Below are 56,140 nucleotides of genomic sequence, written 5' to 3' on the forward strand. Positions count from 1 at the left end.
GTCGGTGATCGAGTCGCCGAGCGGCATCACCCGCACGCCGCCGTTGGACTCGGTCCGCGACGGGCTCGTCAGCATCGCCAGGCCGAGCGCCGCGACCAGCGCGATTCGCCACCACACCGATCAAGAGTTGCACGTCAACCGTCAGAACAATCATCCGATCGACGCGATGTGAGCCACTCTCGCCGCAGCTACGTTGGCCTGACCCTGCATATCCTGCGAAGGAGCCCAACGGTGCGAAGAAGATCCCTGCTCTCCACCGCTCTGACGACGCTGGTCGTCGCGGCGGCGATGGTCGTCCCTGCGGCCAGCGCTGCCCCTGTGACCGGTCAGCCGGTCGCCGCTCTAGCCGCTCCCGACATCAACGTGAACAACGTGAAGGCGCACCTGGCGGAACTCAACAACATCGCCACGCAGAACGGCGGCAACCGCCGTGCCACCACGAACGGCTACAAGAAGTCGGTCGACTACGTGAAGGGGAAGCTCCTCGCGGCCGGCTACTCCGTGACCGAGCAGGCCTGCACCTCGGGCTGCTCCAGTGGCGCCGGTCCGAACCTGATCGCCGAGTGGCCGGGCGGCGATGCGAACAACGTCTTCATGTTCGGCGCGCACCTCGACAGCGTGTCCGCGGGTCCCGGCATCAACGACAACGGCTCCGGCTCGGCGTCGTTGCTGGAGGTCGCGCTCAAGCTGTCCGAGGTGAACCCGGCGATGCAGAACAAGGTCCGCTTCGCCTGGTGGACCGACGAGGAGTCCGGCCTGCTCGGTTCACGCTTCTACGTCTCGCAGCTCTCGTCCACCGAGCGCGCGAAGATCAAGACCTACCACAACTTCGACATGATCGGGTCGAAGAACGGCGGGTACTTCATCAACAACATCACCTCCACCCAGTCCAGGCACATGAAGGCGTACTGGGACTCCCTGAACCTGCAGCCGGAGGAGAACGTCGAGGGCCGCAACCGGTCCGACGACGCGTCCTTCACCAACGCGGGCATCCCGGCGTCCGGCTACGCGATGGGTGCCAGTGCGCGCAAGACGGCGGCCCAGGCGGCGAAGTGGGGCGGCACGTCGGGTGCCGCCTACGACTCCTGCTACCACTCGTCGTGCGACACCACGGCCAACATCAGCGACACGCACCTGAACAGCGCGGTCGACGGCATCGCCTACACCCTGTGGGCCTCGGCCGTCACCAGCACGCCGGGTCCTGACTTCTCGGTGGGGGTCTCGCCGACCTCTGGTTCGGTGGCGGCGGGTTCGTCGGTGACGGCGAGCGTGTCGACCCAGACGACGAACGGCTCGGCGCAGTCCGTGCAGCTGTCGGCGTCCGGATTGCCTTCCGGCGCAACGGCTTCGTTCAACCCGTCCTCGGTGACGACCGGAAACAGCTCGACGTTGACGATCAGCACCACGACGTCGACGCCGTCCGGCACCTACCCGGTGACGGTCACGGCGACGGGTTCGGTCACGCACACCGCGACCTACAACCTGACGGTCACGGGTGGACCCGGTGGCGGCTGCACCGGCACCAACCCGACCGACGTCGCCATCCCGGACAACTCGCCGACCGCCGTGACGAGCAGCATCGTGATCTCCGGTTGCGCGGGCAACGCGTCGGCGACGAGCAAGGCCGAGGTGCACATCAAGCACACCTACCGGGGTGACCTGGTGGTGAGCCTGCTCGCGCCGGACGGGTCGTCGTACTCGCTGAGCAACCGCTCGGGCGGCAGCGCGGACAACATCGACCAGACCTTCACCGTCAACCTGTCCACCGAGGTCGCCAACGGCACGTGGAAGCTCAGCGTGCGGGACGCGGCGGCCGTCGACGTCGGCACCATCGACACCTGGACGCTCACCCTCAACTAGCACCGCGGTGGGACCGCGCACCCCGTCCACCAGGGCGGGGTGCGCGTGCCCGCACAATCACAACCAGGGCTTTTCCGTGAAAACATTCGCAGGAAATAGTTTGAACCTTTTTCGTTCTTGACGGTCCAGAAACACGCGACAACACTGCCTCGACAACTGCTCATCAAGGTCGGGGGTGCTGTTGCCGAGCCCAGGGATCGTCCGTCGCGCGTGGTGGGGCGCGCATCAGCACACCAGACTCGCCGTGATGAGCCTCGGCGTGCTCGCCGCGCTGGCCACGACGGTGGCGGCAGGCTTCGCCGGCGGGGCGAACCCGCAGCAACGCGTGGACGCCGGTGCGGACCCGATGCGCCGCGGCGACTCGTTCGAGGTGACCGTCCACATGGTGTCCGATGTGGACTTGTTCGAGGGAGTCGAGCCCGCGTCCGGAGTTCTCTTCCGCGCCCGCGTCGCCGGGATCGGCCGGATCGCCGACTGCTGGCTCGCGGAGTCCCGCGCCACCGCGCAGAACCTGTTGCGCGGCAAGATGGTCCGGCTCACCGTGAAGAAGGACGTCGACTCCGACAGCGACCGGATCGTGGTCGACGTGCAGCTGCCGGACGGCGCGGACTACGCCAACACCCTGGTGCACGACGGCATGGCGCCGGCGGACGTGTCGACCCGCGACGAGCTCGCCCAGGTCGAAACCGTTGCCCGGCAGGAACATCGCGGCCTCTGGGCGTCCTCGTGCCTCCGCATCGTGAGCACCACGTCCAGCGTGCCCGCATCGTCGACGACGACCACCACGACGACAACGGCCACGACCACGACGACGCCGGAGACCTCCACGCGGAAGCCGCCGCCCAGGCCGCCGGTCACCTCGGTCGAGCCGCCGCCCGACCCGCCGGACGACTTCTGGCTGGGCAAGATCTGCTTCAAGGAAGGCGCGAAGCGGAAGGCGGCCGGTGGCGGCGAGCTGGTCTGCGCTCGCAGCGGCACCAAGCTGAGGTGGCGGCGTGCGGACTGACGACGGCATCGACCTGTTCAGCAAACCGGTGGAACCGGCGCCTCTGCTGGCGCAGGGCAAACCTCCGCGCGGCCTGACCGAAGACGGTTGGGTGCGCACGACCGGCTGGCTCCAGGTCGGCGACCACCCGGTGAGCTCGGCCTTGCTCGCCGCGCTCGCGGGCCTGCTGTGGGCGTTGGTCGGCGCGGCCGTCTCGGTGCGGGCCTTCCCGGTCAGCGCAGGAGTTCTCGTGCTGGTGGTGCCCGTGCTGTGCGGGGTCTTCTGGTGGTTCTTCACCTCACGGGTGAAGCCTGCCTCGGTGGCGCGCAACGTGGAGACGAAGCACGCGGACGAGCTGGCGGTCGGTGACCTCGTCCGGCTGTACGGCTCGATCGGCCCGGTCGCCCAGGTGGCCGAGGTGCAGGTCGCGGACGAGGTCGACGTGACCTTCCAGGGCGAGCTGCGCCAGTCGTGGCCGCGCGACCGCGTGGTGCACCTGGCCGAGCTGCTCAGCTGACCTCAGGCGCAGAGGCGTTCGACGAGCACCTGCCAGCTCGCGCCGAGGGTGCTCGCGACGGCGCCGGGCCGAGGTGCGCCAGGATCGTCCGCGGAGGTCAGGTAAAGCAGGATCGGCCCCTCCAGCGCGGCCACCAGCTGCAGCGCCAAGGTGCCGTGCACCGCCGCGTCCGGGCACGCCTCGCCCAGCAGCATGTGCACGTGGAACAACGAGGGGCTGTCGCCGATCGCGACGGGCTGGCCGGGGTCGATCGCGGCACGGGCCAGGTCCCGGTGTTCCATCAGGAACTCGAGCCGGGCCTGCCCGAACGCGACCAGCCGCTCGACCGCCGGCGCGCCCGGCCCCAGCGGCGGCGGACCGCTCATCAGCCGCTCCTGGAACCGCTTCTCCTCCTCGTCGAGCAGCGCGTGGAAGATGCCCGCACGGGTGCGGAAGCGGCGGAAGACGGTGCCCTTGCCCAACCCGGCGCGGTCGGCCAGACCGTCCATCGTGACCTTGTCCGCGCCCAGTTCCGCCACCATCTCGCGGGCGACCTCGATCAGCCGGGCGCGGTTGCGCGCGGCGTCCGCCCGTTCCTCGCGCGGTTGACCCAGAGACAGCCCGATCGGTTCCACGGGCTGAACGCTACCCGCCGGCAACGTCCCCTCAGGACGCCTGCCGCGCGGCGAGTTGCCGGCCGCGCAGTGGCGCGAGCGCCTCGCTCCAGCTGACCAGCTCGTCGATCATCGTGGTCAGGGTCGCCGCCTGGATCTCGGTCGGCCTGAAGGTGGTGAAGCCCTCGAAGTCGTGGAACATCGACAGCGACACGCTGGTGCGCACGTCGGCCATCTTGAGCTCTCCCGCGATGAGCCGCAGGTGCTCGACCGCCCTGGCGCCGCCGACCGCGCCGTAGGACACGAAGCCGACGGCCTTGTTGTTCCACTCCGCGTGCAGGTAGTCGATCGCGTTCTTCAGCGCGCCGGACGTGGAGTGGTTGTACTCCGGCGTCACCATGATGAAGCCGTCGAAGCCCGCGATCTTGGCCGACCACGCCTTGGTGTGGTCGTGCTGGTACTGGCCCGTCATCGGCGGCATCGGCTCGTCGAGGTGGGGGAGCGGGAAGTCCAGCAGGTCGACCAGCTCGAACGTGGCGTCGTCGCGCTGCCCGGCCTGCCGCGCGACCCACTTGGCCACCTGCTCGCCGTTCCGGCCGGGGCGGGTGCTGCCGATGATGATCCCGATGTGCGTCATGTCCGTCGCTCCACTAAGCGGGGTGTAGTCCGGTTATGAAGTGGACTCTACCCCGCTTGGCGGTGTGACGGCTCGGTGCCATGGGTCACAGCCAGCCGCTGTCCTCCGCGACCTTGACCGCCTCGGCCCTCGTCCGCGCACCCGTCTTGCCGATCGCGGCGCTGAGGTGGTTGCGGACCGTGCCCTCGGACAGGTGCAGCGCTTTGGCCAGGTCGGACACCGTGCCGCCGTCCCGCGCGACGGCCAGCACGTCGCGTTCACGGTCGGTCAGCGGGCTCTGTCCCGTCGCGAGCGACTCGGCGGCCAGCGCCGGGTCGACGACGCGCAGGCCGGCGTGCACCCGGCGGACCGCGTCGACCAGCTGCTCGGGCGTGGCGTCCTTGACCACGAACCCGGCCGCGCCCGCCGCCATCGCCCGCGCGAGGTAGCCGGGACGTCCGAACGTGGTGCAGACGATCACCCGGCAGCTCGGCAACGCCTTCCGGAGCTCGGCGGCGGCGCTCAGGCCGTCCTGGCCGGGCATCTGCACGTCGAGCAACGCCACGTCGGGCCGGGTGCGCTGGGCGGCGGCGATGACCTCGTCGCCCGCGCTGACCTCGGCGACGACCTCGATGTCGGCCTCCAGGCCCAGCATCGCGGCGAACGCGCCCCGCACGAGCGCCTGGTCGTCCGCCAGCAACACCTTGATCACGCGACCACTCCCACTTCACGAAACCTCGGCACGCAACCGGTACCCGCCGTCGTCCAGCGGTCCCGCCAGCACCGTGCCCCCGAGCGGGGCCAGCCTCTCGGCCAAGCCTGTCAGCCCCGTCCCTGGCTCGCCGACCCCGGCGCCGCGCCCGTCGTCGCGCACCTCCAGCCAGGTGTCGCCCAGCCGGACGGAACACCGGGTCGCGGCCGCGTGCCGCAGCACGTTGGTGATCCCCTCGCGCAACACGTACCCGAACACCCCCTGCAGCTCGGGTCGCACGTTGTCCACCGCGTGCGGCAGGTCCGCCTCGATCCCGCCCGCGCGCAACGCCGCCCGCGCGCCGACGACCTCGGCGCTCAGGGACACCTCGCGGTAGCCCGAAACCGTGGTGCGGACGTCGCTGAGCGCCTGCCGGGTGAGGTTCTCGACCTCGCGGATCTCGGCCAGCGCCCGCTCCGGCTCCGAGCTCTCCAGCAGCCGCCGCGCCACGCCGGTCTTCAGCGTGATCGTGGTCAGGCTGTGCCCCAGGATGTCGTGCAGGTCGCGCGCCAGCCGGTTGCGCTCCTCGGTCCTCGCCAGTGACGCGATCTCCTCCTGTGCCAGGGAGAGTGCCCGGTTCGCCCGCATCATCCTGCCCACCGCGAGCATGCCCAGCGAGATCGACAGCAACGTGCCGAGCTGGCCGCCGTCGATGGCGAGGTCCCGTTCGAGGTACATCGTGCCCGCCAGCAACAGCAGCACCGACCCGTCGATCGCGATCGCCCGCCACGGCGTCAGCACCACGGCGACCGTGGACATGATGTAGACCATCAGCCCCGCGGACGACATCCCCACCCAGTACACGATGACCAGGCCGAGCGCGGTCAACCCCAGGCAGATCATGGTGTTGACGTTCTCGCCGCTCGTCCACAGCCAGCGCGGCGCCACCGTCCAGGCCACCCCGTACCCGACGATCAGCAGCGCCAGCACCAGCCGTGCGACGAGGTCGCGGTCGCTGACGAGCACGTCGTAGGTGAGTACCGGGATGTAGAGCAGGACGAAGATGGCGGCGAACCAGTACCACTTGCCGTTGCTCTTGTCGCTCTTGTCGCTGAGGCGCACGGGCACGAACCTAGCTCTGGGCGCGGTAGCGGCGCGCGGCGACCAGCGACAGGCCCGCCACCCACAGCACGATCACGAGCAACGCCTGCTTGACGTCCACTCCGGACACGAACGGCGCCTGCGTCAGCTGCTTCACCCAGAACGTCGGCAGCGCCTTCATGAGCGTCGCCAGCCAGTCCGGCGCCACGTCCGCGGGGATCCAGATCCCGCCCAGCAGACCGAACAGCATCGACGCCAGACCCGTGATCGCCTGCATGCCGTCCGGGCTCGCGATCAGCCCGATCACGATGCCGAGCAGCACGAACGGGATCGCGCCCAGCCACAGCGTCGCCAGCACGCCGACCCAGTGCAGCGCGTCCATCCGGACGCCCTCGGCGGCGCCGATCACGCACACCAGCAGGATCCCCGGCAGCCCCACCAGCATGCCGAGCGCGCCCTTGGTCGCCAGGTAGCCGCCGCCGGTCAACGGCGTCAGCCGCAGTTGCTTCTGCCAGCCCAGTCCCCGCTCGACCGCGATCCGGGCGCCGATCGACAACGGCCCGGCCATCACGCCGAACAACGCCATGTTCATCATCAGCGACGTGGTGACCGGCAGTCCGTTCGGGAACGTCCCCGCGCCGCCGCCGTAGAGGTTCACGAACAGCACGAACATCACCGACGGCAGCACCACGGTGAAGATCAGGTAGCGGCCGTTGCGGACCGCGCGCCGCAGTTCCAAGGCCAGGAATCGGGCATTCATCAGTTGTCCTCCCCAGTCAGTGCGAGGAACGCGTCCTCAAGGCCCAGCGCCGTGATCTCGATGTCGTGCGCCTGCGGGTAACGCTGCAGCAGCGCGCGCACCGCGGCGTCGGAGTCCGTGCAGGTCAACGTGATCCGGTCGCCCCGGCGTTCGATCGACCGCACGCCCGGAAGTTCGAGGTCGTGAGCGCCCGGCACGACCGCGCGCAACGTCCGTCCGGACACCGCGGCCCGCACCTGCGCCACCGACCCGTCGGCCACGATCCGCCCGGACCGCATCAGCACCACGCGGTCCGCGTACTCCTCGGCCTCCTCCAGGTAGTGCGTCGCGAACAGCACCGTCCTGCCCGTGTCCGTGTACGCGCGCATCTGGTTCCAGAACGCCCGCCGCGTCTCCACGTCCATCGCCACGGTCGGCTCGTCCAGCACCAGCAGATCCGGCTCGCACACCAGTGCCAGCGCGAACCGGACCCGCTGCTTCTGCCCACCGGAGAGCTTGGTGCACTTGCGGTCCGCGAGGTCCGCGATCCCGGCCTGCCGCAAGGCCTGCGCCACCGGCATCGGCTCGCGGTGCAGCGCCGCGATCAGCCCGACCGCCTCGGCCACCGTCGCGTCGTCCAGCAACGCGCCGCTCTGCAGCATCGCCGAGATCTGCCCGGCCACCACCGCCTCGCGCGGCGACTTGCCGAACACGCTGATCGACCCGCCGTCCGGAGTGGACAGACCGAGCAGCATGTCCACCGTCGTCGACTTCCCGGCCCCGTTCGGGCCGAGCAGCGCCACCACCTCGCCGGGCGAGATCACCAGGTCGATCCCGTCGACCGCGCGGACCTCGCCGAACCGCTTCCGCAACCCGCTCAGCGCCACCGCGGCGCCCGCTCGCACAGCTGTCTCCGTCATGTCCCCAATGCTGGTCGGCGGCGCGGGGGAGAGCGGGTTCCAGCTGTCACGACTCGGCCATGACAGATGTCATGGCCGCAGGTGTTCGACCTGGATCCCGTACGTTTCCGTCAACCGGTCGGCGACCAGGGAGCGGTGGCACGCCTCGGGATCGGCCTCGACGCAGAACAACGCCGCCACCCCCTCATGGGCAGCGATCGGTGCCAGGTCGGCCTGGTCGAGGATCTCCGCGGTGTAGCGGCGGGCGTACTCCTCGCCGAGCACCTGGCGGGACCGCTTGCCGACGCCCTGCCGGTCGTCCTCGGCGTACTGGGCCTGCCTCAGGTCGGTGGTCGGGGCGAGCTCGGCGTGGTGCTCGTAGGTGATTCCCGCTTCGGCGAGGGCCGCCTGCAGCCGCTGCGAGTTCGCCCAGGAGTACTCGTGCCCGCGCACACCACGACGTTGGCGCACGTCGAGCAGCACGTCGACGTTCGCCTGCTGCAGCTTCCGCAGGAACGACTCGGCGTCGAAGCCGTACACGCCGATCGTCACCAGCCTGATCACGCGACCGCGGTTCCTTCCAGTTCGACATGTGCACCACAGCTTCGAGGTCGGCGAGGCTCAGCGCCAGCCGAGCGGCCAGGCCGGCAGTCCCCGTGCATTGGCCGCCGATGCACTTGAGGAACCTGCTGAACGTTCGGCCGGTAGCGATGTTCCAAGATTTGTGGCAAGCCGAGTGGGCTCTGTGGCAGCTTGGTGTGCAGGCGGAAGTTCCTGGCACCCCAGGAGTTGCGCACCGTTCCGCACGACCGCGCGGAGGCGATCGCCGCCCGCTGCCGGCCGTCTCACTTGGTGGTTGACCGTTGACAGTCGCGCTGAGGTGGATTACTCAGTCACCGGAAGGTGGGCGGGGCCACCTGACCGCAGTCGTGGGCAACAGAGGTGGCGAATGACAGAGGAGTTACCGGAGATCCCCGGATTCCGGTACGTCCGACCGCTGGGCAAGAACGTGCACCTGTACCGCGACGACGGCGGCGAGGTGGCGGTGAAACTGCTCGTCGACCCGGCCCGCGCGGCGGAGATGCGCACGGTCCTCGGTCTCGGGCACCCCGGCATCGTCACGGTGCACAGCGCCGGGCGCACCCGCGCCGGCCTGCTGTACCTGGTGATGAAGCACTACACCGGCGGCGATGCCGGTGCGCTGGCGCCGTTGCGGTTCGAGCGGGTGCTGGAGATCGGCATCCAGCTCGCGGACGCGCTGCAGGCCGCGCACCAGGCGGGCGTGGTGCACCGCGACGTGAAGCCGGCCAACGTGCTGCTCGACGAGGGCGGCCACGCGTGCCTGACGGACTTCGGCGTGGTCGGCCGCGACCGGCTGCCGTGGACGGCGCCCGAGGTGCTCACCAGCGGCTCGCACGGCGTGCGGGCGGACGTCTTCTCACTCGCGGCGACGCTGTGGCACCTGCTCGCCGGGTACCCGCCGTTCGTCGTGCCGCGCGGCGACAACTCGCACGCCGCCCTGGAGCACCGCGTCCTGCGCGGCAGCCCGCCGCCCACTCGCCGGGCCCCGCGGCAGATGGAAGTCCTGCTGCACCAGGCGATGGCGGCCGACCCGGCGCTGCGCCCGCGGTCCGCGGAGGAGTTCGGCCTGCGGCTGCGGGAGATCCTCCAGGGCACCGGCGTTCCGTCCACTTCGGACGTGGTGGCGGTGCACGCCGCTCCGCCCGCTCCCAAGCGGAAGCGCTGGCCGGTGTACGCGACCGCCGCGGTGGCCGCCGGCGTGCTCGGCACCAGCGGAGTCCTGTTCCTCACCGACGACTCGCAGCTCAAGTCTCCGGAGAAGGTGCAGCCGCAGGCCGCCGCGGACGGTCCGGGCACGCCGACCGGCAAGGCCCAGGTCACCGTCACCCGCATCAACCCGACGACGTTGAAGTTCACCTGGACGTACCCGTCGCCGGCCCAGGGTGACAAGTTCGCCTGGCGCACCAACGACGACCTGAAGTCCGGCACCGTCGACTCCCCGGCGGTCGAGCTCTACGCGCCGGGCGCGCTGTGCGTGCAGGTGCGGGTCGTGCGCGCGGACGGCAGCAACGCCAGTGACAACTCGTGGTCGCAGGAGGGCTGCGGCTTCTGACGTTCGGGGACCGGTCCCGGCTCTGGCGGTTAGCGTCTTCTGGCATGTCAGAGCTGGGCGCTCTCGTCGAGCGCTATGAGACGAGCAACCGCCGCCGTGCCGTCAAAGCGGCGATCATGATGGTGATCGGGGTTCCCCTGCTCGCGTTCGGGGCGTTCACGCTCGTGATCTTCATGGACGGCCCGGCCGGCAGCAACATGGCCATCGCCGGTGGGATCCTCGGTCTCGGGCTGGGTCTGATGATCTTCGCGATCGTGTTCGCCGTGCAGGCGGTGTGGCGGCGCGGCGAAGGCTTCACGCTGTACGAGGGCGGGTTCGTGCACTCGTGGCGCGACAACGTCGTCGTGGTGCCGTGGGGTGATATCGGCACCGTGGTGGACACGGGCAGGAACACCGCGATCGCGCGCCTGCTCGGTGGCGACTTCGGTTGTCTCGTCGTGCTCACCTCCGGCCGCAAGATCGTGATCAACGCGTTCACGGACAACGCGGCTGTGCTGGTCGGTCACATCAGGGAAGCGTTCCTCCGGCAGCAGGAGGCGCGGTGAGCCGGTGGACGCGGCCGCAGCAACTGGCTGCCGCGGGATATGGCGTGTGGTCGGCGTTCTGGACGTTGTTCGTCGGCTTCGTACTGCTCACCCCGGCTCGGCCGGCGGGCGTTCTGGGCGCTCTGACACCTGCCGCGATCAGCCTGGCGATCGGTGTCCTGGCCTACCGGGGCGTGCGCTGGGCGTTCTGGCCGGCGATGATCTACTTCACGCTCGTCGGGCTGGGCGCGATCTGGGTGCCGCTGCGGCCGCAAGCCCACGCCGGCGAGGACGGTCTCACCCTCTTCGTGCACGCCTTCGTCGCCGATCTGCCCGGCCTGTTCGTCGGCGGCTGGCTCGTCGTGGCCTTGATCCGCACCGCTCGGGCATGACTATCGTGGGCCGGTGAGCACCTCGCGCGACGGCTACGGGCACTGGCAGCGGATTCCGACCCGGTGGGCGGACAACGACGTCTACGGGCACGTGAACAACGTCGTCCACTACGCGTTCATGGACACGGTGATCAACACGTGGCTGATCGCGGCCGGGCTGGACATCCAGGCCGGGCAGGAGATCGGGTTGTGCGTCGAGTCGCACTGCAACTACCGCGCCTCGGTCTCGTTCCCGGACGCGCTGGACGCCGGGCTGCGCGTCGGGCACCTCGGCCGGTCGAGCGTGCGGTACGAGGTCGGGTTCTTCCTCGAGGGCAGTGACGACGTGGTGGCGGAAGGCCACTTCGTGCACGTGTTCGTGGACAGGACGACCCGCAAGCCGGTGGAGATCCCGGCCGGGCTGCGTGCGGCGATGGAAGGCCTGGTGGTGGTGTGAAGACGCGTGGTGCGGTGCTCGCGAGCGTTGGCGGGCCGCTGGAGATCGTCGACCTGGAACTCGACCCGCCCGGTCCCGGTGAGGTGCTCATCAGGGTGCACGCGACCGGGTTGTGCCACTCCGACCTGTCCGTGATCGACGGCTCGCGCATCCGGCCGTTGCCGATGGTGCTGGGGCACGAGGCGGCGGGCGAGGTCGTGGAGGCCGGGCCGAACGCCGAGTTCAAGCCGGGTGAGCACGTCGTGCTGTCGTTCGTGCCCGCGTGCGGTGCGTGCCGGCCGTGCTCGTCGGGACGTCAGGCGCTGTGCGAGCCGGGGGCCGCGGCGAACCGCGAGGGCACGTTGCTCAGCGGGCAGCGCCGGTGGACGCTCCCGGACGGCACCCGGCCGCACCACCACCTCGGCGTGTCCGGGTTCGCCGAGTACACGGTGATCTCCGACCGGTCGGCGACCCGAGTGCCGGAGGATCTGCCGTTGGACGTCGCCGCGCTGTTCGGGTGCGCGGTGCTGACCGGTGCGGGTGCGGCGTTCTACAGCGCTCAGGTGGTGCCGGGGGACAGGGTGGCGGTGTTCGGGCTCGGCGGTGTCGGCCTGGCCGCGGTGCTCGCGGCGATCACGGCGGGTGCGACCCAGGTCGTCGCGGTGGACGTCGTCGAGCACAAACGGCAACTCGCGCGCAGCCTCGGCGCGACGCACGACGCCGCCGGTGGACCCGATGTCGTGCAGCACGTCCGGGAGCTGACCGGTGGCGGCGCGGACAAGGTGATCGACACGACCGGTGTCGCGGCCGTGCTCGAACAGGCTTACGCCGCAACGGCAGTCGGCGGCACGACGGTCACGGTCGGGCTGCCGCACCCGGACCGGACCGTCACCCTGCCCGCGCTGAACCTGGTCGCCGAGGAACGCACGCTCAAGGGCAGCTACCTGGGCTCGTGCGTGCCACGCCGGGACATCCCGCGGTTCATCGACCTGTACCGCGCGGGAAAGCTGCCCGTGGACGGCCTGCTGTCGGGCCGCCTGAAACTCACCGAGATCAACGAGGGGTTCGCCAGGCTCGCCAGCGGGGAAGCGGTGCGCCAGGTCGTCGTCATGTGAGTCGTTGCCTGATCTCGGCTTTGAGCACCTTGCCCACTTTGGACCGCGGCAGGTCGGGCCAGATCTCGACCTGCTTCGGCGCTTTCACACTGCCGATCTGCTCCTTGACGAACGCGATCAGCGCGGCAGGGTCAGCTTTCCCGGCAGCACGCAGCTGCACGACGGCGGTGACCCGTTCGCCCCACTTGTCGTCGGGCAGCCCGATCACGGCGCTGTCCTGGACGGCGGGATGTGCCTGCAGCGCCTGCTCGACCTCGGCCGAGTACACGTTGAAGCCGCCCGTGATGATCATGTCCTTGGCCCGGTCGACGATGTAGAGGTAGTTGTCCTCGTCGAGGTAGCCGATGTCGCCGGTGTGGTGCCAGCCGAAAGCGCTCACCTCGGCCGTGGCGGCGGGGTTCTCGTGGTATCCGGCCATCACCAACGGCCCGCGCACGACGATCTCGCCGCGCTCGCCCGCTCCCAGCAAGGCACCGTCGGCAGCCATGATCGCGACCTGCGTCAACGGCGTCGGCCGCCCCGCCGACGACAGCCGGGCGGTGGCGATCGAGCCGTCGGGCAGGAAGTGGTCGGCAGGGGAGAGTGTCGCGATCATGTTCGGTGCCTCGGTCTGCCCGAACAGCTGACCCATCACCGGCCCGATCCGGTGCAGCGCCTCGGTGAGCCGCACCGGGGACATCGGCGCGGCGCCGTACCAGAGGCACCGCAACGAACTCAGGTCCGTCGAGTCCAGCGCAGGGTGGTCGAGCAGGCCGTAGATCACGGTCGGCGGCAGGAACGCGTGCGTGACCCGGTGGTGCTCGATCAGCCTCAGGAACTCGCCGAGGTCCGGTGCCGGCATGATCACCGTCTCGCCACCGAGCGCCATGATCGGAAACGTGAGGACGCCCGCCGAGTGGGTCAGCGGCGCCAAAGCCAAATAACGCGGCCGCACGCCGAACGGGTAGCTCATCAACGTCAGCGCGGTCGCGGTCTCCAGGTTGTGCCCGGTCAGCCGCACGCCCTTGGGCCGTCCGGTCGTGCCACCGGTCCCGGCCAGGACACACAGCGAGTCGTCCGCCACGGACACCGGCGAAGGATCCCTGCCGTGCTTCGCAAGCCAGTCGGAGAACGTGACCGCACCCTCGGCCTCACCGTCCAGGCACACCAACGTGGTCAGCGCGGGCAAGTCGTCGCGGATGCGGGAAACCAGAGGTGCGAACGCGGACTGGAAGAACAGGCACCGGCACCCGAACAGGTCGAGCAGCTCCCGGTTCTCCGCCGCCTCGTTGCGCGGGTTGACCGGGCACCACACCGCCCCGGCCCGCGAGATGCCGAACACGCACGTGAGCGCCAGCGGATCGTTGGCCGACAACACCGCCACCCGGTCGCCGACCCCGATTCCGCTGTCCTGCAACGCCCCCGCGATGTCACGAGACCGCTGCCGCACCTCGGCGTAGCTGGAAGACACCCCGCCGATCGTCAGGCAGGGCGCGTCGCCTCCGAGCGACGCGCCCTTGTCCAGGTAGTCGGAAAGTCGCATCAGCGGTGCACTTCGACGATCGGGTCGAGCACCAGACCGAACGACCGCAGCGCGCCCAGCAGCTCCCGGTGCCCGAACGCCTGGCAGCCCGACGCGAAGCCGACCCGGCGTGGCGCGTCCTGCAGCAGGTGCACGGCGGCGTGCACGTTCAGCAACGCCGTCTGCTTGTAGTTGCAGTTGCCGTGGATCACGCAACTGGCGCGCCCCAACGGCCCCGACGCGTGCACGGAGTCGAGCGAGATGTTGATCCGCGGGTTCTCCCGCGGCGGCATCTCACTGCGCACCTGTGCCGAGAACGCGTCGACGATCTCGTACTTCTCCGCGTCCGACTTGCCTTCCATCTGCTCCAGAGCGGCGCTGACGATCTGCGGCACCCCGAGCATCAACGGCCGGTTGAACACCCCACCCAAAGCACGCACCGACGCGACGCGCGGATCCTTCTTGAACCACACGGGATGCGCCGTGCCGCCCCACGGCAGCGCCAGGCCGAGCTCGTGCTGGCCGGGCACCACGAGCTCGTACAGCCCCGCGTCCGCCGGCCACTCGACGTACTCGTTCTGCTCCAGGTAGTACGCCTTGGCGAACGCCGCGTTCGTGAGGATCGTGTTGGTGGAAGCGACGGTGGGATAACCCTTCCAGAACACCCCGATGTCCAAAGTGTCCAGTCCGGGCTGCTCCAGGCAGATCTGCGCGGCGATCTCACCGACCGTGTACATCTGCGCGATGCCGGGAGAGATCAGCAGTCCCTGCGCGGCGAACGAAGCGCCGTACTGCTCCTCGGCGTCGATCATCCAGTCCTGCTCGCCGTTCGTGTCGGTGTAGTGCGCGCCGACGTTGAGCGACGCCCGCACGGCTTCGTGGCCGTGGCGGGAGAACGGCCCGACGGTGTTCAGCACCACGCGAGCGCCGGAGAACGCCTCGGTCAGCGCCGCCTCGGTGTGCTCGACCTCCAGCACCTCGTACTCGACGGTCTCGATGCCGGGCACCGCGTCCACGGCTTCCTTGACCCGCTTGCCGTCCCGGCCGACCGCGAGGAACGGGATCCCGTACTCGCGCAGGTACTCGCAGATCAGGCGGCCCGTGTAGCCGGAAGCGCCGTAAACAACAACAGGCTTTGCCATGTCACATGCCCATTCCGCCGTCGACCGGGAGACCCGCGCCGGTGATGAACTTCGAGGCGTCGGAGGCGAGGAACACCACCGCGTCGGCCATGTCGTCGACCTGCCCGAGTCGTCCGAGCGGCGTCAGCTCCACGACCGCACCGGCGGCGGCTTCCGGTGAGGGGAACAGGCCGAGCTCGGCGCAGTCCACCGCCAGCTGGTTGCCCATCGCGGTGGGCGTGAGGCCGGGATAGATGCAGTTCACCCGCACGCCGTAGCCGAGTTTCCCGGACTCCGCGGCGGCGACGCGGGTCAGCCGGTCGATGGCGGACTTCGTCGCCGAGTACACGCTGATGCCGGGGAAGGCGATCGTCGCGGCGACGGACGCGACGCTGATGATCGAGCCACCGTTGCCCGCCGCGCCACCGGGACGCATCGCGCGCAGGCCGTGCTTCATGCCCAGCGCCGTGCCGAGCACGTTGACGTCCAGCATCCGGCGGATGTCGGCGGTCTCCAGCTCGGTGATCAGGCTGGTGATCTCGATGCCGGCGTTGTTCACGAGGATGTCGAGCCCGCCGATCGCGTCGACAGCCGTGTTCACCGCCGAGGCCCAGCTCGCGTCGTCCGTGACGTCCAACGGCACGAACTCCGCCGTCACGCCCGCGTCACGCAGCGCCTGGGCGGTCTGCTTGCCCTCGTCCTCCAGGACGTCGCCGATCAGGACCGCCGCACCAGCCTTGCCCAACGCCTCGGCCATGCCCGCGCCCAAGCCGCGCGCACCGCCGGTGACCAGTGCTTTTCGCCCGTTCAGCTGATAGCTCGTCATCGAGTCGCCTCCTGAAGTGAGTTGGCTCACACACTAATCAAGGCTTGACAGTCGTCAAGGAAAATCTTGACGACTGTCCAAGATTCTTTGGACGATCGGTCAACGGTTGTCGCGATCCGAGCTACGATCTGCGGTGTGACGGACGTCGCCCAGAGGAAACTGGACAAGATCGCCCGCCGGCAGGTCGACAAGTTCGACGCCCGGCGGACCGAGCTCGCCGTGGCGACGCTGCACACGCTCGCCGAGCTCGGCTACGCCCGCACGAGCCTGCGGGAGATCGCGCAGAACTCCGAGTTCTCCCACGGCGTCCTGCACTACTACTTCACGGACAAGCGCGACCTCATCGTCGAGGCCGTCCGCCAGTACGAGCGGGTCTGCGTGACCAAGTACGACGAGGTCGTCGCCCACGCCACCAGTGCGGACCAGCTGCGCGACGAGTTCGTGGCGATGTTCTTCGGCACGCTGGTCCAGGACGCGACCCTGCACCGGCTCTGGTACGACCTGCGCGACCAGAGCCTGTACGAGGAGTACTTCCGCGCCGACGTGCTGGAGATCGACGGCCACCGCGAGGACATGGTGTGGCGGGTGATCAGCCGCTACGCCGAGCTGCGCGAGGGCACGCCTGCCACCTCACCGGGCACCGCCTACGTGACGCTGGACGGCATCTTCCAGCGCGCGCTGCTGCACCACTTCACCGGAAACGCCGAGACGGTCGCATCCCTGCGCGCCGAACTGCCCGGCGTCATCGACCTGCTCGTGGCCTAGTCAGCCAGGTCGCCCCGATGCCGTGCAGCACCACGCTGCCCAGCACGCACAGCACGGTGATCGTCAGGATCAGGTTGGCGGCGTCGCCGACCGGCAGCTTGTTGAACGCCAGCAAGCCGAACACGATCGTCGTCGTGCCGCGCGGTCCCAGCGCTCCGACGAGGAGGCGTTCGCGGCCGGACAACCGCGATCCGAGGAACGCGAGGAACACCGGCACGATGCGGATGACGGTGAGCACCACGGCGGAGAAGAGCACCTCCTGCCAGCTGACGCCGTCGTAGAAGATCAGCACGGCGGCGATGCCCACCACGAACCACATGGTCATGGTGAGCAGGCCGGTGACGTCCTCCAGCAGGTGCAGGTCGGTGTCGAGCACGTCCGAGCGGGCCTCCGAACGTCCCTTGTGGACCCTGCGCGCCTTCAGCAACCGGTGCACATAACGGAAAGCGATGCCGCAGACGAACGAGGCCACGAAGCCGTTGCCGTCGATCGCGACCGTTGCGGTGTAGGTCAGCAGCGGCGCCAGCAGCACCGCGACACGTGCCGATTGGTTGCTCACCCAGCCCGCTTGGTGTGCGCGGTCCATCAGCCAGCCGAGCAGCGCGCCGATCACGACACCGGCGACGATCGCCTTGACCGCGAACGGCAGCACGGTCGCGAGCGCTTCGAGCGGCGTGCGTTCCTGCGAGTCGTCGCCGGCCAGGATCAGCGCGAACAGGAACAGCGGGGAGACGATGCCGTCGTTGTAGCCGCTCTCGATGTTCAGCGTGCTGCGGACCCGCACCGACAGCGCCGGGTCGCGGACCACGCGTTCCGCTGGAGCGAAGTCGGTCGGCACCGTCACGCACGCGACCAGGATCAGCGCCGCCCAGGACAGGCTCGGGAACAGCAGCCAGCCCACCACGGCGGCCAGCGCGAGGCTCACCGGCATGGCGACCAGCAGCACGCGCGCCACGAGCCCGGGATAAGCGCCCCACAACCGGCCTGCTCGCACTTCGGTGGCGTCGACGAAGAGCAGCACCGCGAGGATGATCTCGGCCGCGTGCTGCACCGACTCGGTGTTGAGGCCGTCGGCGATGGAGCTCTCGTTGAACAGGCCGACCGCCACGCCGGCCAGGACCATCACGATCGGCGCGCCGAGATACCAGCGGTCGAGCCGGTTCGCCGCCAGCGAGCGGACGACCATGGCGAACGCCGCGGCGAGCAGCAGGGAGTTCACGCGCCGACTCCCTGGGCGAAGGCGAACACCTGGTCGGGGTCGTACTTCGCGGCGACCTGCTTGAGCCGCGGGAGGTTGCCGCTGTAGTAGGCCGTCGCCCAGTTCGGCAGCTGCGGGTCGATGTAGTTGACGTACCCGGTCTCGCCGACCAGGTCGCCCAGGCCGTCGCGCACCTGGCCCATCCGCTTCGCGGTGTCCGGCGCGCCTTCCGGTGGTGTCTTGAAGTAGATCTGCGCGGAGGCGAGGGCGCTGCGGTGCGGGAACGCGGTGGCGTCCGGTGCGACGGTGGCGATCGCGCCGCCCAAGCCGTCGAAGATCAGGTACGACTCGTCGGTCTGCCCGTTCATCAGGCCGACGGCCTTGGCCGGGTCGCTGATCGGTTCGCGCACGATGCGCGAGGAGGCGACGAACGACTCGTGCTCGATCCCGCTGCCCGCGAAGTACTGCACGGCCTCGGCGTAGCTCTTCGGCTGGATGAACCGGTTGGCGGGCGCGGGCAGGCCGTTGAGGAGCGCGGCGAGGTCGCCGACGGAGCCGATGAAGCAACCGCCGACCCGGCACGTCGGCTGGGCGCCGCCGCGGATCACGACGTTGGACCACATCTCGCCGGGAGCCTCGGCGATCCAGGTCTGCCAGGCGCCGAGCACGTCCGCGGTGGGACCCGCGTCGTACTGCAGCGAGAAGACGGTGACGTCGGGCGCGGGCACGGTGGTGAACACGAACTCGGTGACGATGCCGAAGTTGCCGCCGCCACCTCCGCGCAGCGCCCAGAACAGGTCTGGTTCCTGCTGGGCGGTGGTGGTGACGAGCTTGCCGTCCGCCGTCACCACGGTCGCCGAGACGAGGTGATCGCAGGTCAGGCCGTACTTGCGGGCGAGCACGCCGATGCCGCCGCCGAGCGTGAGGCCCGCGACGCCGACGGTCGGGCACGTGCCGGTCGGCAGGGCACGGCCGGACGCGGCGAGCACCCGCGACACCTCGCCAAGCTGGGCTCCGGCGCCGACGCGGACCTGGTCGCCGGGCAGGATCTCGACGGCCGCGAGCTTGCGCAGGTCGATCTGGAGACCGTTCTCCGGCGACGAGTAGCCGGCGTAGCTGTGGCCACCGCTGCGCGCGGCTATCGGGACGCGTTTCCGAGCCGTTTCCAGACACGCCTGGATGTCCGCGGGCGAAGCGACCCTGGCGATGGCGGCGGGCTTGCGGTTGTCCCACACGGGGTTGAAGCCCTGGTAGGTGAAGCCGTCCTGGCCGGGCAGGATCAGCTGACCGGACAGCTTGGCGCGCAGCGCGTCCCAGTCCGGCGGTCCACTCGGAACGGACGAAGTGGACGCCGGTGTGGTGACCGGGCTTTTCGGCGGCGTGCCGGTGCAGGCCGTGAGCGCGGCACCGGCACCCGCGAGTCCGGCGACTTTCAGAAACCTGCGACGATCCACGCGCCGATCATGCCGTAGTTCAGGAGCCGGCGGGTGCCAGCGCGCCACCGCGACTGGCGTTGATCTCGTCACGGTGCTCGATCGCCCACTCGGCGAGCGCGATCACCAGCGGCACCAACGTCTTGCCCAGCGGCGTGACCTCGTACTCGACCCGCGGCGGCACCTCGGCGTACGCGGTGCGGCTGACCAGGCCGTCCTGGACCAGGTGCTTCAGCGTCAGGGTCAGCATGCGCTGGGAGATGCCGGTGATCACCTTCTCCAGCTCGCCGAAGCGCAGCGGGCCTTCCCGCAGCGCGCCGACGACCAGCAGGCTCCACTTGTCGCTGATGCGGTCGAACACCTCGCGGACCGCGCCGCCGTCGTTCATCGGCGGCGGGCAGGTCCGCGTGTGGGTGATGCCGGTCACACGCCACCCCGCTTTCCTGGACACATACATCGATGTGCCTTTTGCAGGTCTCCAAAACTCACAGAGCATCAGGTTACGCACAAGTCGTAAGCATTGGAGTATGCGGTGAACATCGCGCTGTGGGTGGTGCAGGGTCTGCTGGCGGTGGCCTATCTGGCGGCCGGGCTGATGAAGCTCGTGCGACCGCGTGAGCAGATGGTGGCGTCCGGTCAGATGTGGGCGAAGGACATCAGCGACGGGGCCTTCAAAGCGGTCGGTGCGGTCGAGGTGGCGGGCGCGCTCGGCGTGGTCCTGCCGTGGCTGACCGGAATCGCCCCGATCCTGACGCCGATCGCCGCCGCCGGGCTGGTGATCGTGCAGATCCTGGCGGCGCGGGTCCACCTGAAGCTCGGGGAGACGAAGTCGTTGCCCGTCAACGTGGTTCTGCTGCTGCTCGCGGCGTTCGTCGCGGTTGGACGGTTCATCGGCTGAGCTGGGCGAGGCGGCCGAGGACGAGATCGATGTCGGCGGCGGTGGTGCGGTGGTTCGTGATGCACGCGCGGATGCCCCGTTTCCCCGCCACCACGACGGGTCCGAGCAGGGCGACGTTCTCGGCCGCCAGGGTCCTCAGCAGTTCGGTGTGGTCGGTGTCCTCCACCTCGAAGCACACCGCCGTCAGCGTGACGGGGGCGAGCAGGGTGAGTCCTGGGGTGGCTTCGATGCCTCTGGCGAGCTGCTGGGCGAGGTCGAGAGTGCGTTCGTTGGCCGTGCGGAAAGCCTCGACGCCGAACGCCTGGAGAGCGCTCCACACCTGGAAGGCCTTGAAGTTGCGGGAAAGCTGCGGGCCGTAGTCCATGTAGTCGGTCATCAGCGGGTCGTCTTCGACCGTCAGGTACGAGGAGTTGAACGCGTAGGCGTCCCGGAGTTTCGCGCCGTCGCGGACGAGCAGGCAGCCGGCTTCCAGCGAGGCGAACAGCAGCTTGTGCGGGTCGAGGGTGATCGAGTCGGCTCGGGCGCAGCCGCCCATCAGGTCCCGCATGCGTTCGGAGAGCAGGAAAAGCGCGCCGTAGGCACCGTCGACGTGCAGCCACAGGTTCTCGGTTTCGCACAGGTCGGCGATGGCGTCGAGCGGATCCACCGAGCCGGTCGACACGGTGCCGCACGTCGCGACGACGCACCACGGCTGCAGGCCGGCCTTGCGGTCGTCGCTGATGGCTTCCTGGAGTGCGTGGACGTCCATGCGGTGCTGGTCGTCGGTGCTGATGTGGCGGACGTTGTCGAGTCCGATGCCGAGGATCGCGGCCGCCTTGTCGACGCTGCGGTGCGCCTCGACGGAGGTGTAGAGGATGAGCGGGGCCGCATCGCGCTGGAGACCGCTCTCCCGGAATCCGGGTACGCGGTCGTTCAACGCGGTGACGAGGGCCTGGAGGGTGGCGAGGGAGCCGCCGCCGGTGAGGATTCCCTTGCTGGTGCGGGGATAGCCGACAACCTGGGCGAGCCATTCGAGCACCGACCGTTCGACCACGCTGGCCGCGGGGGAGAGCTGCCAGAAGTTGCAGTTCTGGTTGAGCGCGGCGGCCACGGCCTCGGCGTACGGGGCGATCCCGTGGGGCGGCCCGAGGACGTAGGCGAGGAACCGCGGGTGGGCGATGGTCGTCGAGTTGGGCAGGATCGTGTCCTCCCAGCTGTCGAACACCGCGTCCACGCCTCGGCCCTGTTCCGGCATCGGGGTGGTGAGCAGTTCGGCCAGCTCGGCGCGATCCGGTTCCGGCAGGATCTCGGTCTTGCGCAGGCCGCGCTCGTAGCCGTCCAGCACGGCGAGGAGCCGGGTGCCGGCCCGGTCGCGTTCCTCGTCGGTCAGCAGGAGTTCGTTCACGGCAAGCAGATTAGGGAACTTGTTCGAGCACGCGATTGCTACTTGTGCTGATCAGGGAGTGGTTCGTGGCATGATCTGCCAATGGACCGCGTCGATCGCGCAATCATTCGCCACCTGCAGGAGGACGGCCGTCTCACCAACACCGAGCTGGCCGACAAGGTGGGGCTGACGCCGTCGCCGTGCCTGCGGCGGGTCCGGGCGCTGGAGGAGGCCGGGGTGATCACCGGCTACCACGCCGCCGTGAACCCGGTCGCGCTCGGCCGTGGTTTCCGCGTGCTCGTGCACATCGACCTCGCCGCGCAGGACACCGCGACGATCGAGGCGTTCGAGGAGCAGATCGCCGGGATGGACGCGGTCGAGTCGTGCTCGCGGATGTTCGGGCAGCCGGACTACCACCTGTGGGTCGCTGTCGCGGACATCGCCGCCTACGAACAGTTCTACATGTCCGCGTTGACGCGGCTGCCCGGCGTGGCGCGGACGAACTCCCAGTTCCCGATGAAGACGGTCAAGTGAGTCTGGGTATGGTTTGCTAAAGTCAGGTGTATGCCCATGCAGATGAGCGGGCCGCTGGCCGCGCTGGACAAGTGGCAGCCGGAGCGGTGCTCGATCGCGCTGGCGCTGGACGTCATCGGCACCAGGTCGGCGTTGCTGTTGCTGCGCGAGGCCTTCTACGGCACCACGCGGTTCGACGGTTTCGTGCGGCGCGTGGGCATCACCGAGGCCGTCGCCGCCAAGCGCCTCAAGGAACTCGTGGACGCCGGCCTGTTCGACAAGCAGCCGTACCGGGAACCCGGCGCGCGGACCCGCTACGAGTACGTGCTGACCGAGGCCGGCAGCGCGTTGCTGCCGGTGATCGTCGCGCTGATGCAGTGGGGCGACACCTACCTGCAGCCCGACGGTGGTCCGCTGCAGGTGGTGTCGGCCTCTTCCGGCGAGCCGGTGACCGTCCAGATCGGACCGGTGGTGGAGCCGGTCGCTCCGGAGAGCCTGGCCGTCGAGGTCAGATCCGCTCGATGATCGTGGCGTTGGCGAGGCCGCCCGCTTCGCACATGACCTGAAGCCCGTAGCGGCCACCGGTCTGCTCGAGGTTGTTGAGCAGCGTGGTCATGAGCCGCGCGCCGGAGCCGCCGAGCGGGTGGCCGATCGCGATGGCGCCGCCGTTGACGTTGACCTTCGCGAGATCCGCCCCGGTCTCGGCCTGCCACGCGAGCACGACGGGTGCGAACGCCTCGTTGACCTCGAAGACGTCGATGTCGTGGATCGTCAGGCCGGCCTTCGCGAGCACCTTCTGGGTCGCGGGGATGATGCCCGTGAGCATGAAGATCGGGTCGTCTCCCGCCACCGCGAACGAGTGCACGCGGGCCCTCGCGGTGAGGCCGAGCCTGCCGGCTGCCTCCTCGCTCGTCACCAGCAGTGCAGCGGCGCCGTCGTTGACGGGAGAGCTGTTTCCGGCCGTGATGCGCCAGTCCAGTTCGGGAAACCGCGTTTCCCAGTGCTCGCCGCGGAACGCGGGCTTGAGCGCGGACAGCACCTCGGCGGTGGTGCTCGGCCGGATCGTCTCGTCGACGCTCAGGTCGTTGACCTTGATGATCTGCTCGTCGAAGAGACCGTTCTTCCACGCCGCAGCCGCCTTCTGATGCGACTCGGCGGAGAACTCGTCGAGCTGGGCACGGCTCAGGTTCCACTTGTGCGCGATGAGTTCCGCGCTGATCCCTTGCGGTACCAGGCCTTCGCTGTACCGCGCGTGCACCTTCGGCCCGGCGAAGTCCTTGCCGAGCGTCTGCGACCCGATCGGAATCCGGCTCATCGACTCGACGCCGGACGCGATCGCCACGTCGTACGCACCCGCGATCACGCCCTGGGAGGCGAAGTGCAACGCCTGCTGGCTCGACCCGCACTGCCGGTCGACGGTCACGCCGGGCACCGACTCGGGGAACCCGGCCGCGAGCAGGGCCCAGCGCGCGGTGTTCCCGGACTGCTCGCCGACCTGGCCGACCGCGCCGCTGATCACGTCGTCCACCGCGGCCGGGTCGATGCCGGTGCGGTCGACGAGCGCCTTCAGGACCGTGCTGTGCAGGTCGACGGGGTGGATCTCGGAGTAGGCGCCGCCGGGCTTGCCCTTGGCGAGCGGTGTGCGGACGGCGTCGACGATGACGGCGGAGGAGCTCACGGCAGGTCCCTTCAGCTATCTGACTAGTGTCAGGCATAGTCAGGTTACGCCCTGGCTCCGTGGGAGCAAAGCCAGCGCTCGTCCGTGCTATCTATAGCTTCAGTGTTGACCGAAATCAGTCGCCTCAGCGGCCTGCTTTCGGCGGTGGGCGACAAGTACGCGGACTGCCAAGCTGAGGACGTGTGAGACTCAGGTGTTGACAACGTTGTCACGGACCGCCGCCGCGGTGAGGAGCGGGAACCATGCGTTTCAGGACGCTGTTCGTGCTGTGTGTGACGGTCGCGGCGACGGTGACGGCAGTGTCACCGGCCGCGGCGCAACAGGATCTGGCCGGTCTGGTCAACCCGTTCATCGGCACCACCAACGCGGGAAACGTGTATCCCGGCGCGGTGCGGCCGTTCGGCATGCTCTCCTGGAGTCCGACCACCACCCGAGGTGACCAGACCAGTGCCGGGGCGGCGGGCGGTTACCAGTACGACGTCACCCGGATTCGCGGGTTCGGGTTGACGCACCTCAACGGGACGGGCTGCACGCCGGGTGCCTCCGGTGACATCCCGATCATGCCGTTCTCCGGGGACGTGACGTCGTCGCCGAGCGCGGACAGCACGGATCAGATCTACGCGCGCAACTTCAAGCACGCCAACGAAAGTGCCGCACCGGGCTACTACCGGGCCGGGCTGGACGACGGGGTGAACGTCGAGCTCACGGCCACCGAGCGCACCGGCACCGGTCGCTTCACGTTCCCGGCCGGCGGCAAGGCGAACCTGCTGTTCCGCACCTCGAACTCGTTGAACGGCAGCGGAGACGCGTCGGTCAGGATCGACGCGGCCAACCGCCGGGTGACCGGATCGGTTGACAGCGGCGGGTTCTGCGGGCGGACGTCCGGTGGCGCGGCGAACCAGCGCGTGTACTACCGGCTGTTCTTCACCGCCGAGTTCGACCAGCCGATCACGAGCTTCGGCACGTGGCGCGACGGAACCCTCAGCCCTGGCAGCACGAGTGGTCAGGGCGGCGAGGGGTTCACGAACCGCGCGGGCAAGGGATCGGGCGGCTACGTGGGCTTCGATCCCGGCATCGTCACCGCACGGGTCGGCATCTCGTACGTCAGCCTGGCGAACGCGCAGGCGAACCTCGCGGCGGAGAACACGGCAGCGTTCGACGGCATCAAAGCGGCGGCACGCCAGCAGTGGGAACAAGCGCTGAGCCGCATCCAGACCACCGGCGGGACGGCCGCGCAGCGCACCGTTTTCTACACCGCGCTGTACCACGCGTTGCTGCAGCCGAGCCTGGCCAACGATGTCAACGGCGAGTACCTCGGCTCGGACCTGCGCGCGTATCGGCTCAGTCCCGGACAAGTGGCGCAGTACAGCACGTTCTCCGGCTGGGACGTCTACCGGTCGCAGGTGCAGATGCTGGCGCTGCTGGAACCACAACGAGCGGGCGACTACGCGCAATCGCTGCTCAACTACGCCGACCAGCGGAACGGCGAGTGGGATCGCTGGCTGCACAACAACGGCAAGACCGCGGTGATGTCCGGTGACCCGTCCGCGCCGGCGATCGCGGGCATGTACGCGTTCGGGGCCGAGAACTTCAACGTGCGGAAGGCGTACGAGTCGCTGGTCAAGGCGGGCACGGTGCCGACGGCGAACGACCTGTCGGACAACGGGTGCCCGATCCAGTGTCCTGGGCAGCGGCCGTCGCTCGACAGGTACATGAGCCTGCATTACGTGCCGTCGAACAACTGCCACTGCTGGGGTGCGGCAGCGGAAACGCTGGAGGACGTCACCGCCGACTACGCGCTGGCCCAGCTCGCGGGCAAACTCGGTGATACCCAACGCAAGCAGCTGTTCGACCAGCGGGCCGCGTACTGGCGCAACGTGTTCGACCCGGGCGTCAAGTACATGCGCAACCGCGCGTCGAACGGCACGTGGGCGCCGAACTTCACGCCGGGCACGGGTACCGGGTTCGTCGAGGGCACCAGCGCCCAGTACACGTGGATGGTCTACCACGACGTCACCGGCCTGGCGGCGGCGATGGGCGGCAAGGCGGTGGCAGCAGCACGACTCGACGGGTTCTTCCACGACCAGAACGGGAACTGGGACCTCAGCGGTACGAACAGCACGCGGTACAACGCGGGCAACGAACCCAGCATCCAGACGCCGTGGCAGTACATCTACCTCGGCCGGCCGTACCAGACGCAGGAGACCGTGCGGCAGATCCTGGACACGCTGTGGACCACCGGAACCGGTGGTATTCCCGGCAACGACGACCTCGGCACCATGTCGTCGTGGTACCTGTTCGCCGCGATGGGCATCTACCCGCAGATCCCGAGCCGTGCGGAGCTCGTGCTGTCCACGCCGATCTTCACCAAGGTGGAGATCAGGCGCGGCAACGGGAAGACGATCGTCATCGAGGCACCGCAGGCGTCCGCGCAGAACAAGTACATCCAGTCGCTGACGGTCAACGGAACAGCGTCGAACCGCGCTTGGGCACCGGCGGAGCTGGTGCGGGACGGCGGAAAACTGACTTACGTCGTCGGCCCGACGCCGAACAGGACGTGGGGCGCGACCGAAACACCGCCGCAGCTAGGAAGCTAGCGAAGGGCCGATCCAGCGGCCCACCAAACGCCGCAGCTCGTCGTCGGACAGCGGAGGCGACGAGGGATTGCGCAGGAATGACAGGAAGAGCCGCATGAGGACTTCGGCCAGCCCGGCGAAGTCCTCATCGGCCACCACACCGCAAGACGTCCAGTCCACCGGTACGTTCCGGAGAATCCGCGCGCCCAGACCGAGCCACTCGCGGGACGTGACCGCGCCGGTGAAGAAGTCGCCTTCACCGGCTTGCAGCAGCAGACTCAGCCGGGGTTCGAGAGGGACGGCCCGCACGCCGAACACCACGGATTCCACGGCGACCTCGGCGGGGCTGCCGAACGTCGCGAGGTGCTGTTCCATTCGGACAGCGAACTCCTCGACGCCGGCGATCGCCACGGCGCCCAGGATGTCGGCCAGTTTGGGGAAGTAGCGGTACACGGTCTGCCGAGTGACTCCGGCCTCGGCCGCGATGTCGGAGAGGCTGGTCTTGGCGAGCCCCGCGCGGTCCAGGCACGCCGTCGCCGCCTCCACGATCCGGCGGCGTGCCTCCTGTTCCGTGCCGGGCGGGTTGCCCTGCCATCCGTGGTGCCCCATGCGCACCATCTTTCCCTACACCAGGACGCGCGCCCGGTAGAGCCGCGCCAGCACCAGCCCAGCGCCGGCGAAGCATGCCAGCGCGTACCCGGAGCTCGCGATCGGAACGCCGGAAGCGGTCACCCAGAACACCGCCATGACGACCAGGTAGCACGCCGGATAGATCCGCGCGAACGTCGACACGTCCGGAAGTCCTTGCGCGGTGACGACCAGCCATCCGCCCGCGACCCAGATCAGGGCGAGCTCAGCACCGAGCACCCAGGCCTGGCCGGTGACGTTGGTGCCGAACAGGCTCGCGGGAAAGCCCGCGATCACCATCGAGAGCGGAGCCAGCAGTCCGGCCGCGAGGCGCCATCGTCCAGGAAACCGGACGACCAGGTACGTCATGGCACCCAGCGAGACCGACGCGAAGAGCAGGGCGCTCTTCATCGGCACCAACCCGATCACGGGTTGGTTCACCACGGCGTTGGCCGGGTTCCACGACCACCACCTCAGCTGCGGTCCGATGTGGTCGAACACCTCGTAGAACACCTGGCACACGAACGCGACCGCCACCGATCCGGCGAGCGCGCCGCGGTGCGCGAAGATCCCGAGCGAGCGCACGACCTCGTAGGCGAGCTGGCTGATCATGGGGTAGAACGCGACGATGTACAGCGGCAGCCGGTCCCACATGAACTGCACGGTGAACTGGTTGTGCGCGAAGATGAAGCCGTAGATGTCGTCGAGCCCGAACCACTCCGGGAAGTACAGCGGCGGCTCGATGACGAACAGGTAGATGAGCGAAGACCACCACAGCGCGAGGTTGAGCGGATCGCCCGCGCGCCGCCGCCGGATCGCGTGCACGAGAGCGAACACCGCGCCCGCGATCACGAGCACTTCGAGGAGCGGCAACGTCCAGTTCGCGAGGTCCCACGGAGGCCGCACCGACACGACGGGGGAGACGTCGTGGCAGTCGAACCCGAGACCGCGCGTGACCGCTTCCGCCTCGGGCCCGCACTCGGTCATCGCGCCGCCGCCGTCGAGTAGTCCCTGGCCGGCGGTTCGGCCAGGGGATCGAAGTTGAACGGAACTCGTTGACGTCCCAACGCGGTGCGGACCCGGTAGCGCAGAAGTCCCGCGATCACGCGAGGGTTGGTCATGAAGTCGCGCAGTGACTCGTCCAGGTTGAACACCTTCGCGAAGTGCTCGTCGACCACCGAGTACTCACGCGCGGCACCGACGATGAAGCTGAACGCCGGTCCGGACACCGCCGCGATGAGCTTTCGCCGCCACTCGGGCAGTTCCTCCGTGCCTTCCGCGCATTCGTAGCCCTGGTCGCGCGCCATCGCGAGGCTCCACGGCACGTTCAGCGACTTGCGTTGCGCGGCCAGGAACCGCGCGGAGAAGTCGCGGTCGACGGACGAAGCCGCCTGAAGATGCCCACGCAGCAACAAAGCGGACCTCGCCGCCGCGCTGATGCCCTGACCGTAGAACGGGTTGAACGCGCAGATCGAGTCACCGACGAACGCCAGTCGTCGCGCCGGCGTTTTCAACAGGTCGTAGCGCCGCCACTTGTTGCCAGTGGACCGGGTCAGATGCACTTCGGAAGTGGGCGTGCACTTGTCCATGGCCTCGGCGAACAACGGCGTTCGCACCTGCCGAGCCGATCCGATGAACGCCTCGGTCGTGCGTGGCATCTCCAGGCCCCACGAGCCCATGCACGCGATCGCCCGGTTGCCCTCGATCGGGAAGAAGTTGACCAGGAACTCGTGCTCCGGCGGGTGCGAGCCCTTGTCGGGCGTCGGCATGATCACGAGGTGCCGCCACCACCACGACTCGGGTGGCGAGGCGGGAAGCTCGTACCAGCGCGAGGTGTAGGTGACCTTGGCGTCGAGCGTCCGCACTTCGGGCTCCGGCCAGCCCGCCGCGGTCAGCCAGTTGCTGACCGGTGAGCCGCGGCCCATCGCGTCCACCACGAAGTCGGCTTCGAGGTCGTCGACGCCGGCCACCTCACCGTCGCGGAAGCTCAGGCCGCCGACCGAAATCCCTTCGCGCACCACGACGTTGCCGAGCTTGTGCACCTGGTCGCGCAGCACTCGTTCGATCAGCACGCGCGAGCTGTAGATCATCGTCATCGACGCCTTCTTGCGCGCCGACCAGCCCTGCCCGTCGAGGTAGGCGGCGTCCATCGACGGCATCAGGTGCAGCCCGCCCGCGTTGATCAGCGCTTCCTCGAAGCCCGGGAACAGTGCCTCGATCGCCCGGCGTCCGGAGTTGAGCAGGAAGTGCGGGTGCTTGCTCTGCGGGACACCACGCCGGTGCTCGGCCTCGACCGGCAGCTCGTCGCGTTCCAGCACGATCACTTCGTCGAAGTGCGCGGCCAACGCTCCCGCCGCGCACAAACCTGCCGCACTGCCACCAAGAACGACCGCGGTCCTGCCGAGCCGCATGCGGACCAACTCCCCGGGCTCATTCATACAAAGTGCGCTCGAATGTATGAATGAGTCCCGGGGAGCGTCAATGGGCCGCTACCGCGTGACGGTGAGCGTCACCGGGTTGGCGCGCACCCGTTTGCCGCCGATCTCGGTCCACTCCAGCAAGTGGCCTTTTGAGACGCTGGTGAAATGGGCCTTCAGAGAGGCCACTTCTGTCCCGCACGATCATCGGCGTGAACATCATCGAACTCGACGACGAGAACACCGCATTGGCGTTCGACACGATCCGCGAGCTCAGGCCGCACCTCACCTCGGCGGACGAGTTCGTGGCGGCCGTGCGGACCCAGCGCAAGGAGGGCTACCGGCTGGTGGCCTCGCTGGACGCGGACGGCCAGGTCGCCGCGGTGGCGGGCTTCCGGCCCCTCACGAACCTCTACGCCGGATCGCACCTCTACATCGACGACCTGACCACGCTCTCGACCGCGCGCAAGCAGGGCCACGCCGGTGCGTTGCTGCGGTGGGTCGACGAGGAGGCGCGTCGGCTCGGCTGCGTCGGCGTGCACCTCGACTCGGGTACGCACCGGCACGACGCGCACCGGCTCTACCTCGGTTCCGGCTACGTCATTCCCGCGTTCCACTTCAGCAAGGTGGTTGACTGACCGGCGTGCGCGTGGCCGTGGTCTCCGGGGGCGATCCGGGCCACGTGGTGCCTGCGATCGCGCTGTGCCTGCGGTTTCTGGAGGCCGGCGACACGCCGGTCCTGTTGACGGGCGACAGGTGGATCTCGGCGGCTGCCCGCGAGGGGATCACGGCATCGCGGGTGAACGGCCTGACGCTGGCTGATCTGCGCGGCTGTGCGGATCTCGGTTCCGCACTGCACTCGCAGGCTGCCGTGCTCGCCTCGGCGTTGGTGCCGCAGCTGGCTGCTTTGTCGCCGGATCTGGTGGTGTGCGATGTGCTGGCGTTGGGTGCGAGCATGGCCGCCGAACTGCTCGGCGTCCCGTGGGCGCAGCTGTCACCGCACCCGCTGTACGAGCCGTCGCGGTGGTTGCCGCCGATGGGCAGCGGGCTGGCTCCAGGAACCGGCGTGCGCGGCAAGCTGCGCGACTCCCTGCTACGGGCGATGACGGCAAGATCGATCCGTCAGGGTGACCGGCAACGTGCACTGGTACGGCAGCAGATCGGCCTGAGCCCACGTGGCGAGGGTCCGGCGGTGCGGCTGATCGCGACGCTGCCCGCGTTGGAGGTGCCACGCCCGGACTGGCCTGCCAACGCTCACGTGGTCGGGCCGTTGCTGTGGGAGGCGAGCGAGGAGCTGATGATCCCGCCGCCGGGAGACGCGCCCCTGGTCATGATCGCGCCGTCGACCGCGTGGACCGGCGCCACCGGCATGGCCTCGCAGACGCTCGAAGCGTTGCGGGACCTGGGTGTGCGGGCCGTGGTGTCGACGTTCGCACCGCCACCGGACGAGCTGCCGCTGTGGGCGCGGTCGGGGCCGGGCAGGCAGGACGAGCTGCTGCGCGAGTCGTCCGTGCTGGTCTGCGGCGGCGGGCACGGCATGCTGGTCAAGGCGCTGCGGGCGGGCGTTCCCGTCGTGGTCGTGCCGGGCGGCGGCGACCAGTGGGAGATGGCGAACCGGGTCGCCCGGCAGGGGAGTGGCCTGATCGTCCGGCCGTCCACTGTGGACTCCCTGCGAGCTGCGGTGGCGCAGGTGCTGGGCGATCCCGGGTTCGCGGCCGCCGCGGCTCGGGCGGCGTCGCTGGACGGCGTTCGTGATCCCGTCGAGCTGTGCAGAGCCGCTGCCCTCTGTGGTAGTGGTGGATCATGCTGAACTACGGGCTGGACATGTCCGAGCTGGACAGCTGGTTCATCGTCGACGCCCTGGTCGCCGAAGGTGAGGAGCTCGACGCGCTGGTGTCGGCACGCGACGACTGGACCAGGGCGACGCCGGCCACGGGTTGGACGATCGCCCACCAGATCGCGCATCTCGCCGCGGCGGATGCGGACGTGGTCACGGCCATCCGGACGCCGGATGCGTTCGACCCGGTGCCGACGGACTCCGATGTCGTTGCCGCGGCAGGCGCGGCGAAACCCCGGGCCGCGCTGCTGGAGGAGTGGCGCGCGGGCCGGGCCGAGGTGGCGTCCGCGCTGTACGACATCGAGCCGGATCGCGCTTTCCCGTGGATCGGCGCGGAGGTGACGGCCCAGCTGATGGCACCGCTGCGGCTGATGGAGACGTGGGCGCACGGCCAGGACATCTACGACGCGCTGGGCACGAAGCACCCTCCGACCGCGCGGCTGCAGCTCGTGGCATACCTCGGCGTGGCGGGCCTGGGACTGTCGTTCCACGCGGCCGGGCTGCCGTTCCCGGAGGAGCAGATCAGCGTGGAGCTGACAGGTCCGGAGGGCGAGCTCTGGTCGTGGGGACCGGATCCGTACGAGACGGATCAACGGATCCAGGGCAGTGCCGAGGACTTCTGCCTGCTGGTGACCCGCCGGCGGCGTCGGGCGGAGACCAGGCTGACGGCGGTCGGTGAAGACGCGGACACGTGGCTCGGTGTCGCCCGTGTCTTCCTCTAGGCCGGGCAGGGTGATCCTGCTCAACGGCCCGTCGAGCTCGGGGAAGTCGAGCATCGGCAAGGAGATGCTGCGGCTGCTGCCGGATCCGTGGTTCCTGGTGCCGGTCGACGGCATCAGCGGGATGCGGTCGACCGAGCACACTCGCGAGCTGAACGAGGCAGAGGTCCGGGAGATGCTGCGACGCACCCGGCTCGGCTATCACCGGGTGGTCGCGGCCCTCGTCTCCACGGGGAACGACGTGATCATGGACTATCCGCTGAGCGAGCCGTGGCGCCTCGCGGACCTGCTCGACGGCTACGACCTCACGCTCGTCGACGTCCGGTGCTCCGACGAGGAACTGGTCCGGCGCGAACAGGCGCGCGGCGACCGCCCACCGGGCCTGGCCGTGTCGCAGACCAGCGTCTTCGCCCACGGGTACCACGACATCGAGGTGGACACGACCCACCGAACCGCCGCCGACTGCGCCCAGGAGATCGTGCGGCGGTTCGAAGCTAGGGCTTGTCCGAAACCTTGATCTTGCCGTCGATGATCTGCTGCTTGTAGCCCTCGAGAATCCCCTGCAGCTTGGCGTCGACCTTGCCACCCGGCGCGGCGTACCCGACGCCGTTCACCTTGAGGTCGAACACCTTCGGCAGCGACGCGAGGTCGTTCTTCGCGGCGGCGCGGTAGAAGTCGTACACGGCGACGTCGACGCGCTTGAGGCTCGACGCCGCGATGATGTCCTTGTTGGCCGCGAGCGACGGCTGGTTGTACTGATCGGCGTCGCAGCCGATCGCCAGCACACCGGCCTGCTTGGCCGCCGCGAACATGCCGATGCCGGACGCACCCGCGGCGTGGTAGACGACGTCCGCGCCCTTGTCGATCAGGCCCTTCGTCGCTTCCTGGCCCTTCGGCGGGTCCTGGAAGCCGGTGAAGTCGCCGGCCGGGGTGATGTACTTCTTGTCGACCTGGATCTTCGGCGCGGCGGCTTTGGCGCCCTGGGTGTAGCCGGCCTCGAACTTCTGGATCAGCGGGATGTCGACACCACCGATGAAGCCGATGTGGCACTTCTTGCTCTGGTACGCGGCGACGACGCCCGCGAGGAACGAGCCCTCCTGCTCGGCGAAGACCAGCGGCGTGACGTTGGTGGCACCGTCCACGGCGGAGTCGACCAGGCCGAACTTGACGTTGGGGAACTCCGGCGCGACGACCTTCAGCGACTCGGTGTAGGCGAACCCGACGCCGACGATCGGGTTGAAGCCCTCGGACGCGAGCTGGCGCAGCCGGGTCTGCTTGGCCGCCTCGTCCTCGTTCGGCGCGGCGGAGAGCTCGCGGGTGTTCTCCTTCTTCACGCCCAGGTCCTTGATCGCCTGGTCGAACCCGGCGGCGGCGAGGTCGTTGAACGACGCGTCACCGCGGCCGCCGATGTCGTAGGCCAGGCCGATCTTCAACGCGCTGCCGTCGATCTTCTGGCTGTCCGTTGCGGTGGTGCTGGTGGCGGCGGGGGCGGTGGGCGGCGTCGAGAACTCGCACCCGGCACCGGCGGCGTTGGTCGAACCGGTCCCGTTCCCAGAATCCTTGGCGCAGGCACTTGCCAGCAATGTCAGCGCGATCGCGGCCACAGCTGTGCCACGCGTACGACGGCGCACGATAGATCTCCATCCGGTTGGGCTTGCGCCGGACGGTACCTCGCGCGACGTCCAATGTGGATGCGCTTTCAACTACTGGGAAAGATCCTTGCGGAAGATCAGGAAGTCGCACGGGCAGGCGAGGTGCGGCACCAGCGCCGGGTAGTCCTCGGTGAAGTCGCCGACGCGGACGACCTGGTAGCCGAGCCGCGTGTACCAGGCCCGCAGGAACTCCTTGACCGGATGCGCCCACTCCCGCGGCACCAGCAGCTCCAGCTGCATCTGGCGGAGACCGCTCTCCCGCGCCCAGCTCTCGGCGAAGGACACGAGGTCCCTGCCGACGCCGGTGCCGCGTTCCTCCGGTGCCGCGACGAGCATCCCGAACTCGCCCAGGCCGTCGTCCAGCCGCTGCACCCGGATGGAGCCGACCACCCGCTCACCGGATCGCAGCACGGCGATCTCGCCGGCGCGAATGAGCTCGGCGATCTCGTCCGCCGAGGTCCGGGCGGCATCGTTCGCCCAGATCCCCTTCTCGGCCTCGGCGTAGACGCGGTTGACCAGGCCGGCGATCTCGGCCGCCAGCCCGGTGTCGGACGTGAAGGTCACCACGGCGACGGCTGGGCGGTCTCCGCGAGCTTCTGCGCGTGCTGCAGCACACCCAGTTCCTTCAACATCCGATCCTTCTGCGCCGGGTCGTGCGCGACGTGCGACGCGTGCAGTGCCTTGCGCAGCCGGGACGTGCGGAAAGGTGTCCACCGGCCGGCCAGCGCCAGCTTCGCCGCTCGCAACGCCGCCCGGTCGCGAGTGCGCGCCAGGGCGTCCCGGCCGTCGTCGCCCAAGCCCAGCAGGGAGAGGAAGCGTTCCCGCAGCTCCCGGCCCACGCGAGCCCAGGTGGTCGTGCGCTGACGGGACGCGCGGATCTCGATGCCGAGCGCGAGGTGCAGCATCACCAGGCCCAGCACCGGTCCGAGCAGCACACGAGCGGTACCAGCGACCGGCCCGGACAGGCTGAAGGCGGCGAACGCGGCGAACGCGGTCAGCCCCCACGCCACCAGGCGCGCGGGACCGGGACGGCCGTCACGACGAACTCCGCCGCGCATGGCCCAGCCACACGCGATCAGCGCGGCCTCCATCACGGAGAACAGCACGATCCGCTCGGTGACGTCGGTGATTCCCAGGCGTTGCTCGAAGAACCGCCACGACGTGTCCACGCTGACCCCGATGCTCATCAGCGCGACCAGGTAAAACCCCTTGGCACCAGCGGGTTTCACCGGCACAACAGGCTCAACGGGCTCGACGGTCTCGGTGCCGTCGAGCTGCGCGATCAGCTCCGGCGTCAGCGGTACGAGTCCACTCGTGTCCGCGACGCCGTTGCGGGCACGCCACTCGTTCACGATCGGCGCGGCGTACTGCCTGCTGGGCACCCTCTGCTGACCCTGCTTGCTCAGCCAGCGGCGGACGTCCTCCACCGAGCTGCCGCGCGGCATGTGCTCCAGCGCGTACAGGATCTGCTCTTTCAAGGTTTTCAGCCGGTCCAGCTCAGGTTTGTGACCGGCCTCGTCCGTGCGCACTCGTCCTCTCCGTCCTCCGCGTTGGCCACGCGGACGCGAATCTCCACGGTGTAATTCGGGACGCGCGGCACCCTACCGGCTGCTGGAACCGGCAGGGCACCGGGTTTCGCGGAGACCTCTTGGCGAACGGAAGATCTGGGTGCTTGTCAGGCGATCGGCAGGTGGATGTCGGTGACGTGCACGTCGACGCCGTCGACGTCGAAGTTCAGGAAGTTCTCGACGGCCTCGATCACGTCGACGCGGACCTGCTCGGCGAGCGCCTTGATCGCGTGGCCGAACTCGATCACCAGCGAGACCTTGATCGTGGCGACGTCGCCGTCGACCTCGACGGAGATGCCGTCCGCGTCGAGGCTGTGCACGCCTTCGATCTTGGCGGCGACGAGCGTGACGACCTTCGCGATGACGCTGTGGTCGACGGAGAGGGTGCCGCGGGTGCCGGCGGCGGCGCGGGCCGGGGCAGCGGTTTCCTCGGCGGTGGGCTCCTCGACGACGACCGGGACGGCCTCGACCTCGGCAACCGGCTCGGACTCGTCCTCTTCGCCGGTCTCTTCGGTGTCTTCGGCGGCGACGGGCTCGTCGGTCTCTTCGGTGTCTTCGGCGGCGACGGGCTCGTCGGTCTCTTCGGCGTCTTCGACCGCGACGGGCTCGTCGGATTCTTCGTCGTCGTCGGACCCTTCGGTCGTGACGGCCTCGTCCGAGACGTCGGCGTCCTCGGCCTCCTCGCTCGCTTCGGCTGCGGTCGGCTCGTCGGATTCTTCGTCGTCGTCGGCCTCTTCGGTCGCGACGGCCTCGTCCGACGCGTCGGCGTCCTCGACCTCGTCTTCCAGTTCTTCTTCCAGCGCAGCGGGTTCGGCCGCCTCGCCGCCGTCCTCGGCCTCGTCGGTGCCGTCCTCGGCGACGACCTCGTCCTCGGTCTCGTCGTCCGCGTCGGCGGTCTCGTCGGAGATCTCGTCGGTCTCCTCGGACTCGCCCTCGACCTGCTCCTTCGTGTCGGCCTCGGCGTCGGAGGCCTCGTCGGCGGCGTCCTCGACAGACTCGGCGGGCTCGGCGGTCTCGTCGTCGATCGCTTCGGGCGCAACGGTTTCGTCGGTGGTGACCTCGTCGACCGGGAACGTGCGGGTGTCGAGGGAGATCGGGCCCGTGATGTCGTCGCGGGCGTTGACGTCCTGCCGGACGACGTCCTGCTTGGGGCGGCCGAAGAGGTTGCTGATGATCTCGGTCATGGGTGTTTTCCCGTCTCGCGCGCGAAGGGTGCAGGGGAGGAGAAGCGAGGTGACGGCGCCAGAATAGGCACGGGGCCAGTGACCCAGATCACCGGCCCCGCTTCGAGATTTCCCTGTGTCCCAACAATGTTCAGCTCGTGACGTGACAACCACGCCGTGATCCGCTAACAGGGCGCGGGGGTGCTGCCGAGGGTCGCGCGAGGCGTCGCGGTGGCGAGTCCGGACAGCGTGATCGGGACCCGCACGCAGTTGTTGCCGTCGGCGACCTCACGGATCTTGTCGGCCGGGTCGACGCGCGTGACCAACGTGTAAGTGCCGTCCTGCAACGAGCTGACCTCGATCATCTGGTCCGGCAGCGCCCACCAGTACTCGTCGGCCCAGCCGCGCGAGATCCCGTTCTTGAACGCGTCGACTCCTGGCGGCGAGTTCGGGTCGCGGTCGAGGCAGCGCGGCGCCGGGTAGCTCTGCGGCGCGTTGCCCTTGCGCGCCCACCAGGGCATCTCGGTGTCGGCCATGCAGAAGCCGTTCTTCTTGCCGGTGGCGACGACCGTGCCGGAGGAGTTCTCCAGCGTCGAGACCGAGAAGTCCTCGAAGTGGTAGTGGCTGTGGATCGGGTGGTAATGCATCGTGCCGACGGACGGCACGTCGCGGAACGTCCCGTCGGCGCGGTAGATGCGTTGCGAGCCGGGCACTTCCGGCGGGCGCCGGCCGGCCGGGGTCTGGTAGCGGACGTCGACCGGCCCCTCGCCGACGTTCGCCATCGCCTGCCCGAACCGCAGGCAGGTGCGGGCGTGCTGCTCCTCGACCTCGCTGCGGAAGCACGACGAGCCCGGCGCGGCGGCGTCGCCGAAGAACGGCGGCGGCGTCTCGAACGTCGCGTACCGCTGGGGGAGTGCCTCCAGGTCCGGCAGCAGCTCGCGCGACGACGGCCGTGGCGAGTTCTCGTTCTCCAGCAGACCTTCGTAGCGGACGACTGTGGATCCCAGCTCCGGGACGAACGGGTTGTAGAAGACGTAGACGGTGTAATGCGCGGTGGTCTTCGGCAGCCAGACCGACCGGGCCGGGCCGATCTGCGCGTCGACCAGTGCCACGCGTTTCGAGCCCTGGTACACCGCGAACCCCAGGCTGTCGTCGGGTGTCGCGCCGACCGCGCGGATCGCCAGCTCGACGCCGCCGGGTTTCGCGCGCAGGCCCGCGGGCAGCCGGACGCCCACGAACGCGCGGTCGCAACCGCTGGTCCGGCACTCGGGCACGTCCCGCAGCCGTGGATCGGACTTGCGGACTTCGCCCTTCCAGAAGACCGGGCGGTTGGAGTCGACGGTCGTTCCCGACGCGATGGCGGACGGCGTGATGACGAGTAAAAGCGTTGCCAGTATTGCCAAGCCTCTCATTCCATGCCCCCTCAGTGCAGGTTTGGTCACGCTCAGCAACTAGCACGCTACTCGCAACTGCAACGTTGACACTGTCATGGTTGCAGTGTCACTATCGAGGGGTGTGGACGCTCGACGAGTTGCTGGAACGTGTCTCCGCCGCGCTGACGGCGGAGTACTCGGGCGCGCCCAACGGCCGGGTGCGGGATGTGCCCGACCGGCGGGCCGTCCGCTGGTACGCGACGACGGGGCTGGTCGACCGGCCGTCCGCGATGCGCGGCCGCACAGCGCTCTACGAACGACGGCACCTGCTCCAGCTCGTGGCCGTGAAGAGACTGCAGTCGGAGGGGAGAGCGCTTGCCGAGATCCAGTCCGAACTGGCGGGCGCGACCGACGCGACGCTCGCCGCCATCGCCAAGGTGCCCGGCCGGCTGCTGGAGTCCGGCGAGAAACCACCGGAAGCCGTCCGGCCGCGGTTCTGGGCCGAACCCGTTGCCGCACCGGCGAAAACGCGCTCGCCGCAGGCCGCTGCGCTGAACGGCGTAGCGCTCGGCGGAGGTGCCGTGATCCTCGTTCCGGGTACACCGGCGGCGGCCGACCTCGCGGACATCGCCGCCGTCGCCCAGCCCTTGCTCGACCTGCTCGCCGCCCGTGGTCTGCTCAACGAAAGGGAACAGTCATGACCTTCTCCGTCGCCCCGATGAGGTCCGCGGAGCTGGACCGGATCGGCCTGGTCAGCGAGGACGCGGGGATCGGCGCGCTGCGCACCGAACGCGGCAACCTGCCGCTGGAGCGCCTCGACGTGCGGGCGACGATCACCGGTCTGATCGGCCGCGTCGTGCTGACGACCGGCTTCGTGAACACCTTCGACACCGCGCTGGAAGCCACCTGCGTCTTTCCGTTGCCCGATCGCGCCGCCGTGACCGGGATGAAGATGACCGCCGGCGAGCGCACGGTCGAAGCCGAGCTGCAGGAACGGGCTCAGGCGCGCCAGGCCTACGACGACGCGATCGCGGCGGGGAAACAGGCGTCGATCGTCGAGGAGGAACGGCCTGACGTCTTCACCATGCGGGTCGGCAACATTCCGGCGGGCGAACGGGTCACCGTCGAGCTGACGCTGGTCGGGCCGCTGGTGTTCGAGGACGGCGCGGCCACGTTCCGGTTCCCGCTCGTGGTGGCGCCCCGGTACGTGCCGGGCACGCCGTTGGACGGTCCGTCGGTGGGTGACGGCTACGCGGACGACACGGATGTCGTGCCGGATGCCTCGCGGATCACGCCGCCGGTGCTGCTGCCGGGTTTCCCGAACCCCGTGCGGTTGTCGATCGGCGTGGAGATCGATCCGGCCGGGCTGGAGCTCGGCGAGGTGCGGTCGAGCCTGCACACCGTGGCGCAGGAGGGAAACACCGTCACGGTGGCGCCGGGAGAGCGGGTCGACCGCGACTTCGTGCTGCGCCTGGCCTACGCGGGAAACAGTTCCGCGGCGGTGTGCGTGCCGGACGCCGACTCCGGCGAGGGCACTTACCAGGTCACGGTGCTGCCGCCGGACCTCGAGGTGCCGGTCCGGCCCCGGGACGTCGTGCTGCTGCTCGACCGGTCCGGGAGCATGTCCGGCTGGAAGATGGTCGCGGCCAGGCGCGCGGCGGCCCGGATCGTCGACACGCTCACCGCCGACGACACGTTCTCCGTGATCACGTTCGACGACCGGCTGGAACGCCCGGATCTCGGAAAGGGGCTCGTCACCGCCACTGACCGCCATCGTTTCCGGGCCGTGGAACACCTTGCGACGGTTCAGGCGCGTGGCGGGACCGAGATGTTCCAGCCGCTCATCGAAGGCTTGACCCTGCTGGCAAAGGCGAGCTCGGAACGCGATCCCGTGCTGGTGCTCGTGACGGACGGCCAGGTCGGCAACGAGGACCAGCTGCTGCGCGACATCGCCCCGGTGATCAACCGGACGCGCATTCACGCCGTCGGCATCGACACGGCCGTCAACGCCGGCTTCCTCGGCAGGCTCGCCGCGGCGGGCGCGGGCCGGTGCGAGCTGGTCGAGAGCGAGGACCGGCTGGACGAGGCGATGACGCACATCCAGCGCCGGATCGGCGCACCGGTCATCACCGACGTGGTGGTGGAGCCGGAGTCGTCGTTGCCCAAGCCGCCCACGGCGATCTATCCCGGTGTGCCGCTGGTCGTGTTCGGCCGCTACACCGGACTGCCCGAGGCCTTCACCGTGCGCGGCCGGACTCGTGACGGCGCGGAGTGGCACCAGACGGTCGCGGTGCTGGAGCAGTCCGAGCCCGCGATCCGGGCGCAGTGGGCCAGGGCCGCACTGCGTGATCTCGAGGACCGGTACGCGACGGGTGACCGGGCCGTCGAGGACCAGATCGTGCAGACCTCGTTGCGGTACGGGGTGTTGTGCCGCTTCACGGCGTTCGTCGCGGTGGACGAGAAGGTCGTCTCCGACGGCACCGTGCACCGGGTCGTGCAGCCGGTCGAGCTGCCCTCTGGCTGGCAGCCCCAGCAGTTCTCCCTGCAGTCAGGGGGTTACGGCGGGCCGCCGCTGCCCACGTTCGCCGCGGCACCGGCGGCGTTCCCGTCGCCGGCGCCACCGCAGGCAGGCGTACCACTGAGCCGTGGCCGCAGCCGTCCCGCGGCGCCGAAGATGATGGCGTCCGGTGGTGGTGGAGGCGCGCCCGCACCCGACAACCCGGCGGAACTGCGGGAGATCGTCGCGACCGAGGTGCAGCGCCTGGAGAACGACGCCGCGCTGCCCGCCTGGGAACGCCGGGATCTGCTCGCCGACCTCGCCAGCAGGCTGGGCACCCTCCTCGCCGGCAAGCAGGGATCGGCCTACGAACCGCTGCGGCAGCTGGTCGCCGAGCTGAAGGCGGGCGGCGACGTCGACAAGTTGTGGGCTCGCGCTCGCGAGGTGCTGCAGGAGTTCGCGGGCGGGCAGAAACAGCGTCGCCGGAAGTTCTGGCGCTGAACGGGCCTAGCCCGATCAGGATCCCGGCGACACGCTCGTGGACGTGAGCGTGTTCGGGGAGTGGACGACAGCCGAGGGCCTGCCCGCGTTCGAGTACCGGGCAGGCCCTCAGCCGTGGGATCCGATCATCGACCCGCCGTCGACCCGGCACGTGGTGCACGTCGGCAATCGCCGGATCACCCTGGCGGCGGGCAGCGACGGCCTGGTCGGCGTGTGGGACGAGCACGTCGACTGCCGCTGGCTCGCCGAACGGACCGGCGGGTTCAGCGCGGCGACGACGACGGTGTTCGGTCCGACGTTCTTCCGTCAGCCGGCCGGGAACGTCGAGCGCACGGTCCTGTGCCCGGAAGGGGAGGCGCCGTGGCTGCTGATCAGGATCGAGGTGGTGAACCGGGGCCCGGAGGTGCTGCGGCAGGTCCTGACCGAGGAATGGGCGGTGCGGCCGCGTCTCGTCGACCTGGAGTTCGGCCCTTCGCGCAACGAAACTCCGGCGGACGTATCGGTCATCGCCCTGGAGGAGTGCGGTGGCGAACGCGCCGAGACCACGACCGGGCTGTTGACGATCACGGTCCCGATCGAGCTGTCACCGGGCGCGCGAACAACCGTGTGGTTCCGGTTCGGCCTCCTCGACGGACCGGTGGATCCCGAGGCGGTGTACGCCGAAAGCCTTGCCGGACTGCGGAAGCGGCTCCCCGAAGGCTCGGACGAGATCCGCTGGCACGCGGCCCTGCTCACCGGCGGCGCGTGCGTCGACGGCGTGCTCGGCGGACACACCCTGAACCAGGGCTCGGCCTATGCGTTCCGGCACGGTTTCAACGGCGCCGCAAGGGATCCGCTGCAGCACGCTCTCCCGCTCGTGCACCTCGAACCGGACCTCGCCCTGTCGGTCCTGCGCAACACCTGCGCCTGGGGCAGCCCGGACGGCGACCTCCCGTACGCGCTCGACGGCCGCAAGCAACCGTGGACCCAGCTGTTCCGCCCGTCCGACCAGAACCTCTGGGCGCTGTGGCTGGCCGCCGAGTACGCCCACGTCACCGACGACCTGGCCGCGTTCCGCGAACCGGTGCCGTACCACCCGAGCCACCACGCCGAGCCGGTGACGCTCGCCGAGAACCTCAGGCGCCAGTTCCGGTTCTTCGTCGACGAGGTGGGCGTGGGAGAGCACGGGCACGTCCGGATCCTCAACGCCGACTGGAACGACCTCGCCATCACCGAGTCCGGCGTGGACCGCGAGCTGATGATCGAACGCGGCGAGTCCGTGCTGAACTCGGCGATGGCCGCCTGGGTGCTCCCGGTCTACGCGCGCCTCGCGGAACGGCTCGGTGATCACGCCACTGCGGCCGAGGCACGGCACCGTGCCGATGATCTCCGCGAGAGAGTCGCGAGTGAGTGGAACGGCCGTTGGTTCAGAAGAGCTCACGCACCTGGGAAAGGCCCGATCGGTGAGCACGACCTGTGGCTGGAGGTGCAGCCGTGGGCGATCCTCTGCGGCGCGGCCACACCGGACCAGGCACGCGCGTTGCTCAAGACGATCGACGAGAAGTGCCGGACGGGTTCACCGCTCGGCGCGCGGCACCGCTGGCCGTTCAGCACGCCCAGCCAAATCTGGTTCTCCGTGAACGCGACCCTGATCTGGGCCGCCGCGAAGTACGACCCGGACCTGGCGTGGGATGAGTTCAGGCGCATGACCCTGCACGCACACACCACCGCTTACCCCGGCACGTGGATGGGCACGCTGTCCGGACCCGACTGCTACCTCGGACCGGAGAGCGACCGGCCGGGCGAGACCTGGGCGCTGCCGGACTCCGGGGTGGCGATGCAGGCGTATCCCGTCGCCAACCTGCACAGCCACTCGCAGCCGTTGCTCGCCCACCTGAGGCTGCACGGCGTGGAACCTCAGCCGCGCAGGTAGCGGGTGACCATGTCCACGAGCTCGTTCTCGAACGTCTCCACCGAGATGTCGCGCGGGAAGGCCAGCAACCGGTGGGTGTTCAGCTCCACCGTGAACACGACGAGCTCGGCCGCGGTGTCGAGATCGCGCACGTGCACGTCGGGGTGACGGGCGAACACGGCGCGGACCTCGGCGACGCGGTGCTCGCCATGCCGGGCGAGGGTGTCGCGCACCTCCTGCGAGAACTGCCCCTCCTCGATCATGATCCGGAGGAGCTGCGGGTCGTCGCGGTGGTTGTCGATCGCGTCGCGGACCAGGGTGCGCACCGCCGCCTCGAGCGTTCCCGGCGAGAGGTCGACCTGGCCTGCCTGAGTCCACGCACCGCGGTCGATGTGGCGCACCAGCAGCTCGGCGAGGATCGCGTCCTTGTTCGGGAAGTACTGGTACAGCGAGCCGATCGAGACGCGAGCCTGTTCGGCGATGCGGTTGGTGGTGCCCGCCGCGTACCCGTGCTCGGCGAAAACGTGAGCAGCCGCGGTCAGGATGCGGTCGCGGGTGAGCTCCGCGCGGATCTGCCGGGGCTTGCGACGTGGGTCGAGATGACGGTGGGCCGACGGCATGGAGGTCCTTCCAAAAGCGAGTACCCGGGAAGTGAGCAAAAGCTCATAATAGTGCTATGACCAGCGTAAATGCGACCCATCAACTCGTCACGGCAGAGGAGGTCGAGGCTGTCGTCGGGCGGCCGGCGGCGCTGATCGTGAAGAAGCAGGTCGGCGCGCTCGACGACGGCTGCGTGGCCGTGCTCGCGGGCAGCCCCGTCGCGGGCTTCGGCCACCGGGACGCGGACGGGACGAGCCGGACGACGTTCGTCGGTGGCAGGCCGGGTTTCGCGCGGGTGCACTCGCCGTCCCGGATCTCGTTCGAGCTGGGCGAGTCCGCCGAAGGACCGGCCTCGCTGGTCTTCCTCCTGCCGGGAGTCGGGGAGACGTTGCGGGTCAACGGTTCCGCCTCGACGCGGCGCAACGGCGAGGTGGTCCTCGACGTCGAGCAGGTGTACGTGCACTGCGCCCAGGCTGTTCTGCGTTCCGGGTTGTGGCAACCGCCTGTGCCGGCTGAGGTCGGCACGGAGAGCGGCGCGGAGGTCGGCGACGGCCCGCTCGCCCAGCCCGGTGTGGCGGACTTCCTGGCGGCCGCGCCGTTCCTCGTCCTGTCCACCTGGGACTCACAGGGCGGCAGCGACACCAGCCCGCGTGGGGAGGGAGGTGCGGTCGCGCGAATCCTCGACGGCCGCACCGTCGTGATCGCGGACCGCAAGGGCAACAAACGCGCCGACACGCTCCACAACCTGCTGCAGGACGACCGGTTCTCGTTCGCCGCGCTCGTGCCGGGACGCACCGGCGTGCTGCACGTCCGCGGCAGAGCTGCGATCACCGTGGACCCCGCCGTGCTGGAACCGCTGGCGTTGCGCGGGACCCCGCCGCACGCCGCGTTGCTCGCCCACGTCGAGGCCGCGGAGCTCACCGCGAGCGACGCGGTGGCACGGGCCCGGTTGTGGACGCCGGCCGCGCACGTGAACCGCGCCGAGGTGCCCGACCTCATGGCCCTGGGCAGCCGGCACCTCGCCGCGAACACGGCGGGATCCGGCTTCCTGCTGCGGCTCGCGAGGCTGGTGCCGGTCAGGGCGCTGCGGGCGTTGATCAACCTGGTCTACCGCTCCGAGCTGCGGGGCGAGGGGTACGAGGTCGCCGCGCTGACCTCGACGGGCGCAATGGCGCCCGCCGACCCGTTGCGGGAAGTGCAGGTCGTCGAGATGCGCAGGGAGACACCGAGCGCCGTCACGCTCGTGCTGGAGGACGGCCGGCCCTTCGACTTCCGGCCGGGCCAGTTCTTCACGCTGGTCGCCGGTCAGGTGCGCAGGCCCTACTCGGCGTCGTCGGCGCCCGGCTCGCCGCGCCTGGAAGTCACGGTCAAACACGTCGAAGGAGGCTTGTTCTCCGACCACGTCCGGCAGAACCTGGCGGTGGGGGACCGGTTGCTCGTGCGCGGCCCGTCCGGTTCCTTCCACCTCACCGCGGATCACGACGTGGTGCTGGTCGCGGCAGGTAGCGGCGTGACGCCGATGATGAGCATCATCCGCACCCTGCTCGCCGAACCGTCCGGAAGCCGGATCGCCCTGCTCTACAGCAACCGGACCGAAGAGGAGACGATCTTCGCGGACGAGCTGGCGAGGCTCGCGGACCTGCACCCCGGCCGGTTCTCCGTCACGCACGTGGTGACCTCCCGCGACGGCCGGCTCGACGTCCCGCGCGTCCGGCGGTGGGTCACGGCGCTCGCACCGTCCGCCGGGGCGCACTTCTACCTCTGCGGCCCGGAACCTCTCATGGCCGCCGTGCGGGAGGCACTGGACGTTCCGGAAGACCGCGTGCACGTCGAGCGGTACACCAGCGGGCCGGCCGCGGTGGCCGCCTCCACGTCGCCGCAGCGGATGGTGATCGACGGCGTCGGCAGCGCGGTGGTGGAGGCCGGCCAGACACTGCTCGACGCCGGGCTCGCGGCCGGTCTGCCGCTGCCCTACTCCTGCACGGTGGGCAGCTGCGGCGAGTGCGTGATGAAGCTCCGCGCGGGAAAGGTCTCCCAGCAGGAGCCGAACTGCCTGACACCGCGGCAGCGAGCCGAAGGCCGGATCCTGACCTGCACCAGTTCGCCGCTGACCGACGTCACCCTGGCCGACGGAGCGGCACCGCGCTGAAGATCACCACCGACCCGACGATGGACTCTTCGCCCCGGCACCTGCCGCGGGCTACCGTGGCGTGGGACGAGGCGGAAGGTGGACGACGTGCTGACGACCACGCCGGTCGCGGTGCCGCGAACGGCAGACCCGCGGGTCAGGCGGCTCGCCGCCCGGCTCGTGCGGGAACACGACGGGGTGCCGCCGAGCCTGGTGCGTGAATGGATCGAACACGCCCGTTCCCGCTTCTCCGCCGCTCCGGTGCAGGACTTCGTGCCGCTGCTGGTGGAACGCGCGGTGCGGGCCGAGGCGCTGCGCTACACGTCCGATGTGCCGGAGATGTCCGGAACATGGCTCTCCGACTGGGCCCGGAACACCGCACGCCGCCTGCTCTCGGCAGAGCTGCCCCGCCGCTGGGCCCACACCGCAGGCGTCGCCCGCCGCGCCGGACAGGTGGCGCGCGTGTTGCCCGTCGAACAACGGGACGTGCTGGTCGCGGCGGCCTGGGTGCACGACATCGGGTACGCCTCGTTGCTGGTCGACACCGGCCTGCACTCGCTCGACGGCGCCCGGTTCCTGCAGCGGGCCGGCATGTCCGACCGCATCTGCGGGCTGGTGGCGCACCACTCCGGTGCGTCCGCCGTGGCCGCGCTGACCGGTCTGGCCGGCGACCTGGCCTCGTTCGACGACGAACGCGGCCGGCTCCGCGACGCCCTCTGGTACGCCGACATGACGACCAGCCCCGACGGCCACCCGATCACTGTGCAGGAGCGGATCGCCGAGATCCGCGGCCGGCGCGGCCCGGACGACCCGGTGGTGCGCGCGCTCGCGATCAACCTCGACGACCGGCTGGCCTCGGTCCGCCGCATCCACCGGTTGTTGCGCCGCACCTGCAGCGGCTGACGCTGCCGGAAAGATAAAGACTGTTTCTCCGGAAATTCCGCGACTAGCGTCCGCCGGCGTGAACGGTGAAGTGATCATCCTGACCGGCCCGCCCGCGGCGGGGAAGACGACGGTGGCCGCGTTGCTCGCCACCGGTGCCGACGTTCCGACCGTCAACCTCACGACCGACCAGTTCTACCGCTCCATCAGCACCGGGTTCGTGCTGCCGTTCCTGCCCGAGGCCCAACGGCAGAACGAGGTCGTCATCGACGCGATCGTCTCCACTGTTCGCACTTTCGCGCGCGGCGGTTACGACGTGGTGGTGGACGGCATCATCGGCCCGTGGTTCCTGCCGCCGTTCCGCGCGCTCGTGGGTGAGCTGACGGTGTCCTATGTGGTGCTCAGGCCGAACCTCGACGTCACGTTGTCGCGCGCCCGGGAACGTGTGGGCGACGAGCTGAAGAACGTGGACGCGATCACCGGCCTGCACGGCGCGTTCGCCCAGCTCGGGGAGTTCGAAGGTCATGCGGTCGACACCGGCGGCCTGGACGCGGAGCAGACGGCGGCCGAGGTCCGCCGCGTGCTGGCCGCCGGTGCCCACCGGCTAAAGGGGTGACCGGCCCAGGGGCAACCGGCGGAGCGCGGGCTTGAGGACCTTCCCGGACCCCGTGCGCGGCAGCTCGTCCACCACCTCGACGTGCACGGGGATCTTGTACTTCGCCAGGCGCGGCAGCAGGAACTCCCGCAACGCCGAAGCGTCCACCACAGCGCCATCTCGTGGCCGGATGAACGCCCGCCCGACCTCGCCCCACCGTGCGTCGGGCACACCGACGACGGCCGCCTCGGCGACGTCCGGGTGGTCGGAGAGCGCGTTCTCGACCTCGGCCGGGTACACGTTCTCGCCGCCGGAGATGAACATGTCCTTGAGCCGGTCGACGACGTGGAGGTGGCCGTCGTCGAGCCGCCCGATGTCGCCGGTGCGGAACCAGCCGTCCTCGGTGAACGCGGCCGCGGTGGCGACCGGGTCGTTCCAGTAGCCGGGGGTGACGTTGGGGCCCTGCACCTCGATCTCGCCGGTGTCCGCCAGCCGCAGGTCGCCGAAGAACACCGGCGGACCGGCCGAACCCGCCTTGCGCACGGTGTCCGCCGCCTCCAGGAACGTGGCGCCGGGCGCGGTCTCGGTGAGGCCGTATCCCTGGCAGAACACCAGGTCCCGTTCCTGGTAGGCGTGGATCACCGCGTCCGGTACCGACGCTCCTCCGCACACCAGCACCCGCAACGACGACAGGTCGGATGCCGCCCAACGAGGTGACGCGGCGAGGTCGGCGTACATCGTGGCCACCCCGAACATCCAGGTCACGCCGTAGCCCTGGACCACGTCGAGGCACTCGTCGACGTTCCAGCGCGGGACGATCACGCTGTGCCCGCCCTTGATGAACGTGGGCAGCAGGGTCTGGGTGAGCGCGGCGACGTGGAAGAGCGGGGCGGCGACCAGCGCGACGTCGTCGGTGGCGACGTCGATGCCGATCATCAGGTTGAACGTGTTCCACAGCAGGTTGGCGTGGGTGAGCACGGCGCCCTTGGGCCTGCCGGTGGTGCCCGAGGTGTAGAGGATCAGGGCGGGCTCGTCGATGGCGACCGGGACGTCGAGCACCTCGTCCGAGCCCGCGGAGAGCCATTCCTCGTAGTCGTCGAGCGAGATGGCACGTGCGTGCGACGCGTGGTGCGACGGCGCGTGGATCAGCACGCGCGCGCCGCTGTCGGCCAGCTGGTAGGTGATCTCGGCGGGGGAGAGGCGGAAGTTCAGCGGGACGAAGATCGCGCCGAGCTGGTGGGTGGCGAACATGGTCTCGGCGAACGACGGGTGGTTCTGGCCGAGGTACGCGACGCGATCACCTTGGCGCACACCGAGTTCCCGCAGCTGGTGCGCCAGTTTCGTGGTGCGGGCGAAGAGTTCTCCGTACGTCGTGGAAATTCCGTTGTACGTGAACGCCTCACGCTTCGGCGCCATGCGCGCGCGGCGGTGTGGCCAGCTGCCCAGTCCCGCGTTCCGCATTCCCGTCTCCTGTCAGGCTGGTGTGGCTGGTCTCGCTGAGTGCGACCGTGCAGACGACCGTGAGCACGCAGAAGGCCGCGAGGATGACCGGGATCGCTCCGGTCCCGGCCGCGCTCTGCACCTGGGCGAAGAGCAGCGGGGCGAGGCCCGCGCCGAGTCCCGCGAGCTGGTAGCCGAGCGAGGCGCCGGTGTAGCGGCTGCCGGTGCTGAACAGCTCGCTGTAGAGCGCGGCGAGCGGCCCGTACATCATCGGGTGGATCACGGCCTGACCCAGGATCAGTGCGATGACCACGAACCCGTTGTCCACCAACGGGAACAGCGCGAACCCGAACGCCGCCATGAGCACGGCGCCGGCGAGCACGACGGGCCTGCGGCCGAACCGGTCGGACGCCGCCGACCAGCCGATGATGCCGATCACCGCGAGCGCGGACGAGAGCGTCAGCGCGTTGAGGATCGACTGCCTGCTGTTGCCCGCCTGGACGCCGTACGCGAGCACGAACGTCGTCAGCGTGGACTGGGCGACGAACGCCGAGAGCCCGACGCCGATGCTGAGCAGCAGCGTGCGCGGGTGGTTGCGCAGGACGTCCACGAGCGGTGTCGACGTGCGCTTCCGCTCTGCCTGGAACACAGGCGTTTCTTGTACCTTCATCCGCACGAACAGGCCGATCCCGAGCAGCACCAGGCTGAGCAGGAACGGAACTCGCCAGCCCCAGTCGAGGAAAGCTTTCTCACCCACGAAAGCCGCCGTTCCGGTGAGGGCGGCGGTCGACAGCACCATGCCGCACGGCGCGCCCGCGTTGGTGAAGCTCGCCCACAGCCCGCGTCGCGAGCTGGCGTGCTCGGCGGACATCAGCACCGCGCCGCCCCACTCGCCGCCGACCGAGATGCCCTGGACGACGCGCAGCAGGACGAGCCCGGCCGGGGCGAGCCAGCCGACCTGGCCGTAGGTCGGCAGGAGCCCGATCAGGAAGCTCGCCACACCCATCAGGCTCATGGTGAGCACGAGCATCTTCTTGCGTCCCAGCAGATCGCCGTAGTGTCCGAAGAGGACACCGCCGAGCGGCCGGGCGAGGTAACCGGTCGCGAACGTGCCGAAGCTCGCGATCGTGCCCACCAGCGGGTCGAGCGAGGAGAAGAAGACCTTGTTGAACACGACCGCGGACGCCGTGGCGTAGAGCAGGAAGTCGTAGTACTCGATCACGCTGCCGAGGAAGCTGGACGCGACGGCACGGCGTAACTGCGTTGTTGTCGCCATGACTGCACCTCACGCATAGTGGCGGTAGACCGCGCGTGCGACGCACGCGGGCTTCTCGGAACCTTCGATCTCAACGGTGAAGTCGACGGTGATCTGCACTCCGTTGCCCGCGACGTCGTCGGCCGACGCGACCTGACCCTTGAGGCGGATCTTGGCGCCGACCGGGACAGGGGCCGGGAAGCGGACCTTTTCCAGGCCGTAGTTGATGCTCATGCGCACGCCCGACACGTCCAGCAGTTCGCTCATCAACGGGATGAGCAGCGCGAGCGTCAGGTAGCCGTGGGCGATGGTCGTGCCGAACGGTCCGGCGGCGGCGCGTTCGGGGTCGGTGTGGATCCACTGGTGGTCGTCGGTGGCGTCGGCGAACGTGTCGACGCGGCCCTGGTCGATCTGCAGCCAGTCGGTGTGGCCGAGGTCCTGTCCGGCCAGCGCTTTGAGCTCTTCGAGTCCGTTGACGGCGGTGGTCATGCGTCCTCCTTGACGAGGCCGAGCAGGCGGGCGGCGTTGTGCTTGAGGATCTTCGGGCGGACGTCGTCGGAGATGTCGAGCTTGGCGAAGTCCGCGAGCCAGCGGTCCGGCGTGATCACCGGGTGGTCCGAGCCGAACAGGACCTTGTCCTGCAGCAGGGTGTTCGCGTACCGCACGAGCTGCGGCGGGAAGTACTTCGGCGACCAGCCGGACAGGTCGATGTAGACGAACGGTTTGTGCGTGGCGACCGCGAGAGCCTCGTCCTGCCAAGGGAAGGACGGATGCGCGAGCACGATCTTGAGGTGCGGGAAGTCGACGGCCACGTCGTCGACGAGCATCGGGTTGGAGTGCTTGAGCCTGATGCCACCGCCTCCGGGCACACCGGCGCCGATCCCGGTCTGTCCACTGTGGAACAGCGCGGGCACGCCGAGCTCCTCGATCGCCTCGTACAGCGGGTAGGCCATCCGGTCGTCCGGCGAGAAGTCCTGCAGGCTGGGGTGGAACTTGAACCCGCGCACGCCGTGTTCCTCGACCAGTCTGCGCACCTCTTTGACCGCCGTGCGGCCCTTCCACGGGTCGACGCTCGCGAACGGGATCAGCACGTCGGCGTGTTCGGCGCAGGATGCGGCGATCTCCTCGTTCGAGATGCGCGGGTGGCCGGTGGCGTGCTCCGCGTCGACGGTGAAGATCACCGCGGCCATGTTCCGCTCGCGGTAGATCTGAGCGGTCTCCTCGATCGTCGGCTGCCGATGTGCGGCCTTGAAGTACTTGGCCGACGCCTCGATCAACGCCGGGCTGAGCGAACTGTGGCCGTCGCGGGAGATCTCCGCGTGCGTGTGCACGTCGATGGCGATCAGGTCGTCGATGTTCATGGCGCCACCGGAACCGGAATGCCGTACGTCTCGGGCTCGAAGCTCCACTGCTCGGCGATGTCGGCGGCTGTCCAGCCCCCGTCCGCGAACAGCACCTGCTTCTCGGCCGGGTGCGACCACAGCGCGAGCCGGTCGCCGCCGATGCCGATCGCCTGTCCGGTAACGCCTTTCGCCGCGTCCGAGGCGAGGTAGACGATCAGCTCCGCGACGTCGGAGACCGTGCCGAGGCCCTCGTCCCGGCGCACCCACGCGGGCAGCGGCGTTCCGGTCCGTTCCGACTCCTCGATCAACGGCGCGAACGCCGGGATCGTCCTGGTCATCTCGGTCGCGGCGACCGGCACGACCGCGTTGACGGCGATGCCCGACCGCTGGAGCTCCAGCGCCCACGTCCGGGCCATCGCGGCGATCCCGGCCTTGGCGGCGGCGTAGTTGGTCTGCCCGAAGTTGCCGCGCTGCCCGGCCGGCGACGAGATCAGCACCAGGCTGCCGCCGTCTCCCTGCTCCCGCATGCGGATCGCCGCCGCGCGAGCACACGTGAACGTGCCGCGCAGATGCACGTTGATCACGGCGTCGAAGTCGTCGTCGCTCATCTTCCACAGCACGCGGTCGCGCAGAATTCCGGCGTTCGTGACCAGCACGTCGAGCCGCCCGAACTCCTCGACCGCGGCGTTCACCAGCCGTTGCGCCGTCTCCGTCGACCCGACCGGCGCGATCACCGCCTTGCCGCCGATGCTCGCGGCAACCGCTTCGGCGCTCTCGTCCACGTCGTTCACGACCACGTGCGCCCCGTTGCGCGCCAAGGCTTCCGCGTACGCCCGCCCCAGCCCCCGGCCGGCGCCGGTCACGATCGCGACCTTTCCCGACAGCTCCATCCGACGAGTCCTCTCCGTTGGGGTCCCGATCCAACGTACGGCATATTCATGACGCTCGTCTAGATGTTGCCCAACATGTAGAGTGGACAGCGTGACGCCGCAGTCGTTGATGCTGAACTTCCTGGGCCTGTACGTGCTGGGCCGCGACATCGCGGTCTACTCGGGCAGCGTGATCGACGTCTTCGGCCGCGTGGACGTCTCGGAGGAGGCCGTGCGCTCGACCCTGACCCGGATGACATCGCGGGGCCTGCTCACCAAGCACCGCAACGGCCGCAAGGTCTACTTCGGACTCACCTCGCGCGCGAAGGACGTTCTCCAGGACGGTGAACGCCGCATCTGGCAGCGCGGCGCCGTCAACCGCGACTGGGACGGCACCTGGACCCTGGTCGGCTTCTCCCTGCCGGAGGGCCGCCGCGGCGACCGCCACGACCTGCGCTCACAGCTGCAGTGGGCGGGCTTCGGCCCCGTCCAGAACGGCCTGTGGATCGCCCCCGGCACCCGCGACGTCACCGAGATGGTCGCCGAGCTGGGCCTCACCGAGAACGTCACGGTCTTCACCGCCCAGCACGCCAAGCCGACCGAGGCCGCGGACCTCGCCACCCGCGCGTTCGACACGGCCGCGATCGCCGCGCGCTACCAGGACTTCCTGGCCCGCTGGCGCACCCCGGACGCCTCACTGCCCGACGACCTGGCCCGCCAGTTGCTGCTGCACGCCGACTGGCTCGACCTCGTGCGCCAGGACCCGCACCTGCCGGCCGAGCTGCTCGCCGGCGACTGGCCCGCCATCGAGGCGGAGCAGCTGTTCCAGACGCTCGCGACGCGCTACGTCGAGACCGCCACGCCGCTCGCCGAGGCGGCCATCGAGTCGATCGAGGTCTGAAGCACGGCTGCGCGGCTGCCGTTCATGGCACGTGCAAGCACGTGGCGGGCTTCTGATCAGCTCTGGTGCAGCACGGCCAGCGCGTGCTCGCGAGCGGGCGCGCTGAGCGTCGTGTTCAGCTGCTCGAACAACGCCTCCGCCGTCACGCCGTTCCACCCCGGAGGCAGCAACGACAAGGGCAGCCCCGGATCGCTGTAGGGCAGGCGCCGCCACTGGGTCAGCATCGGCACGTACAGCCCGAAAGCCTGCTTCGGCGTGATGACGCCGATGTCGAGCTCCGGGCGGTGGCGGCGCAGGAAGTCCGCGTACAGGTCGGCCAGCTCGTCGAGGTCCCACCACGACCGGACCTTCGAGCGCAGGTCGCCGAACGCGAAGTGCTGACCGCTGAAGATGTCGACGTACTCGGCCAGGCCGCGGCGTTCCAGGGTGCGGCGGGTCTCGGTGGCGAGGTTGCCCGGCGCGACCCACACACCGGGCGCGGTGGTGCCGAAGCCGAGCTGGGTCAGGCTGGTGCGCAACGCGTGGCGCTTCTCGCGTTCGGACTCGGGCACCGAGAACACGACCACGAGCCAGCCGTCCTCGGTGGTCGCGCGGCGGCGTTCGAAGATCCGCGCGTCACCCTCGGCGAGCATCTCCAGGGTCGGCTCGGAGAGCGCGTACCCGGCGGCGCCCTCGCGGCGGTCGCTGATCACGACGCCACGGCGTTTGAGGCGGGAGATCGAGGACCGCACGGCCTGACCCTCCACCCCGAGGTCCGCCATGAGCTGCACGACGGACGCGACCGAGAGCCAGTTGTCCTCGCCACGCGCGTAGAGGCCGAAGAGCGTGACGATCAGCGGACCGAGACGATCACGTCCGGCAACGGCTGGTTCGGTGGTCAGCGCGACGTTCAGCGCCCTCTCCTTTCAGCTCAGATCCGTGAGGGTGACAGTGTTGCGCAGCTCCCCGAGCCCGCTGACACGCGTCACCACCACGTCGCCGTCGTCCAGGAAGAGCTGCGGCTCACGGGCGCTGCCGATGCCGCTCGGCGTGCCGGTGAGGATCACGTCCCCGGCGCGCAACGTCATGCCGTGGCTCAGTTCCGCGATGATCCGGGCGAACGAGAACGCCATCTGCGAGCTGGACGCGTTCTGCAGCAGCACGCCGTTGACCTCGCACTGCACCTGCAGGTCCGCGAGATCGAGCTCGTCCGGGGTGGTGATCCACGGGCCGAGCGGCATGGTGGCGTCGAGGCTCTTGCCCTTCAGCCACTGGCCTCCGTGCGCGCGTTGGAGATCGCGCTGCGAGACGTCGTTGGCGACGAGGAAGCCGAAGACGTGGTCCAGCGCCTTCTCCTCGGGGATCGACCGGCCGTCACGTCCGATGACCATGGCGATCTCCGCCTCGTAGTCCCACTTCCGCGAGATCTCCGGGTCGTACGCGATGTCGTCGGACGGGCCGATCACCGTGTCCGGGCCCTTGGTGAAGAAGGTCGGGCGTTCCGGCATCTCGGCGGGACCTTGTCCGGACCGTTTCCCGGCCGACTCCAGGAAGTGGTCCAGGTAGTTCCAGCCGGTGCACAGGATGTCGCGGTTGAACCGGTGCACCGGCGACTCCAGCCGCACCTCGGCCAACGGCAGCACCTCGCCACGGGCACCGATCGGGCCACCCCGGACGATGTCGTCGACCGTCGTGGCCAGGAGAGCGATCTCCGCACCGTCCACCACGCCGGCCTGGCGGACACCGTTGATGGTCACCGCAGCCAATTTCACTATTGCGCTCCCATTTCGCTGATCATGAAAACGCTACTTCTGAATCGGCGCGACCAGCCGGTCTTCGGGGATCACGGCGACGCCGAGGATCTCGATCATGGCCTCGGGCTGCCACAGCGCGGTGCAGCCGATGCCCGCCATCGCCGGGTAGACGGGGCCGGCGAGCTCGCGCCACACCTTGCCGATCTCCCGGCCGTGCGCCTGGTAGTCCGGGATGTCGGTGAGGTAGATCGTGATGCTGACCAGGTCTTCCGGCACGCCACCGGCCTCGCGCAACGTCGTCAGCACATTGCTGAACGACTGGCGGAACTGCTCGACGATGCCGCCGGGGACGATCTTCATCTCGGCGTCCGTCGCGGTCTGCCCGCCGAGGTGGAGCGTGGTGCCCACCAGGGTGCCGTGGGAGTAGCCGCTGGGTGCCGGGAGGCCGGCCGGGTTCACTGCGACAGGGCTCATGAGTATTGACACTATCTGACGGTCGTGAAGAATACGAGATATGGAGCCCGACTTGAGCAAGTACCAGCTCGAAGGCGACAACTCGATGTACCGGCTGCCCAGCGGCCTGGTCGCCCCGGTGGTGACGCGCGGCGGCAGGGAGAACCCGGACACCGCCGACTCCGGCGGCGCGATCCGCGTCTCCGGCGTGAGCATCCAGCACACCCCGGCCACGAAGCTGTGGTTCGGCAAGGTCACGAACGAGCCCGGCTACCGCTCGGTCACCCACCACCACGGCGAGGCCGAGACCGGCGGATACGTGCTGTCCGGGCGGGCGCGGATCTACTTCGGCGAGAAGTTCGAGGACTACGTCGACATGGAGGAGGGTGACTGGGTGTTCGTGCCGCCGTTCATGCCGCACATCGAGTGCAACCTCGACCGCAACAAGCCGCTGACGTGGATGACGACGCGCACGCCGGAGAACATCGTGGTGAACCTGCAGGACGTCCCGGACGAGGACCTGCGCGACTGGCTCACGCGATGACGCCGGAGATGACTTCTGGGATCTTCACGGACGCGATCACGCTGGAGAAGGCGGATCCGGAGCACTTCGACCTGGCGTTCACGGCGGTCACGCAGCCCTGCCCGTGGCCCAAGGCGTACGGGGGAGACCTCGTCGCGGCTGCCGCGGCTGCCGCCATGCGGTCGGTGACCGACGGCAAGACACTGCACTCGATGCACAGCTACTTCCTGCGCCCGGCCGACATCGGTGCAGCCGTGCGCTACGAGGTGGAGTTGCTGCGCGACGGCCGGGGCTACAGCACCCGGCAGGTCCGCGGCTACCAGAACGGGAAACCGCTCTACGTCTGCCTGGCGAACTTCGCCGCTGGCGAGCCGGGCGGGAGTTTCCAGGCCGAGTTCGTGGACGGCCTGCCTGATCCCGAAGCGCTGCCCAGTTCGGCGGAGTACCTCGCCGAACGCAGTGGCGGCACGATGACGGAGGAGTCGAAGGCCTACTGGTCCGGTGGCCGCAGCTTCGACATGCGGCACGTGCCCGGCCCCGTCTACCTCGACGTCGAGGGCGATCGCGTGCCACACCAGGCGGTGTGGCTCAAGCCCTTCGACCCGCTCCGCCCCGTCGAAGGGCTGACCGATGCTCAGCGTGACCTCGCCGCGTTGGCGTACATGTGCGACTACACGATCCTCGAGCCGATCCTGCGGGTGCTCGACCTGCCGTGGGCGC

General features: G+C 69.5%; 58 protein-coding genes (1 of these 58 cut by a window edge). 26 read left to right on the forward strand and 32 right to left on the reverse strand.

The annotated features are described in order from the left end of the window. Window positions 1-231: 231 nt before the first annotated feature. The 3 genes from ABZX92_RS19670 to ABZX92_RS19680 all read left to right on the forward strand — a co-directional run bounded on the left by ABZX92_RS19670 (window position 232) and on the right by ABZX92_RS19680 (window position 3,362). Entirely contained in the window at window positions 232-1,860 is a 1,629-nt protein-coding gene (locus ABZX92_RS19670) for a M28 family peptidase (protein WP_355561035.1), read from the forward strand. Window positions 1,861-2,107: 247 nt separating this feature from the next. Further along, on the forward strand, window positions 2,108-2,866 hold the full coding sequence (locus ABZX92_RS19675) for a thermonuclease family protein (RefSeq protein ID WP_355561038.1): 759 nt from the start codon (window positions 2,108-2,110) through the stop codon (window positions 2,864-2,866). Continuing rightward, window positions 2,856-3,362 (forward strand): hypothetical protein, encoded by a 507-nt coding sequence (locus ABZX92_RS19680; protein ID WP_355561041.1) that lies wholly within the window; start codon window positions 2,856-2,858, stop codon window positions 3,360-3,362. The genes ABZX92_RS19675 and ABZX92_RS19680 overlap by 11 nt, the downstream gene beginning before the upstream one ends. Before the next feature lie 2 nt (window positions 3,363-3,364). Here ABZX92_RS19680 and ABZX92_RS19685 read toward each other — a convergent pair whose 3' ends face one another. From ABZX92_RS19685 to ABZX92_RS19715, 7 genes are all read right to left on the reverse strand, one after another. Further along, on the reverse strand, window positions 3,365-3,976 hold the full coding sequence (locus ABZX92_RS19685; protein ID WP_355561044.1) for a helix-turn-helix domain-containing protein: 612 nt from the start codon (window positions 3,974-3,976) through the stop codon (window positions 3,365-3,367). 31 nt (window positions 3,977-4,007) lie between these two features. Then, window positions 4,008-4,592: an NAD(P)H-dependent oxidoreductase gene (locus ABZX92_RS19690; protein ID WP_355561047.1), complete on the reverse strand. Its 585-nt coding sequence runs from the start codon at window positions 4,590-4,592 to the stop codon at window positions 4,008-4,010. Between the two features lie 85 nt (window positions 4,593-4,677). After that, window positions 4,678-5,283, reverse strand: coding sequence for a response regulator transcription factor (locus ABZX92_RS19695; protein WP_355561050.1), 606 nt, complete (start codon window positions 5,281-5,283; stop codon window positions 4,678-4,680). A gap of 15 nt (window positions 5,284-5,298) precedes the next feature. Next, window positions 5,299-6,384, reverse strand: coding sequence for a histidine kinase (locus ABZX92_RS19700; RefSeq protein WP_355561053.1), 1,086 nt, complete (start codon window positions 6,382-6,384; stop codon window positions 5,299-5,301). A 10-nt stretch (window positions 6,385-6,394) separates the two neighbouring features. Next, window positions 6,395-7,123, reverse strand: coding sequence for an ABC transporter permease (locus ABZX92_RS19705; protein WP_355561056.1), 729 nt, complete (start codon window positions 7,121-7,123; stop codon window positions 6,395-6,397). Next, entirely contained in the window at window positions 7,123-8,022 is a 900-nt protein-coding gene (locus ABZX92_RS19710) for an ABC transporter ATP-binding protein (RefSeq protein ID WP_355561059.1), read from the reverse strand. The genes ABZX92_RS19705 and ABZX92_RS19710 overlap by 1 nt, the downstream gene beginning before the upstream one ends. Before the next feature lie 69 nt (window positions 8,023-8,091). Beyond that, entirely contained in the window at window positions 8,092-8,565 is a 474-nt protein-coding gene (locus tag ABZX92_RS19715; RefSeq protein WP_355561061.1) for a DUF488 domain-containing protein, read from the reverse strand. Window positions 8,566-8,950: 385 nt separating this feature from the next. Between ABZX92_RS19715 and ABZX92_RS19720 the strand changes: the two genes are divergently transcribed. From ABZX92_RS19720 to ABZX92_RS19740, 5 genes are read left to right on the forward strand one after another with little or no spacing between them, the layout of a single operon-like run. Beyond that, on the forward strand, window positions 8,951-10,135 hold the full coding sequence (locus ABZX92_RS19720) for a serine/threonine-protein kinase (protein ID WP_355561063.1): 1,185 nt from the start codon (window positions 8,951-8,953) through the stop codon (window positions 10,133-10,135). A gap of 44 nt (window positions 10,136-10,179) precedes the next feature. Continuing rightward, the gene (locus ABZX92_RS19725; RefSeq protein WP_355561066.1) at window positions 10,180-10,680 is read left to right on the forward strand and encodes a hypothetical protein; all 501 of its coding nucleotides are present in this window, start codon (window positions 10,180-10,182) and stop codon (window positions 10,678-10,680) included. Further along, a complete protein-coding gene (locus ABZX92_RS19730; protein ID WP_355561069.1) occupies window positions 10,677-11,051 on the forward strand; it encodes a hypothetical protein in 375 nt (124 codons plus the stop codon). Before ABZX92_RS19725 ends, ABZX92_RS19730 begins: the two co-directional genes overlap by 4 nt. A gap of 13 nt (window positions 11,052-11,064) precedes the next feature. Next, window positions 11,065-11,487 (forward strand): thioesterase family protein, encoded by a 423-nt coding sequence (locus ABZX92_RS19735; protein ID WP_355561072.1) that lies wholly within the window; start codon window positions 11,065-11,067, stop codon window positions 11,485-11,487. After that, window positions 11,484-12,581, forward strand: a complete 1,098-nt coding sequence (locus tag ABZX92_RS19740; protein ID WP_355561074.1) for a zinc-dependent alcohol dehydrogenase family protein — start codon at window positions 11,484-11,486, stop codon at window positions 12,579-12,581. Before ABZX92_RS19735 ends, ABZX92_RS19740 begins: the two co-directional genes overlap by 4 nt. On the opposite strand, the gene ABZX92_RS19745 is transcribed toward ABZX92_RS19740, so the two are convergent. Genes ABZX92_RS19745 through ABZX92_RS19755 form a run of 3 tightly spaced genes read right to left on the reverse strand, consistent with a single transcriptional unit; the run spans window position 12,574 to window position 16,029 of the window. Then, entirely contained in the window at window positions 12,574-14,103 is a 1,530-nt protein-coding gene (locus ABZX92_RS19745; protein ID WP_355561077.1) for a long-chain fatty acid--CoA ligase, read from the reverse strand. The genes ABZX92_RS19740 and ABZX92_RS19745 overlap by 8 nt on opposite strands. Beyond that, on the reverse strand, window positions 14,103-15,224 hold the full coding sequence (locus tag ABZX92_RS19750) for a DUF5938 domain-containing protein (protein WP_355561080.1): 1,122 nt from the start codon (window positions 15,222-15,224) through the stop codon (window positions 14,103-14,105). Before ABZX92_RS19750 ends, ABZX92_RS19745 begins: the two co-directional genes overlap by 1 nt. Before the next feature lies 1 nt (window position 15,225). Further along, entirely contained in the window at window positions 15,226-16,029 is an 804-nt protein-coding gene (locus ABZX92_RS19755) for an SDR family NAD(P)-dependent oxidoreductase (protein WP_355561082.1), read from the reverse strand. 135 nt (window positions 16,030-16,164) lie between these two features. Here ABZX92_RS19755 and ABZX92_RS19760 point away from each other — a divergent pair, with 135 nt between their 5' ends. After that, entirely contained in the window at window positions 16,165-16,794 is a 630-nt protein-coding gene (locus tag ABZX92_RS19760) for a TetR/AcrR family transcriptional regulator (protein WP_355561084.1), read from the forward strand. On the opposite strand, the gene ABZX92_RS19765 is transcribed toward ABZX92_RS19760, so the two are convergent. The 3 genes from ABZX92_RS19765 to ABZX92_RS19775 are packed head-to-tail and all read right to left on the reverse strand — an operon-like array spanning window position 16,772 to window position 19,852. After that, on the reverse strand, window positions 16,772-18,013 hold the full coding sequence (locus tag ABZX92_RS19765) for a cation:proton antiporter (RefSeq protein WP_355561087.1): 1,242 nt from the start codon (window positions 18,011-18,013) through the stop codon (window positions 16,772-16,774). The genes ABZX92_RS19760 and ABZX92_RS19765 overlap by 23 nt on opposite strands. Next, window positions 18,010-19,446: an FAD-binding oxidoreductase gene (locus tag ABZX92_RS19770; protein ID WP_355561090.1), complete on the reverse strand. Its 1,437-nt coding sequence runs from the start codon at window positions 19,444-19,446 to the stop codon at window positions 18,010-18,012. The genes ABZX92_RS19765 and ABZX92_RS19770 overlap by 4 nt, the downstream gene beginning before the upstream one ends. A 19-nt stretch (window positions 19,447-19,465) precedes the next feature. After that, entirely contained in the window at window positions 19,466-19,852 is a 387-nt protein-coding gene (locus tag ABZX92_RS19775) for a helix-turn-helix domain-containing protein (RefSeq protein WP_355561093.1), read from the reverse strand. A 105-nt stretch (window positions 19,853-19,957) separates the two neighbouring features. Here ABZX92_RS19775 and ABZX92_RS19780 point away from each other — a divergent pair, with 105 nt between their 5' ends. Further along, the gene (locus tag ABZX92_RS19780) at window positions 19,958-20,323 is read left to right on the forward strand and encodes a DoxX family protein (protein WP_355561096.1); all 366 of its coding nucleotides are present in this window, start codon (window positions 19,958-19,960) and stop codon (window positions 20,321-20,323) included. Here the strand turns inward: ABZX92_RS19780 and ABZX92_RS19785 are convergent. Further along, complete coding sequence (locus ABZX92_RS19785; RefSeq protein ID WP_355561099.1) at window positions 20,313-21,707, reverse strand: aminotransferase class I/II-fold pyridoxal phosphate-dependent enzyme; 1,395 nt, start codon at window positions 21,705-21,707, stop codon at window positions 20,313-20,315. The genes ABZX92_RS19780 and ABZX92_RS19785 overlap by 11 nt on opposite strands. Window positions 21,708-21,788: 81 nt before the next feature. Here ABZX92_RS19785 and ABZX92_RS19790 point away from each other — a divergent pair, with 81 nt between their 5' ends. Together ABZX92_RS19790 and ABZX92_RS19795 are read left to right on the forward strand one after the other, a co-directional pair. Beyond that, window positions 21,789-22,220: an Lrp/AsnC family transcriptional regulator gene (locus tag ABZX92_RS19790; protein ID WP_355561102.1), complete on the forward strand. Its 432-nt coding sequence runs from the start codon at window positions 21,789-21,791 to the stop codon at window positions 22,218-22,220. A 30-nt stretch (window positions 22,221-22,250) separates the two neighbouring features. Further along, window positions 22,251-22,724 carry a helix-turn-helix domain-containing protein gene (locus ABZX92_RS19795; RefSeq protein WP_355561105.1) on the forward strand — a complete coding sequence of 158 codons (474 nt, stop codon included), beginning with the start codon at window positions 22,251-22,253 and terminating at the stop codon, window positions 22,722-22,724. On the opposite strand, the gene ABZX92_RS19800 is transcribed toward ABZX92_RS19795, so the two are convergent. Further along, entirely contained in the window at window positions 22,708-23,877 is a 1,170-nt protein-coding gene (locus ABZX92_RS19800; RefSeq protein WP_355561108.1) for an acetyl-CoA C-acyltransferase, read from the reverse strand. The genes ABZX92_RS19795 and ABZX92_RS19800 overlap by 17 nt on opposite strands. 242 nt (window positions 23,878-24,119) lie before the next feature. Here ABZX92_RS19800 and ABZX92_RS19805 point away from each other — a divergent pair, with 242 nt between their 5' ends. Beyond that, window positions 24,120-26,474 (forward strand): GH92 family glycosyl hydrolase, encoded by a 2,355-nt coding sequence (locus ABZX92_RS19805; RefSeq protein ID WP_355561111.1) that lies wholly within the window; start codon window positions 24,120-24,122, stop codon window positions 26,472-26,474. On the opposite strand, the gene ABZX92_RS19810 is transcribed toward ABZX92_RS19805, so the two are convergent. Genes ABZX92_RS19810 through ABZX92_RS19820 form a run of 3 tightly spaced genes read right to left on the reverse strand, consistent with a single transcriptional unit; the run spans window position 26,463 to window position 29,491 of the window. After that, window positions 26,463-27,062: a TetR/AcrR family transcriptional regulator gene (locus tag ABZX92_RS19810; RefSeq protein WP_355561113.1), complete on the reverse strand. Its 600-nt coding sequence runs from the start codon at window positions 27,060-27,062 to the stop codon at window positions 26,463-26,465. The genes ABZX92_RS19805 and ABZX92_RS19810 overlap by 12 nt on opposite strands. A gap of 15 nt (window positions 27,063-27,077) precedes the next feature. Further along, window positions 27,078-28,067 carry a hypothetical protein gene (locus ABZX92_RS19815; RefSeq protein WP_355561115.1) on the reverse strand — a complete coding sequence of 330 codons (990 nt, stop codon included), beginning with the start codon at window positions 28,065-28,067 and terminating at the stop codon, window positions 27,078-27,080. Beyond that, window positions 28,064-29,491: a hypothetical protein gene (locus ABZX92_RS19820; RefSeq protein ID WP_355561117.1), complete on the reverse strand. Its 1,428-nt coding sequence runs from the start codon at window positions 29,489-29,491 to the stop codon at window positions 28,064-28,066. The genes ABZX92_RS19815 and ABZX92_RS19820 overlap by 4 nt, the downstream gene beginning before the upstream one ends. 218 nt (window positions 29,492-29,709) lie before the next feature. Between ABZX92_RS19820 and ABZX92_RS19825 the strand changes: the two genes are divergently transcribed. The 4 genes from ABZX92_RS19825 to ABZX92_RS19840 are packed head-to-tail and all read left to right on the forward strand — an operon-like array spanning window position 29,710 to window position 32,570. Beyond that, window positions 29,710-30,135, forward strand: coding sequence for a GNAT family N-acetyltransferase (locus ABZX92_RS19825; RefSeq protein ID WP_355561119.1), 426 nt, complete (start codon window positions 29,710-29,712; stop codon window positions 30,133-30,135). Between the two features lie 5 nt (window positions 30,136-30,140). Beyond that, window positions 30,141-31,307: a nucleotide disphospho-sugar-binding domain-containing protein gene (locus tag ABZX92_RS19830; protein ID WP_355561121.1), complete on the forward strand. Its 1,167-nt coding sequence runs from the start codon at window positions 30,141-30,143 to the stop codon at window positions 31,305-31,307. Then, complete coding sequence (locus ABZX92_RS19835; protein WP_355561124.1) at window positions 31,301-32,056, forward strand: maleylpyruvate isomerase family mycothiol-dependent enzyme; 756 nt, start codon at window positions 31,301-31,303, stop codon at window positions 32,054-32,056. The genes ABZX92_RS19830 and ABZX92_RS19835 overlap by 7 nt, the downstream gene beginning before the upstream one ends. Window positions 32,057-32,066: 10 nt before the next feature. After that, window positions 32,067-32,570 (forward strand): AAA family ATPase, encoded by a 504-nt coding sequence (locus tag ABZX92_RS19840; RefSeq protein WP_355561127.1) that lies wholly within the window; start codon window positions 32,067-32,069, stop codon window positions 32,568-32,570. On the opposite strand, the gene ABZX92_RS19845 is transcribed toward ABZX92_RS19840, so the two are convergent. From ABZX92_RS19845 to ABZX92_RS19865, 5 genes are all read right to left on the reverse strand, one after another. Beyond that, window positions 32,548-33,684, reverse strand: a complete 1,137-nt coding sequence (locus ABZX92_RS19845; protein ID WP_355561130.1) for a BMP family ABC transporter substrate-binding protein — start codon at window positions 33,682-33,684, stop codon at window positions 32,548-32,550. The genes ABZX92_RS19840 and ABZX92_RS19845 overlap by 23 nt on opposite strands. Window positions 33,685-33,756: 72 nt before the next feature. After that, window positions 33,757-34,269 (reverse strand): GNAT family N-acetyltransferase, encoded by a 513-nt coding sequence (locus tag ABZX92_RS19850; RefSeq protein ID WP_355561133.1) that lies wholly within the window; start codon window positions 34,267-34,269, stop codon window positions 33,757-33,759. Further along, window positions 34,266-35,234, reverse strand: coding sequence for a hypothetical protein (locus ABZX92_RS19855; RefSeq protein WP_355561134.1), 969 nt, complete (start codon window positions 35,232-35,234; stop codon window positions 34,266-34,268). The genes ABZX92_RS19850 and ABZX92_RS19855 overlap by 4 nt, the downstream gene beginning before the upstream one ends. 146 nt (window positions 35,235-35,380) lie before the next feature. Next, window positions 35,381-36,457, reverse strand: coding sequence for an Asp23/Gls24 family envelope stress response protein (locus tag ABZX92_RS19860; RefSeq protein WP_355561137.1), 1,077 nt, complete (start codon window positions 36,455-36,457; stop codon window positions 35,381-35,383). A 164-nt stretch (window positions 36,458-36,621) separates the two neighbouring features. Continuing rightward, a complete protein-coding gene (locus ABZX92_RS19865; RefSeq protein ID WP_355561140.1) occupies window positions 36,622-37,839 on the reverse strand; it encodes a lysyl oxidase family protein in 1,218 nt (405 codons plus the stop codon). 110 nt (window positions 37,840-37,949) lie between these two features. Between ABZX92_RS19865 and ABZX92_RS19870 the strand changes: the two genes are divergently transcribed. The 3 genes from ABZX92_RS19870 to ABZX92_RS19880 are packed head-to-tail and all read left to right on the forward strand — an operon-like array spanning window position 37,950 to window position 42,719. Beyond that, window positions 37,950-38,510, forward strand: coding sequence for a MerR family transcriptional regulator (locus ABZX92_RS19870; RefSeq protein WP_355561142.1), 561 nt, complete (start codon window positions 37,950-37,952; stop codon window positions 38,508-38,510). Further along, on the forward strand, window positions 38,507-40,807 hold the full coding sequence (locus ABZX92_RS19875; RefSeq protein WP_355561145.1) for a VIT domain-containing protein: 2,301 nt from the start codon (window positions 38,507-38,509) through the stop codon (window positions 40,805-40,807). Before ABZX92_RS19870 ends, ABZX92_RS19875 begins: the two co-directional genes overlap by 4 nt. A 43-nt stretch (window positions 40,808-40,850) precedes the next feature. Beyond that, complete coding sequence (locus ABZX92_RS19880; protein WP_355561148.1) at window positions 40,851-42,719, forward strand: hypothetical protein; 1,869 nt, start codon at window positions 40,851-40,853, stop codon at window positions 42,717-42,719. Here the strand turns inward: ABZX92_RS19880 and ABZX92_RS19885 are convergent. After that, window positions 42,704-43,318 (reverse strand): TetR/AcrR family transcriptional regulator, encoded by a 615-nt coding sequence (locus ABZX92_RS19885; protein ID WP_355561151.1) that lies wholly within the window; start codon window positions 43,316-43,318, stop codon window positions 42,704-42,706. The genes ABZX92_RS19880 and ABZX92_RS19885 overlap by 16 nt on opposite strands. A gap of 56 nt (window positions 43,319-43,374) precedes the next feature. Here ABZX92_RS19885 and ABZX92_RS19890 point away from each other — a divergent pair, with 56 nt between their 5' ends. From ABZX92_RS19890 to ABZX92_RS19900, 3 genes are all read left to right on the forward strand, one after another. Beyond that, window positions 43,375-45,447, forward strand: coding sequence for a 2Fe-2S iron-sulfur cluster-binding protein (locus ABZX92_RS19890; RefSeq protein WP_355561154.1), 2,073 nt, complete (start codon window positions 43,375-43,377; stop codon window positions 45,445-45,447). Window positions 45,448-45,525: 78 nt separating this feature from the next. Further along, entirely contained in the window at window positions 45,526-46,329 is an 804-nt protein-coding gene (locus ABZX92_RS19895; RefSeq protein ID WP_355561157.1) for an HD domain-containing protein, read from the forward strand. Between the two features lie 58 nt (window positions 46,330-46,387). After that, on the forward strand, window positions 46,388-46,924 hold the full coding sequence (locus ABZX92_RS19900; protein WP_355561159.1) for an AAA family ATPase: 537 nt from the start codon (window positions 46,388-46,390) through the stop codon (window positions 46,922-46,924). On the opposite strand, the gene ABZX92_RS19905 is transcribed toward ABZX92_RS19900, so the two are convergent. The 5 genes from ABZX92_RS19905 to ABZX92_RS19925 are packed head-to-tail and all read right to left on the reverse strand — an operon-like array spanning window position 46,913 to window position 51,831. Continuing rightward, a complete protein-coding gene (locus ABZX92_RS19905; protein ID WP_355561161.1) occupies window positions 46,913-48,364 on the reverse strand; it encodes a long-chain fatty acid--CoA ligase in 1,452 nt (483 codons plus the stop codon). The two genes, ABZX92_RS19900 and ABZX92_RS19905, sit on opposite strands and share 12 nt — an antisense overlap. Then, the gene (locus tag ABZX92_RS19910; protein ID WP_355561164.1) at window positions 48,303-49,619 is read right to left on the reverse strand and encodes an MFS transporter; all 1,317 of its coding nucleotides are present in this window, start codon (window positions 49,617-49,619) and stop codon (window positions 48,303-48,305) included. Before ABZX92_RS19910 ends, ABZX92_RS19905 begins: the two co-directional genes overlap by 62 nt. 9 nt (window positions 49,620-49,628) lie before the next feature. Further along, complete coding sequence (locus ABZX92_RS19915) at window positions 49,629-50,087, reverse strand: MaoC family dehydratase (protein ID WP_355561167.1); 459 nt, start codon at window positions 50,085-50,087, stop codon at window positions 49,629-49,631. Further along, the gene (locus ABZX92_RS19920; protein WP_355561170.1) at window positions 50,084-50,959 is read right to left on the reverse strand and encodes an amidohydrolase family protein; all 876 of its coding nucleotides are present in this window, start codon (window positions 50,957-50,959) and stop codon (window positions 50,084-50,086) included. The genes ABZX92_RS19915 and ABZX92_RS19920 overlap by 4 nt, the downstream gene beginning before the upstream one ends. Further along, a complete protein-coding gene (locus tag ABZX92_RS19925; RefSeq protein WP_355561172.1) occupies window positions 50,956-51,831 on the reverse strand; it encodes an SDR family NAD(P)-dependent oxidoreductase in 876 nt (291 codons plus the stop codon). Before ABZX92_RS19925 ends, ABZX92_RS19920 begins: the two co-directional genes overlap by 4 nt. 91 nt (window positions 51,832-51,922) lie before the next feature. On the opposite strand from ABZX92_RS19925, the gene ABZX92_RS19930 reads away from it, so the two are divergent. Continuing rightward, entirely contained in the window at window positions 51,923-52,711 is a 789-nt protein-coding gene (locus tag ABZX92_RS19930; protein ID WP_355561175.1) for a PaaX family transcriptional regulator C-terminal domain-containing protein, read from the forward strand. A 56-nt stretch (window positions 52,712-52,767) separates the two neighbouring features. Here the strand turns inward: ABZX92_RS19930 and ABZX92_RS19935 are convergent, their stop codons facing one another. From ABZX92_RS19935 to ABZX92_RS19945, 3 genes are read right to left on the reverse strand one after another with little or no spacing between them, the layout of a single operon-like run. Continuing rightward, complete coding sequence (locus ABZX92_RS19935; RefSeq protein ID WP_355561194.1) at window positions 52,768-53,604, reverse strand: PaaX family transcriptional regulator C-terminal domain-containing protein; 837 nt, start codon at window positions 53,602-53,604, stop codon at window positions 52,768-52,770. Window positions 53,605-53,616: 12 nt separating this feature from the next. Continuing rightward, window positions 53,617-54,447, reverse strand: coding sequence for a fumarylacetoacetate hydrolase family protein (locus ABZX92_RS19940; protein WP_355561178.1), 831 nt, complete (start codon window positions 54,445-54,447; stop codon window positions 53,617-53,619). A gap of 48 nt (window positions 54,448-54,495) precedes the next feature. Continuing rightward, a complete protein-coding gene (locus tag ABZX92_RS19945; protein ID WP_355561181.1) occupies window positions 54,496-54,918 on the reverse strand; it encodes a RidA family protein in 423 nt (140 codons plus the stop codon). Window positions 54,919-54,970: 52 nt separating this feature from the next. Between ABZX92_RS19945 and ABZX92_RS19950 the strand changes: the two genes are divergently transcribed. Both ABZX92_RS19950 and ABZX92_RS19955 read left to right on the forward strand, forming a co-directional pair. Further along, entirely contained in the window at window positions 54,971-55,441 is a 471-nt protein-coding gene (locus tag ABZX92_RS19950; RefSeq protein ID WP_355561184.1) for a cupin domain-containing protein, read from the forward strand. An 8-nt stretch (window positions 55,442-55,449) separates the two neighbouring features. Further along, window positions 55,450-56,140, forward strand: partial view of an acyl-CoA thioesterase domain-containing protein gene (locus ABZX92_RS19955; protein ID WP_355561186.1) — the 5' portion only. Its footprint extends 197 nt past the window's final position; only the first 691 of its 888 coding nucleotides appear in the window; its start codon is at window positions 55,450-55,452; the stop codon falls past the right edge of the window.

The organism is Lentzea sp. NPDC006480 (assembly GCF_040611995.1).
Classification (GTDB): Bacteria; Actinomycetota; Actinomycetes; order Mycobacteriales; family Pseudonocardiaceae; genus Lentzea.

Bases quoted from the DNA above. Each gene is read 5' to 3' on its own strand.
- ABZX92_RS19675 (WP_355561038.1), top strand. From the start codon at position 2,108: ATGAGCCTCGGCGTGCTCGCCGCGCTGGCCACGACGGTGGCGGCAGGC.
- ABZX92_RS19690 (WP_355561047.1), bottom strand. From the start codon at position 4,592: ATGACGCACATCGGGATCATCATCGGCAGCACCCGCCCCGGCCGGAAC.
- ABZX92_RS19705 (WP_355561056.1), bottom strand. From the start codon at position 7,123: ATGAATGCCCGATTCCTGGCCTTGGAACTGCGGCGCGCGGTCCGCAAC.
- ABZX92_RS19710 (WP_355561059.1), bottom strand. From the start codon at position 8,022: ATGACGGAGACAGCTGTGCGAGCGGGCGCCGCGGTGGCGCTGAGCGGG.
- ABZX92_RS19720 (WP_355561063.1), top strand. From the start codon at position 8,951: ATGACAGAGGAGTTACCGGAGATCCCCGGATTCCGGTACGTCCGACCG.
- ABZX92_RS19725 (WP_355561066.1), top strand. From the start codon at position 10,180: ATGTCAGAGCTGGGCGCTCTCGTCGAGCGCTATGAGACGAGCAACCGC.
- ABZX92_RS19745 (WP_355561077.1), bottom strand. From the start codon at position 14,103: ATGCGACTTTCCGACTACCTGGACAAGGGCGCGTCGCTCGGAGGCGAC.
- ABZX92_RS19750 (WP_355561080.1), bottom strand. From the start codon at position 15,224: ATGGCAAAGCCTGTTGTTGTTTACGGCGCTTCCGGCTACACGGGCCGC.
- ABZX92_RS19755 (WP_355561082.1), bottom strand. From the start codon at position 16,029: ATGACGAGCTATCAGCTGAACGGGCGAAAAGCACTGGTCACCGGCGGT.
- ABZX92_RS19790 (WP_355561102.1), top strand. From the start codon at position 21,789: ATGGACCGCGTCGATCGCGCAATCATTCGCCACCTGCAGGAGGACGGC.
- ABZX92_RS19795 (WP_355561105.1), top strand. From the start codon at position 22,251: ATGCCCATGCAGATGAGCGGGCCGCTGGCCGCGCTGGACAAGTGGCAG.
- ABZX92_RS19805 (WP_355561111.1), top strand. From the start codon at position 24,120: ATGCGTTTCAGGACGCTGTTCGTGCTGTGTGTGACGGTCGCGGCGACG.
- ABZX92_RS19810 (WP_355561113.1), bottom strand. From the start codon at position 27,062: ATGGGGCACCACGGATGGCAGGGCAACCCGCCCGGCACGGAACAGGAG.
- ABZX92_RS19815 (WP_355561115.1), bottom strand. From the start codon at position 28,067: ATGACCGAGTGCGGGCCCGAGGCGGAAGCGGTCACGCGCGGTCTCGGG.
- ABZX92_RS19820 (WP_355561117.1), bottom strand. From the start codon at position 29,491: ATGCGGCTCGGCAGGACCGCGGTCGTTCTTGGTGGCAGTGCGGCAGGT.
- ABZX92_RS19835 (WP_355561124.1), top strand. From the start codon at position 31,301: ATGCTGAACTACGGGCTGGACATGTCCGAGCTGGACAGCTGGTTCATC.
- ABZX92_RS19860 (WP_355561137.1), bottom strand. From the start codon at position 36,457: ATGACCGAGATCATCAGCAACCTCTTCGGCCGCCCCAAGCAGGACGTC.
- ABZX92_RS19875 (WP_355561145.1), top strand. From the start codon at position 38,507: ATGACCTTCTCCGTCGCCCCGATGAGGTCCGCGGAGCTGGACCGGATC.
- ABZX92_RS19885 (WP_355561151.1), bottom strand. From the start codon at position 43,318: ATGCCGTCGGCCCACCGTCATCTCGACCCACGTCGCAAGCCCCGGCAG.
- ABZX92_RS19890 (WP_355561154.1), top strand. From the start codon at position 43,375: ATGACCAGCGTAAATGCGACCCATCAACTCGTCACGGCAGAGGAGGTC.
- ABZX92_RS19905 (WP_355561161.1), bottom strand. From the start codon at position 48,364: ATGCGGAACGCGGGACTGGGCAGCTGGCCACACCGCCGCGCGCGCATG.
- ABZX92_RS19910 (WP_355561164.1), bottom strand. From the start codon at position 49,619: ATGGCGACAACAACGCAGTTACGCCGTGCCGTCGCGTCCAGCTTCCTC.
- ABZX92_RS19915 (WP_355561167.1), bottom strand. From the start codon at position 50,087: ATGACCACCGCCGTCAACGGACTCGAAGAGCTCAAAGCGCTGGCCGGA.
- ABZX92_RS19920 (WP_355561170.1), bottom strand. From the start codon at position 50,959: ATGAACATCGACGACCTGATCGCCATCGACGTGCACACGCACGCGGAG.
- ABZX92_RS19925 (WP_355561172.1), bottom strand. From the start codon at position 51,831: ATGGAGCTGTCGGGAAAGGTCGCGATCGTGACCGGCGCCGGCCGGGGG.
- ABZX92_RS19945 (WP_355561181.1), bottom strand. From the start codon at position 54,918: ATGAGCCCTGTCGCAGTGAACCCGGCCGGCCTCCCGGCACCCAGCGGC.